Below are 44106 nucleotides of genomic sequence, written 5' to 3'. Positions count from 1 at the left end.
ACTTCACGTCACCCCTTATTCCATAAGGGGTTTTCATGATCTTGCCCTGATATTAAAAATCATGCAGCACTATATCCTACCGACCTAGGTTGACAAAAATCAGCAATCATAAGAAAAGGAAAGACATGTTTAAAACAGTTATCGATAACGAGCTATCCATCGCATTGGTTGAAGAGAGCTTCGCTTCTCATTACGCGGACATCTCACAAAGCCAGAATGAGTACCTAAGCCAATGGCTTGCGTGGCCGCCACATTGTAAAACCGAGCAAGATTTTAGGATCTTCATCCAACGTTCGCTGCACGATTACGCAGAAGGCCAGAGCATGACCTGTGCGATTGTGTATAAAGATAATATCGTCGGTAACTGTAGCTTCAACACCATTGACCACAATAAGCAGAAAGTCACGATAGGCTATTGGCTGTCTGAACCTTATCAAGGAAAAGGGATTGTTACTCGTGTGGTCGAGAAGCTGATTGATATTGCTTTCAATAAGTTAGATATGGAAAAGGTCGAGATATCAGCGGCAACAGGTAACCACAGTAGTCGCAAGGTTTGTGAGCGCTTACATTTCACATTAGAAGGCATCATAACTCGTGACGAAAACTTGAATGGTCGCATCGTTGACCACGCTATTTATGGCCTTCATCGTTCCAAGCGGTCATAACACTTAAGTTTAATTTATCCTTAATACCCCAAACGTCAACGAATAACAGGATACACATACTAACGTTTTTAAATTTACCAATAATTAATATCCACAGCATTAATATATTAGATAATCTGACAAGATTAATATACCTAGAACTATACCGCTCGTTTAGCAATCAACTCAGTTATTAACTCTCCTATTTAATTAATAATTAGTAAAAAAGTCTAAAGTAACTAAAAATTAATTTATACGATAACTAACATACAACGTCAACAATCACCCAATAGACTTAATTACCAAAAAACCATGACCTAAATCCAATAACGACCACATAATAAAAACAAATTAATATTTATCATCTATTCTACATTTCAATTTAAATAAACAGATGAGTTGTATTAATTATATATAAAAATCAACCATCCTATTTTATTTATAAAACTCTTACAATTATTAAATATCAATAGAAAGAACAAAGACAAAAAATTAATTAGAACACTCTGAATTTCGATATGGAAGCCATAAGATACAGCCTTGGAAATGGATAAATACCAAAATAGACGGATAAATCCTCTTTACCTCTTGTAAATCATGGACTTTCATTTATAAATTCAAGCTTTGAGTGGGCATCTTCACAGATTTTCATTAAGGTAAAAATTCTGAGATTAGTATCAACATTTTAAGAAAAATAGTGACATTTTAGTTGTGTTATTTAAAAAGTCTTGGTGTGAATAAAAGTCCTAGTTATTAAATATCAATCATATAAATAGTAAGTATTACTTAGGAGTTGAGTTATGCACTGTTCTTTCAACATAAATAAAAACGATGAGAGCTTGCAACTAATTTATAACGAAGAGAAAATCTATATAAAAATAAACAGCAAGAAAATATCAGAGGAAAGACTCAATAGTAAAGAGAGTTTTGTTTTTAAGTACCTTATCGAAAATTCATCAATATCAAACCCTCAGTCTGCACGAGATGTTGAAGAATCCTTTAAATTACACTTTGATGAAGAGTTCAGCTTATACGCCTTAAAAAATATTATTGCTTCGATTAGAAAGAAGTATCGAAACCTGTGTAATAAAGCAAAAATAAATAGTAATAGCGAACTTATCTCAAATCTATACAAGGTAGGCTACTTTATAGATTTAGATAAAAGCTCAGAAAACTGCATAGCACCAAAGCACAACATCACCCCATTCAAACCCAACCATATCGAACTATTAAAGCTGATGATCAACACCTATCAGAAGGATTTGATCAAAGCGTTGATAACCGTCGTCACTATTTCTTCATTTTTTCTATTTGCTATCTACTTTTTCCAGATCCTTTATACGACGAAGATTGCAAGCGAATATAGCGAGAACACAAAGCTGATAGCGGAAGAAGTCATGAACTACGGCTGTGGTAGCCAAGTGTCGGTGCACGCGTTAAGGCACTCTCTCAACATTGATTCGGTGCTCCTGACAACACCTTATCGTTCCTGTTATATCTCTAAAACACGCTCGGAAATGGTAAAGCTCGATCAAATTGACGATTTTTACAACAGTGCAGATTTCTCGTACTCACATTTCGCCGATCACGAACATAATATTGACCTTACTGTGCGGATTTCTAAACGTCCTATTGAAGCTCGGTACAAAAATTCATTGTTACCGCTGCTCGTCGATTCAGTCTCTATCCAAAAAAATGATAACGATATCTTGAACCTTGGCGAAAGCAATCAGCCTATTTATCAAACCTCACTTTCAACTGGCGCATCCATCACGTTCTACAGTGACAATGTTGTTGAATTGTGGGCTGCACTTGCTCTGATGCTCGCCACACTACTGTATCGCTCTTACATTTTAGGCTTTATCACTTACATGTATCGTTGGAGACATATCTCCTTTGAGGAAGAGCCAATAATCAACACAAAAGACAACACCGTTTTATACTACGAGTTGTTGTCGAGAGTTCATAACGTTGGCGTCCTGAGCTTCATCAACACTATGAGACGTACCAATTTATTGACTTTTCATACTATTTTAATCATTGAAACGGTCAAAAACGCTAAGTTAAATAACAACCATGAGATCTATGGTGTCAATGTATGTCCGAGTGCTTTGGTAGGATCTAATTTTGAAAAACTCAGAAAACATTTATTAGCATTAGAAGCAAATGAGTTTGTCGTAGAAATTACTGAGTACTCGAACATTGGTTATGGCTGTGAGGTCATCGACAACATCAAAGAAGTTAAAGAACTTGGTATAACCATTGCGTTGGACGACTTTGGCACTGGCAATAACAATATCGAAATCATTAGTATTATCTCTCCTCGCTACCTAAAACTGGACCGTTGTTTTGTTAAAGACATCGAATCAGGTGAGCATCATCAAGGTGTATTGCTAAACATCTCGGAAATAGGTCGCTTATCAAACATCACTATGATTTATGAAGGTGTAGAAACCCGCAGACAACAATACATCTTATGTCAACTCGGCTACAACTTACATCAAGGCTACCTGTATAGCAGACCCAATAATTCAAAGGAGATAACCTCTGACCCTATTTGAGTATTGATGCCGCCCCTTTTCTATTAAAATAGTTATCGCTCATAAGACCGATTTAGAGCCCACAAGGATGTAGGCTTCAAGTCCCACCTTTCCGCAAAACGTTTTATCCAACCATTAAAATACTCTGTCCATTTTCATAAAAACATTGCCAATTTGAACAAATAGTTTAGTGTTATACTCATGTATATCACCATGTAGTGTTAATTATGACCAAATGGAAAGACGACCAACCGATCTTTAGGCAGCTTGCGACAAAGATCAGTGACCAAATTCTTCAAGGTGTTTGGTTAGAGCAACAAGCATTGCCCTCTGTGCGTACGGTTGCCGCTGATCTAAAGATCAACCACCTCACCGTCATGAAAAGCTACCAGTTACTGGTTGATGAAGGGTTAGTAGAGAAAAAACGCGGCCAAGGCATGTATGTAGCCGAGGGGGCAGTTCAAAAATTGAAAGAGTCTGCACATCAATCATTCATCAACACACAGATCCCAGCCATCGCTGAGACGCTAGGCATCATTGATATGAGTGTCGAAGAACTCGTGAAACAGCTAGCACAACATATAAAGGACAAGTCATGAGTACGTTACTTTCCGTGAAAAACGTAACCAAAACCTATTCAAATCAAGTGGGTGTCGAGAACATCAGCTTTGAGTTAAAACCGGGGCAAGTGCTTGGTTTGCTGGGCCACAATGGCGCGGGTAAATCAACTCTGATCAAATCACTGCTTGGCGGACACAGCTATCAAGGTGAGATAGAGGTTAACGGCTATCACCCTATCCACCAGCATGCAGAACTCATGCAGCACTTGTCGTACATCTCAGACGTTAACGTGTTACCCGAGTGGATGACCGTTAAGCAACTACTTCGATATACCCAAGGTGTACACCCTAGCTTCAATAAACAAAAAGCAGAGCAGACATTAAGCAGCACCAACATCAAGCTCTCTTCGACTATCAAGCAGCTTTCTAAGGGAATGAAAGTACAACTTCACCTTGCGATCATCATCGCGACTGACACTCAAGTGTTGATCTTAGATGAGCCTACACTTGGCCTAGATTTGCTGTACCGCGATACTTTTTATCGCCACCTTTTAGAGTGGTTCCACGATGGCGATCGCGCCATGATCATTGCTAGCCATGAGGTTTCAGAAATTGAACACCTATTAACGGATGTGCTGATTTTGAAGCAAGGCCATTGTGTGCTGCAAAAGAGCATGGAAGACATCGAAAACGACTATTTCATTATCGAAGTCGCCAACAGCCATTCAAACGAGATCCAGAAGCTCAATCCATTGACCTCACAACCGGGCCTAGGGACCACTAAGTGGTTATTAGAAGGTCAATACAAAGAACTGGTTGAATCATTGGGAAACATCTACAACGTGGGTCTCGCTGACCTATTCCTTGCAACACAGACGGAGAAGGCATAATGCATCCAAGTTTTTACATGCTAGAAAAAGAGCTTATCGAGCACAAGATTAACACTCGTTTACCTCTGTTTGTCGCATTATGTGGTTTGTTGCTGTTCGTTAGCCTGTTCTTTAGCGGCCAGGCGCAACACGATTTTTTCTTTCAAATGGAAGTCAATGGCGACGTTAGTGACATCCACAGAGAGTTCGCACAAGACCTCAACTCAGTGATCTACTTTGGCGCGGGCCTTATTTCTCTGATCCTATCGACGCTTTACATCCCTAAAACGCTGCGTAAAGAGCGTCAAGAAGGCAGTTCGATGTTTTGGAGAAGTATGCCAGTATCCAATGCAATGACTCACGGAGTGAAGCTAGGCTTCGGTTTAGTGGTTATTCCAGCTCTCTGTGCACTATTAGTGCTATTCGCCGATTTCCTGCTTTGGATACTGAACATTTCAAGCCAACAGCAATTAGCGCTGCTCGTCGAGCAGCAGTCTCTGTTTTATGTGTTAAGCAACTGGCTCGTGTTCTTTGGAAGAATGATGTTAGTTGCACTGGTTCTATTACCATTGGCAACGGTTACTCTGGCTATTTCACAGTTGGTTAATTCACCATTGCTTGTGATTTTTATCTCAAGCTATGCGATTAAGTTTCTCTCTGTTGCCGTGTTTGGATTTTATGGCATCAATGACTTCCTATCTCTCATCGCTTCGCTACCAATCAACGTGCTGATGGCGAGTAATCCGTTCAGCGCAATTGCAGAAGCTCCAGTTTTATCTTTAGGTATTTATGTATTGATTGGTGTTAGCGGTTATCTACTGAGCCTAAAGCTAAACAGAACGGATGATGTGAGTTTGAAGGGGCTGTTCCAACGTTAGAGAGAGCTCTCCTGACGTTAACGATATCACTCCTGAGTAAATCACCACGTCAGATATCCAAATCAAAATCAAAGCTTCTGAGAAATCAGGAGCTTTTTTGTTTTCCCAATCACAGTAAATAAGTGATCATAATTAGTGCAGGCAAATGCTTTAGGGCCAGTCAGACATTTTCGGTTAATTATTATCCTACAACCACAATTTCTAACGAAGTTATCAAGCCTTTCAACAAGCGAGGGTGACCAAGTACCTACGACGATGGGTATTAGCAATACATCCAGTTTATTAGCCTTACCGTTTAGATCATAAAAAGAGCTAGAGGGTCGTTTTAACTAAGAAGAACTAAAGTGGAGTAAAGATGAGTTAAGAGCGGTATTAATGAGCTGACACTGGATGCATTGTACTTAATGCCTGTCAGCTCTTTGGAGAATGATTTCTTTAGTCACCAACCAGATGAAGGTCCTTGGGAGAACTAATGAAACCGGTTTGTTGCATTTTTCATTATACTTAAGCTTTTCAGCTTTTTGACTTGATAGCTTTACGATTTAAAGCTTATTTCTTTGCCGCTTCTTTTGACGTGTCTTTCCAATATTGGATACGAACGCGATGAAGTTGTGCTCTTCTCATTTTTTTCATATGGGATCTTTCCTTTTCATTTAACTGCTCTTCTTGAGCTATTTTTATTGCCAACTATTCGAATCTAACGGTGTTTGATGGCTAGATCAATGATACAGGTCACGAAATATATGGAATTCTTAGTACCATTTGCATCAAAGTTAGACCTAGATATCAACTATGGTTCAGTTTCATACCATGAGCCGTTATTCGAATTTAAGGTTAGCTCTCTCAAATGACATATTCATTTCAGTATCAATACAGTTCCATGATACGTATCAATAGACCGGACCAGCACGGATTTAGTTCCAAATATTTACTTTATTTCACCCAATAAAGTTACGACGTAACAACCGATATGTTGAAGATGATCGTTTTATACCCCACATTGATCTGTACGTCACAACATCAAAATGTGATTATATTGGCAATGGATAAAGCTTCTATCTAATAGATAATGCTCGTAATAGATAAAGTTAAATGGACGTAATAATGAGTAAAGTAATTCTACAAGGTCATATTCTAGTGCCAGACAACGCCCTAGAAACAGTCACCCAAGCCTTAGCTACGCATAAAGAACTCACACTGGCGGAGCCTGGCTGTATAGTGTTTCGAGTCAGTCAAAGTACGCTTCAACCTAATCGCTTTGAAGTGTATGAAGAGTTCACTAACCGAGAAGCATTCGACATACACCAGCGTCGAGTTAAAAGATCGGAATGGGGTGAAATCTCCAAGAACGTGACACGTCATTATCAAATCACCGATATTCCGACATCATAATGATACATCCGCTAGCCAAGCGCATCGTCACGTTGATCAAACAAGATCCCTTGCGAATGCAGGTTTTAAGCTGTGTCGCTCAGTTGGATTTACCGCAGTGTTATGTCGCTGCGGGCTTTGTGAGAAACCTCGTTTGGGATCACCTGCATGGTTATGCCTCCCCGACCCCACTCAATGATATTGATGTGATCTACTTTGATCCCATGGATACCTCTTACGAATCGGATCTTAAATACGAGGCTCTGCTTAAACAACGGTTACCCGAACTGAATTGGCAAGTTCGCAATCAAGCCTACATGCACACTAGAAATGGGGATGAACCTTACCAAGGCTCATTAGATGCGATGAGTTACTGGCCAGAGAAAGAAACCGCCGTCGCCGTAAAGCAAAGCCTTAATGGAGACATCGAGTGTATTGCATCTTTTGGTTTAGAGAGTTTGTTTGATTTGCAAATCACACCGAATCCCAATCGCAACAGAGACGTGTTTGAACAACGAGTTCAGTCTAAAAACTGGTTAACTCATTGGCCGAAGTTAACTATTGGTTGTTTGAGTCTCAAAGGGTCCTTTGTCGCTCGTACTAATTAGTCGCAAATGTTATACATTAATATGTTTAATATAAACTATGATTAATATTAACTCACATCCATATAAGGTAGCTATTATGTCGATTTTACGTGCGTTACTGATACTTATAAGCTTAGTTATCATTGGGTGTGCTGATACACATAAACTTCAGGTTACGGATGTAAACTCAACAGCTAAATTTGAAACAAGTGATTCAGTTTTAATCGGCCGCTCAAAGAATGGGGAGTATGGGAAGCACTATTATTCAGGCTCAGGACTAATGGTGAGTAAAGCTCTTCAATCAGAGTTATTCACAAAACTAAACAACGTCGCAATCGCTAACCAAGCAGCTGATTACAATTTTGTCCTTAAATATGCGAAAAGCAATGAGTTCGACTACTTAATTTTTCCTACCATATTACACTGGGAAGATCGCGCGACTGAATGGTCAGCAAAGCCAGATAAAGTAAGCGTAAAAATTACAGTTGTTGATGTTAAAACAAAAGTAATTATTAAGTCTGGTATAATCGAAGGAAAAAGCGGGCTAGCTACCTTTGGCGGTGACCACCCACAAGATTTATTGTCAGAGCCGGTCAGCGAATTTATGGCTAGCCTATTAAATTAATTATTTATCGTGGTGAGCCAACAATTGAGCTCTATTGCGTAGACAACCTCAACTCTACCTTATGACACCGTAGTTAGCATGGTTAACCTATGTCGAATCAAACTTTGCCTCTGTACTAAAACCATTGACTAAAATCCCAATCAGATCGAACATGCCCCCACTTGTTAGCTTATTAAGTTAGTCACTAACCAACTCATCAACCGCGCGTGGCGACTAGCTGCTACGCTCTCTCGTCATACTGAGTAACGACCATGAACCAACAATACATGCTGCAAGCACTCGAAGCTTCGCGCCAAGCCCTACCTGATTGCCAACCAAACCCGCCAGTAGGCTGCGTTTTGGTGAAGAACGATAAGGTGGTGTCTGTTGGGTATACACAGAAGGTAGGTGGCAACCACGCCGAGGTTGAAGCGCTCAATAGCTATGATGGAGCAATGGAAGGCGTTACCGCTTACGTAACTTTAGAGCCATGTTCATTTGTCGGCAGAACTCCCGCTTGCGCCAATACATTGGTTAAAGCCGGTGTGAAACACGTAGTGGTGGCGATGCTAGACCCAGACCCTCGTAATAATGGTCGTGGTGTTGCGATCCTTGAATCGCACGGCGTGAAGGTGGATGTGGGGTTATGCCAAACACAAGTGAGCGCCTTTTTATCCCCTTACCTTGGTAAGCCCTAGATCTTAAACAACCAATATTAGTTCAATTTCACTCGGTAAAGCGGGTTGACTGGCTTATCGACAAAATACGACCAGATATGATCGTAGACAGCATGTTGGTTGGGGAATGGCGCTAACGCTTTTGCCTCTTCTAAATTGCACCAACGGTACTCCGTATGCTCGTCATTCAGTTCAATCGCTTGGTTGGGCGGGCATAGCACTGCAAAGGCAGGGATTAGCTGAATTACATTCACGTCCGCCTCGTAGAACTGTTCTAGGAACTGCGCATTATACAGAGCTTCCACTGCGATTTTGGTTTCTTCTTCAAACTCACGAACAATGGCCTGACAGCCAGTCTCACCCACTTCGATTGAACCAGCAACATGGCACCAAAAACCGCCCTTCACACGCTTCATTAATAGCATTTTCGTTTGGCCGTTGACTTCAGAAAGAGCGACACCTGCCACGATGGAAGTATTTAGTGGGATCATAACGTTACCTTAGTTACACAAGACATCGGTAAGGCTACCACCCTTCGTTTATTAAGTTGTCTTCTATAATAAAAAACGAGAAGTCACTCATCCATTTATGAAGCTCAAACCGTCACTCGAAAACTTGGAGTTACGCATCACAACGGTGGTATCCAATAATTGAACCATTTCTTATTTGTGGCGCTTTTCGATAAAGAGTAGAATCGCCGCCTTGTACCGTGTTGAAGGCTTTCTAGTAATACACGGTAGACTCACTACCCATTACACGACGATATAAGTATTAAGACGACAATATGCACTCACCAAAACCAACGCACGCCTCAGAAAAAAGCCACAACCCTGAGCATTGCTTCACTCGCTTTCAACAGCCGATCGAGTCATATTCGTTGCCTGAGCGTTTCACGTTCCCATTCTATTACGAACCACACCCACTGTGTGAAATCGCCTCTCACCAACTTCAACAATATCTAGAAACTCAAACCGATTGGCAGCATGATTTCGGGCTAGATTCTGACGATGGTCGCGGCAAAATGTTTGGTGTGTTACTGGTGAAAAGTCCTGAAGGTGAATTGGGTTACTTCTCTGCTTTCTCTGGGAAAATCGCCGACCAAAACCTACTGCCTCACTTTGTTCCACCTGTATTCGACATGCTAAGCAGCGACAGCTTTTTCCATCAAGATACGGCCGATATGATGGCTGTAAATGCTGAGTTTAAAGCGCTGCAAGCAAATACTGAATACCTTGAATTGTGCAAGCAACTGGCGCAGCAAAAAGCGCAAGCTGAGCAAGAGATTGAAGCTCAGCGCCTATTGATTATTGAAGGTCGAAAAACGCGTAAAGAACAACGCGAACAAGGTAAAGAAAACCTTGATGATCAAGCTTTCGAACAGCTAAATAACGAGCTAAACAAAGCCAGTGTTGCCGACAAGAACCAGCAGAAGTACCTAAAACTCAACTGGGAACAAACCCTGCAAGTGTTGCAGGCTAAAGTTGATGTGTTCACCACTCAACTAGCTGAGCTCAAAGAACAAAGAGCACACCTTTCTCATCAGCTTCAACACAAGTTATTTTCACAATACGCTTTCCAAAATGCGGAAGGTAATGTCGAAGATCTAAACCAAATTTTTGAAAACACGCCGAATAAGATCCCACCTGCCGGGTCTGGCGAATGTGCCGCGCCAAAGCTTCTGCAATACGCATACTTGAATGGTTATACGCCACTGGCGCTGGCTGAATTCTGGTGGGGTCGCTCACCAAAATCGGAAATCCGCAAACACAAAAAATACTACGCCTCTTGCCAAAGCAAATGTGTTCCAATTTTAGGCCACATGATGAAAGGCCTAGAAGTCGATCCAAACCCACTATTAGAAAACCCAGCAGAAGGCAAAGAGCTGGATATTCTGTTCCAAGACGAGCACATCGTTGTGGTACACAAGCCAGCCGGTTTTCTATCTGTACCGGGCAAAACGATCAAAGATTCGGCCTACACTCGTGTTCAAGAAATGCACCCCGATGTTGAAGGGCCATTTGTTATTCACCGTTTAGACATGGCGACCTCTGGTATTCTGATATTTGCCCTCACACGACGTGCGAACAAAAGCTTGCAGAAGCAGTTCATTACTCGTGAAGTCGAGAAGCGATATGTAGCAATGATTGAAGGCGTTCTGGCAGAAGATGAAGGTTATGTTCGCTTGCCATTGCGCGGCGATTTGTACGATCGTCCTCGTCAGATTGTCTGCTTCGAACACGGCAAGCCAGCTGAAACCAAATGGGAAGTGATTGAGCGAAACCAAGACACAACCAAGGTTTATCTGCACCCGAAAACTGGCCGTACACACCAATTACGCGTTCACTGTTCACACGAAGAAGGGCTTAACATGCCTATCGTTGGTGACGGCTTGTATGGCAATAAAGCTGACCGATTACACCTACATGCTGAAAGGTTAGCGCTGCATCACCCGGTCACCAAAGAGTGGATGGAGTTCCAGTTCGACGCTGAGTTCTAAGGGTTCTCGTTAATACTAAGCTTTAATTGAGAGCCACACCGTTTGTGGCTCTCCTTCTCACGCTCTCCACCATTCTCACGCCCTTATTTCTCCTACCTCTTTCGGATATATCGCCACGCTTATTGCACTACATCAAGGTTCACTTTTTCGTGAAGAGTAGGATGCTCCTCTTCTTCTTTCCTTGAGGCCTTTGGTATGTCATCAACTGCTTTGAATTTACAATCCAACACACAAACCCCTTCAGTGACCGCGCCTCAAGCACTAAGCTTGAAACCACTCACCAACAAGAAGCCAGACTTAAACTCGGCAATGATGAACCTCATTGAAGAAGTGAAAAATGAGCTCCCTCTGTACGAGTCGGAGACGTTCATTTGTGGGCCAAAAGGAAATTGCTCCGGTTGCTCTAAGAAATTATTGGAGATGGTCGACAGTGAGTTGATGTATTGGGAACACAATATTTCAATCGGACAAGGGCCAAACTTCGAAGAACTGCGTCGTTTTGGTAAACTATGCAGCAGCGTAAGACGCGGCTTAGAACGCAATGGCTTGGTAGAAAGCGTCCGAGAGGTAAGTAACAGCGTTCTCGTTAGAGGTAATCCAGCAAGGCTATATTGAGAGTCATACAAAAAGCCACTCATATCGCTATGAATGGCTTTGCCTTTGCTAAGCTATATTTAGCTCTACATCAGTTACCGAAAAGAGATCAGTACTTAACTTGGTAATTCAAAGTATAAGTACGACCACGGCCTTTGTAATCGTAAGCTGCAGCATCGTAGTGAGACGAGTATACAATTTGTGCGCGCTGACCCCAGATCGTTGTGTAGTCTTCGTTAAGTAAGTTTTGGATACCAAAACCTAAGCTACCGACAGGTAATTGGTAAGAGCCCACAAGATCAAACACAGTGTAACCATCCAGTTTGTTTTGAGAGTCATCTTCGTAATCAAACATAGTTTGGCTTTGAAGTTTAAGCGCGAGCTCTGAATCATACCAACCAGCCCATGCTGTTGCTTTTGACGTGCTCGCTTCTCCAGCAGTCATATCTTTCCAACCATCGTCGCCTTTCACTTCTGAAACAACGTAGTGACCTGAAGCCCCCAGTTGAACGTTGTCATGTACCCAGTAAGACGCCATCGCTTCTAAACCGTAAACACGCTTTTTATCATCCAACTCTTCAATAAGCAGTGTCTGCTTGTTGTATTTAACCGCTTTATCCGAGTGAGAGTAATACGCTGCAGTTTGAAGATTCAAATCACCGTTATCTAAGCGATAACCAAGTTCAACACTATTGGTTTTGATGCCCGACATTTTTGAGTTGTTAACATTAATACTGTCGTTTAATTGCCAGTTATCACCAACCAACGTGTAGTCACCTTGGCCGTAGTATTTCGCAGGATCCGCAAGGTCAAAACCTTGAGAGAAGTTAGTCCAGATTTGAGACTCATCATTGAGGTGATAGATCGTACCCAAGTTAAACAACCCAACACTGTAATTCGTTTCACCACCCGGTACTGAGTCGGCTGATGTTCCGTTGCCTTTAGCTATCTGACCCTGTTGCTTATATCCAACAAAATCGTCAATCTTATTGACCATATATTGATAACGGAAACCACCTTCGACACTCCAAGCATCAGTAATCGAATACCCGGCTTGCACAAAGCCCGCTACAGAACCAACCTCAACGCCAGGATAACGACCTATTTCAGCGTAAGTTTGGTTAACTAGATTACCAGAATTATTGGCTATCGTTGGATCATAAAGTGCTTGGTTGCTCTCTAAGGTATCTTGATAAGCATCAATACCATAAACGATGTTAAACTTGTTAAAACTCTTCGCTAAGGCTGTTTTTAAAGAGAAAACATCCGTTATTTGTTGACCTGAAGATTGATAATAAGGCGTGTAGGTCTGATCTTCTTTACGGTAAGACGCTTCAGCAATAAGTTGATGCCCTAAGAACTGGTCATCAACGTAAGACGCACTTAACATCATACGCTCGGTGCCATGTTCACGGTCAGAATAAAAACCTTTTCTCACATCCACAAATTTATTGTTAACGATGTAAAGTCCATAAGGTGAATCTTGTTGGCTGTCGTAGTATTGAGCTAACAAGTTCAGCTTCTTCGTCTCAGAGATATTCACACCAACTGTCGTCAAAAAATCAACCGTTTGGTTAAACTGTAACGAACCCTGAGAAATATCAGGCGTTACGATGTCGCCGTCAGCATCAAAGAAACCCTGGGTTTCGGTATAAACCACAGATGCACGAGCAGTAACCTTATCGTTACCACCAGAAATTGATTGACCCACTTTGTAATCAAAGTCTTCACCTGAATTAAAGCCTGATGAACCTCCCACATACGATTCAAACTCTAGCGCTTCACCGTCCGCTTTTTTGGTGATGATGTTGATTACACCACCAGACGCACCCGCACCATAGATCGAAGTGGCACCCGACAACACTTCAATACGATCAATGTTAAACGGGTCGATCGAATCTAAGTGACGACTGATTGGACGTGAAGATTGTAAAGATACACCATCAATCATCACGAGCATCTTACGTCCACGTAAGTTCTGACCATAGTTAGTACGAGCACCACTGCTAACGTCTAACGACGGGATAGTTGCCGAGAGAATCTCGCCAAGTGACTTACCACCACGAAACTCCTGCTCAATTTGCGCCGAATCGATATACCAAACAGTGCCTGGTATATCACTGATCGCTTTAGGAGTGCGACTTGAAACAACGACCATTTTTTCTTCAGTTGTTGTTTGTTGAGCTTGGGCTGGGAATATTGTGCTTGCAGCGGCAACCGCTAAAGCAACAGTCGATAGTGGAAAACTTCCTTTTTTAACGTTCATTTTATTCTCTATTTTTATGGAGAGAAGGCTCCAAAAACCATCAAGGCTTATGTGATGTCCTTCATTATTACTTTGCTAAATAAACCAATGTCATCATCACCCATCAAGAGGTTCACACATGGCTTAAATTCTTAAATCATGGCTTAAGCAGACAAGACAATACCAATTGTCCAAAACAACAAAGCCATTACGTATCAAATGCACTATTTAATAGAGCTCAATTCGGACAATGTGGAAGGGCTCGGTCGATCAGGTCTTCAAGAGATAAAGCGTGATACGAGTCTTCTGTAAGGAGCAATGCAGGTAGGTCATATTCATGACTGCCAAGTTCAGAGTGATAGCTTAGAGGGATTTGAATCACTCTATTTTCTGATAAGGACAGCTGGAAAATGTACCGGCCTTCAGAACGTTGAATTTGAATGAACTGACTTTCGCGGGCGAGAGAGTTGAGAAAACAAGCAATGGACGGGTCATTACCTCGGACCTGTTTGTTTGAACTCTCGAGATTGAGCCGATCGTTTTTACGATTCATATTATTTCTCGAACTATTATTACCAAACCAATATAGAGAATGCTAATTATTATCATTTGTATAATCAACCAATTTTTTAATAATTAACAAAAATAAATAACAAACCTACAAATATTAATTCTATCAATAACATACCGACAAATAAAAAGGCCAGAGCACTCGAATTTTCAGTACTCTGGCCTCTATAACGACGTACAGATCGACTGCAAATATCGTATTAATTCCTGTTAAAACTGAAGGGTTCTCTTATTAACGTCTCATTAAATACAGGAAGTAACCTCCACCTATTAATGAAGCCAATAAACCAGCAGGGAATTGCCAAGGGAACCACAAAGTTCGACCTAACCAATCGGCAATGACCATAACAATTGCCCCCAATAATGCAGCGGTCAACATTTGTGGTACGGCACGATATTGGTGCAGAGAGCGAGCCATATGCGGTGCAAGTAGGCCAATAAAGCTCAATGGCCCTATTACGATGGTACACAACGTCGTTAAAGCCGCGACCAAAAGAAGTAAGACTAAACGTACCGTGGTGGCGCTCACACCAATGCTATTAGCCGTTACCTCCCCTAAACTGATGATCTCTATCCAACGATTGAGTGCTAATGCAAAAGCTCCGACTAAACCAACGCCACTCAATAGTAAGACGATATCTTGAGTAGCCACCAGATAAGTTGAACCCGATAGCCACGTAAGGAGTGCCGTTGCATTTTCATTCCCGGAACTCATTGCAATACGTAGCAAGGCATCAAGCCCTGCGCTCAATGCAATGCCAGTGAGTAAAGTTTGCGCGGGAGCAAAGTTGTGTTTTCGTCCCACCAACCACACTAATACTGTCACCGATACAGCACCTAGAGTCCCAAGAGCCATTTGTTGCTCTCGTTCAATCGCTACCCCCGTTAAAGTCCCGAGTACTAAAGCAAGAGCCGCACCAGAGCTGATCCCCAATACTTCGGGACTTGCCATTGGATTGTTTGAAATTCGTTGAATAATAGTGCCCGCAACGGCGAGTCCTATCCCTGCAATTAACGCAACCAATACCCGTGGCGCACGCAGTCGCAATAAGGATTGATTGAAACTCAATGTCCAACCAAACTGATCTCGCCCAACAACAACAGCGAGTAAAGCAGCGATTAACAACACGCCAAACATGATCACAATGATCTTTTTCGTATTTACGTGCTTATAGCGTTCCGCCTGCTCACTACGCGCTTTTAATTCTGAAGGTAACTTGGCCCTTTGTAGTAACCAAAGCAAAAATGGCGCCCCAATCAATGCTGTCATGGCACCGGTAGGAAGCAGCTCTCCCCCAACGCCTGAAAAAGGCTGAATAACTAAATCAACAATCAATAGCATTAGGCTACCGACCCACCCACTCACCACAATCTGATGCCTTAACGATCTCGCACCAAGCATCCTCGCTATGGCGGGAGCAACGATACCAACAAACCCAATGAGCCCTACTTCACTGACTACCGCAGCGGTGATAAAAATAGCCAAAGACAAACACAACAGCTTGACGTGTTTAATGTTAATGCCAAGCGAGGTCGCAACATTATCGCCAAACTGCAGCGCAGACAGTGGTCGATGAAGAAGTAGTAACAAAAAGGTTGGGAAGGAAATCAAAGGAATCAGTGTCTGAGCACTCGACCAATCATTTTGATTAAGTACACCTGAACCCCACACAAAAATACTGGTAAGTCTTTGTTCGTTTAGCATCAGTAGCATGGTATTCACTGATCCCAAGAACAAGCTAACCACCATACCTGCCAGCACTAAGTGTAAAGGTGAGAAACCTCTGGCAGCACTAAGAGAAAAAACCAGCGCCGTCGCTAAACAGCCACCAATAAAGGCAGGAATAAATGCTGGTATGGCTAAGCCAACAGGCAGAAACAGTATTCCGAGAACCATGCCTAATTCTGCTCCCGCCGCAACCCCTAATGTAGTGGGTGATGCGATAGGGTTTCGCAGCACAAACTGCATCACAGAGCCCGCAACAGCAAGACCAAAACCACATGCTAATGCGACCACTAGTCTAGGCAGGTAAGTTAGCCGGGTAATCAAGTGCTGATAATTCGACGCATCAAAGTGGAATAACGTATCCCAAATCAGTTCAACACCTTTAGAGTATGGTGCAGTCACTTGCAGTAACATACCGATCACTATGATTACCGAAAGGAGCAATATCGTCATTTTCCAATTAACGCGCTCCACAGACCGATTAGGAAGCTTAATGGCGGTATTTGTCATTGTTTATTCATGCTATCGCTAATATGGAAACTAAAACGTTGCGCAGCAATAAGCCCGCCGAACGTCCAAATCGCAGGGAGTTCATGAACAGAGTCGGTGCGAGTGAACTCCATGACTTGCCAAAGGGGTGAGCGAGAGAGCTGTATTAATTCTTGTTCCTTAAGAGGTCCAAGCAACATGACATTGGTATGCTGGTGCTCTGCTAACTTCTCAGTTCCTACCGTAGAGAACCCCCAAAGATTCGTTTGCGCTTGCCAGTCATTACGCAACCCCATAGCATCAAGCGTTGATTGTGCAAGCGAACCCTGTCCATGAACCCGCAGGGTTTTGTCGTTAATAAATCGAGCAAAAATAAAAGGCTTACTTCCCTTGTTCGCGGCTCTTACTTTCGCTCCGTTCTCTGCCAATACACGTTTAGTCTGTTGAATCACATACTCTGCTTGTCGCTCTTTGCCGAACAACTTACCTAAAGACACCGTCACGGATTCCGCCGACTCAAGAGGTTGTTTATCTTCGCTATAAACGCTGAAAACCACGACAGGAGCAATTTGATTGAGCCGCTCGTAAGCTGCCGCCATGTGTTTACTGATCAAGATGACATCGGGCTTTAACGTAGTAAGCAGCTCTAAATTAGGCTCACGCCGAGAACCTACGTTGGTGGCATTTGAGTTCAGAACTGGCTCCACGACCCACTGCTTATAACCATCAATATCCGCCACGCCTTCAAGTTCAACCCCCAAACTCAAGACGGTCTCTGTTAATGCCCAATCTAAAGCGACCACTTTTTCAGGGACGGAATCAAAAGAGGCAACACCCATTTCATGTTTAAGGTCCATAGCGTTAGTCGCAAACGCTAGAAACATAGAAAACATCATCACAAACTGTTTCACAACTGAATCCTATTGATTTTAATTAAGGGATATAACTGATTTGTTGACCCGTTTCTGGGTGCTGGAATAAGGCGAGATCAATTCCATAGATCTGCATTAACGTCTCGCGGGTCATAAATTCTTGAGGAACCCCTGAGGCTATAACCTTACCGGAAGAAAGCGCTATCAGGTGGTCACTGAATTTAGCCGCCATGTTGACGTCGTGTAAAACCATGATAACCGTCAGGCCAATAGTACGGTTGAGATCGCGGATAAGAGATAGCAACTCATGTTGGTGGGCAATATCTAGTGCAGACGTCGGCTCATCGAGCAAAATACATTGGCTTTGTTGAGCCAATAGCATCGCTATCCAAGCGCGTTGTCTTTCACCACCAGATAAAGTCGCCACAAATCGATCTCGGAAGGCATTTAATCCAACTCTATCAATAGCATCATCCACAATCGCATAGTCTTTTTTGCTGTAGCGACCAAAGGCGCCTTTCCACGGGTAACGGCCAAAACAAACTAATTCTCGAACAGTGACGCCGTCAGTAATTGGTGGATGTTGAGGCAAGTAAGCCACTTGATGAGCAAATTCAAGATGATTGAACTGAGAGACTGGTGTACCTCTCAAGAGAACTTGTCCTTGAGTAGGAGCATTTTGGCGGCTCAACAATTTCATCAGCGTCGACTTACCACAGCCATTGTGCCCTAGCAGCGTAGTGATTTGACCGGGTTCAAAAGTTAAGCTCGTGGCGGAAAGAATAGGGTTGCCGTCGATTTCAAACGACGCATCGACAAGTCGGTACATAATTAAATACGCAGTTGTGTTATTAGCTACAAGCCGTTAATCTTATCACAACAAAATAACAATGATAATTATTATCACAATGAACAGTTTTATCATTAACAATACTATTCATTGTCGTCCTCACCATCGCCACAAGTACCTCAAGATATGTCAGGAACAAATAGTAAACGCGTTCAATTAGCCACTATAAGTTTGGCCGCAGCTCTCATGGGCATTGGGCAAAATGGATTGTTGGTCTCGCTACCCTTCTTGGTAGAACAATCCGCATTTGGGCTGTCAGCATGGTCTATTTTGATAGCCACTGGTAGCTTTCTATTTTTGCCATCCGCTCCTTTCTGGGGGAGGTACAGTGATAAACACGGGCCTAAAAAAGTAGTTATTCAGGCTCTGATTGGCATGGCAATTAGCTTCTCATTTCTGGCTTTATTTGCGATTTTGAGTAAAGGTGAGGATTCTTACATACCGTTCTATTTCACTGGGCTACTAGTGGCTCGCATTATATACGGCTGCACTGTTTCAGGAATGGTGCCGGCAAGCCAACATTGGGCTATTATCTTATGCGGCAAGGAAAATCGACTTCAAGCCATCACATCAGTCAGCATAGGGTTAAGCTCAGGCCGCTTAGTCGGACCACTTATCTCAATATTGGCATTAAAGTTATCCCCTTTTGCGCCATTGATGATCATGGTTACGCTTCCTTGTATCGCTCTGATGGGAGCTATAAATCTTCCGATTCCAAACCAACCTCAACAGGAAACCAACAACAAAAGCCCACAGCCCTGGTTACCCAATCCAAGGCTATATCCATACCTAATGAGTGGATTATTCTTGTGTGCTGCCATTGCTTTACTTCAATATAGCTTCTCGCCTTTACTTTCTTCAATAACCGATTGGTCCACCAGCCAGATCAGTGACGGCATAGGAGCATTGCTGACCATCAGTGCTGCGTGCACGTTCGGTACTCAACTATTGGTAATCAAAAAGAAAAAACTCATACCACGTATCATGTATCAACTTGGCGCGTTTGCTATGGTGATGGGGTTTACTCTATTTCTCGTGACGAATATTTGGGTACTTTGCATTGCAATGGCAGTAGTCGCGAGCGGGGCCGCTTTATTGGTTCCGGCTTATACCTCTGCCGCAACAGAACAACAAAATGAAGCTCCCGGTGCGGTTGCAGGTTACCTCTCAATGGCACACACGATAGGCTATGGAGTGGCATCATTACTTGCCTTCATGGCAACCCTTTCACCCACTTATCCGATCTATTTGTGCATATTGTTTTCGGCCACGATACTCATTATCGCTTACTCTGTATCGAGGTACCGTAACACTGAGGCGGTAGAATCACCTTAGCGTTTATTGTCCGGATGCCTTGGACAATCGCGACACAATTTACGCCCTTGGCATTTGTAAACTAAGCAGCAACTGGTTCGAACCAAAACAAGCTTTTTCTCATGTTCATGATAACGAATCGAATGGATAAGTTTTTCTGGCAAAGCACAGGCATTTAGCCACAAACGAGCCTGTTCAAGTAAGTACGCCTCAGGCAGTTCAGGAGCGTACTGACTCAGTTTCACCAAACACCCAAGAATCCCATCAGCAAACAGATGATTGGTGAATCCAGGGCGAATCCGCGTCCACTCACTCATTTCCTCACGAAAATAATCAAATAATGACACTAGCTCTTGGCCTGCACGTGTAACCAACTCATCCTCTGAACCCGTGACATAAGCGGTTGAAGGGAATTGATAGCCACCAATAAAATTAGGGTGTACCTGCTGAGCCATTGAGGATAATTCAGGTAAACCGCGGCAAGAGTAAATAGAGATAAATGCAACGTAAATAGGCTGCCAGCAAAGCAGTGTCCAGGTTCGAGTCAACCAGTATGCAGCCCCTGCTTCTGGGTGTTCATTCTTAAGGTTTTCATAAAGCTCGCGCAGAGTATCTGAGCTAGGTATCTCTTTATGGATAAGCTTATCAGCGAGGTTAGCGTCAGACAGAGGAGTGATTTGACCATCTAAATAGGGAGTCACCTGTTTGGCGTGTTCAAAAAGATGTTCAAAGAAAATAGGGTCGTTCATTTTATCCGGCTATCCGTAACTACATCAGCCCGCTACCATAAATAAAGTAAAGTATTATTGCAATTAGTTCTCATTAAGATTTCAGTACGGACAGGCAACAAACATAATATATCGACAAAAAGGCTCTTGCGGAGCCTTTTAACGAAATCAATAATGACTATGCTTGAGCAACTTGGCGAGCCGAGTGTTTAATAAACACAGTAACCACAGCCACGATTGCAAGTGCAAAACAGTAGTATGAGTGCGTAATAATATCTAAAGGCGATAAGTTAAACACCGAACCGAGCAACAGCACTTGTGCACCATAAGGCAACACACCTTGAATCACACAGGAGAAGATATCCAACAAGCTTGCAGAGCGACGCGGAGATACATTGTTCTCCTCTGCCAATTGGCGGGCGACGCTACCAGAAACAATGATCGCTACCGTGTTGTTTGCAGTACATAGGTTCACCATAGATACCAAACCAGCAATACCTAACTCACTTGCACGGCCATTCGCTTGCTTAGAGTGTGAAGAACCAAACGCACGAATCACACCACTGACTAAGTTAGTCAGGAACGCCAACCCACCTTGGCGACGCATTAGCTCACTCAAACCACCAATCAGCATCGACAGTAAGAAGATCTCCTGCATATTGCCGAAGCCTGCATAGATATCTTGAGCGTAATCCGTCATACCGTAGTTCTCAACAGAACCTAGGCTCACGCCACCCGCCAGTAAGATACCAATCGTTAGCACGACAAAAACATTCATGCCCGATACCGCAAGAATTAAGATAGTGATGTAAGGCAACACTTTCAGCCACTCGATTGGACCTGTTTCAGGAACCTGAGTTGCCGTGCTATTGAAAGCAAAGATAACAATCGCGATAAGAGCAGCAGGCAGTGCAATACGGATATTCTCTTTAAACTTATCTCTCATCTCACAACCTTGCGAACGTGTCGCGGCAATTGTGGTATCAGAGATGATAGACAGGTTGTCACCAAACATAGCACCACTCAAAACAACGCCGGCAGTCAGTGGAATGCTCATGCCTGCTGAATCTGCAATGCCTAACGCCACTGGTGCAACGGCAGCAATGGTCCCCATTGAAGTACCCATTGCTGTCGCGATGAAAGCTGAAATCAGGAAGATACCAGGCAGAATCATGCTCGTAGGAATAGCCGATAGACCAAGGTTTACCGTCGCATCGACGCCACCAGAGGCTTTAGCCACGGCCGCAAAAGCCCCCGCCAATAGGTAGATCATGCACATTGCGATAATGTCTTTGTGACCTACTCCACCTAAGAATTGTTCGATAGCACGGTTCAATTTATCCTTGCTTAACAACAACGCCAGCATCACAGCAGGCAAAGCCGCAATCGGAGCTGGAAGCTGATAGAAAGCAAAATCGACGCCTTGCAGTGACAAGTACGTACCTACGCCAATAAACAGCGCTAGGAACACAATCAGAGGGATAAGCGCAACTGCAGAAGGTGCAATTACAGCATTAGAATTTTTTGAATTGGACATGGAACATCAACGCAATAAAACAAGAAGAGGAGCAGACTAATGTCACACTTAGATCTTGTCAACGTCTAGACGTCTAAATGTCTAATTTAATGTAAAGTAATAAGCACATTATTGAACATCACATAATAAAAAGCGGTGACTGATCCGTAAACAGCCTCAAAAACAGATCATGCAGTGAACTTTAACGCTTACGCTTAAGCATCATTAGTATTCGCCAGTATCGAAGGTTGTAAGATAGCCTAGAGCGCTAGACAACGAAACAATAGTAAGTATTCAAGCGCTAATTTTTAAATACTCACGTTCTAAAGCCACCACTTATCTAGTTCAGTTATCAATTCAAATGTTGCCATCAGCACCTACCACTAATCGGCTGACCATACGTTTTTGAATTCTGGCCATCCCCAGTTAGTGATAGCGACATTTTTCAAAATCCCTTGGAAACGCACAGTTTGCAAGTGATGAAACATTGGCACCAACCAATAATCAGAAATCAACGTGGACGCGATAGGTTCCAACTCTGCTAAGTAGTCAGGCAGTTCAACGGAGGCTTTGTGATGATCCAAACGCTGTTTCAGCCAGTTGCTGTTCATCCCCCCTAGTGCGGAATGCAACACGGGATCATTCATCAACCACGAGAACAAAGAGGAAGGTGTGTTGTCATCTAAGTTCAGATTACACAACACCAAATCCTCCTTTAGCTCGCCACTCTGAGACAGCTGCGCCAATTCTCTAAAACTGTAGGTATTCACCTCAACATCAACGCCGTATCTTTTTAGTATGTCTGATACGCAAATAGCACATCGGTATAGCGCATAGTAGTCGTAAACCGCGATAGTCATCTTTTGAGGAAGTTGAGCTTCCTTTGAAGGCGTTCGATATAACCTTTGCCAACTTGGCAGTATATTTTGAGCCAAAGATACACTAAACAACCCTTGATTCTGTTCTAATTGAGACAAAATAGCTTGTGGGTTTGCGATCCCTGAGAGGTACTTACGCTGCTCATTATTTAGTGGCTTAACTGCTGAGTTCTGATTAAATAGGATAAATAAACACCCGTCCTCGACTCGGCTACGAAGGCCGTCACTCTCTGCAGACACCAATTCCGTATCGCTTTTCCCCAATTGATGAAAACAGGACGAGTCTTGATAAGGCGAAACCTGCATTTGGCTATCATCAAAGCGTGCGCTCCCCGTCATCGATTCTTCAAATTGCCAAATGGTGACCTCATCGGTTAACGATCGGCAGCCATAGTAATGTTCGAATGCAGCTAGTTTTAGGCGCTCGTTATTACTTTCCACCACTTTGAAAGGGCCAGTTCCAATCACAGCATGAGACATAGACCCTAATGGCGTCGGTTTACGGGCGACTTGAGCTGCTGGTTGAATCGAATACTTAACGCCAGCAAGCAAACCTGCAAACCCAGTGTCTGCTTTAGTTAACTGAAAGCTGATTCTCAATGGTTGATCGCTGTATACAGAAGCAACATGAGCTAACTCTGTCTGATAAAAAGGTAAGGTTTGTAGGGCAGAAAACAAAGATACAAGTTGCTTCGCATCGACTGGGTGTCCATCGTGAAAGCTAAGGCCAGGACGTAAATAAAAGGTCCAAGTTAATTTTTCAGAATCATACACCCAATGATGAGCCAACTCAGGCTTTAACTCGCCTTTGCCATTACAAGTGACGAGGCAGCTAAATACTTGCCTGATCAAAAATCGTTCACTACTGCGATGAATATGATGTGGGAACAAATCCTCAAACTTACGTTTGTAAGTCAATTGAACATGCAGTAGCCCTTCACGAATCGTTGCACCAGATGTTTTTTGGAGTAGAGACCCAAATATTGCACGGTCATTTTCCAAAATAGAAAGTGCTTTTTCGTATTTGCCTTGCTCTATCAGTTTACTGGCAACATGTTGAGTCAACTCTTGATTGCTAAAACACAAGGTCAGGTTAGATCGTTGATTCCTGCCGACTTTTGGCTCCCACACCACCCATTCAGCGTGATGCATTTTACCTAGCAAGGTTCGAGCATGGCGCAAACTAGTAAACAATTTGTCTGCAACCTCAGTTAAAGTCACCGAATGTGAGATATTAGGCTCGAACGAATTCAACCTTGTGTAGTAGCGCATCATGTTTAGATCAGACAAATAATGAACCTTTTTATAAACAACCCTTCCTGATTAAGCCCATTATAAAACACATCAGACCAAAAGTAGTGATAAAGGAACAAAACAGGAACAGATTGTTAAAAGTCTATCTGTTTATTAGTTCCTATTAAATAACCATACTTAATGAGTCAGCAAGGAACCCCGCATTACCGCCAAAGCCTAATACAAGAGAAGTAATCCCCATGAGAAAATACTATCTTAATAAGCTAAAAAATACGTCTAGCAAGCTCGAGAGAGAAGCACTGAGAACACTTATAGAGCTATGTAACTGGCGTTATTAGTACACATTTAGCACCGAGTTTACGCGAGTTGAGTACCACTTAATATGCTCCACCCCCAACATGAGTTAGGTCTCAACTCGCTTTTTCCTTCCAAATACCTTTTCAACCCCACCGTACCAGTAACTCATTCGCTCGATAAACTTACGTTGTCGACTCGACAAATTTAATTCATTTTCTTAGTTAAACGAAAAGCCTTAAGGTTCGCTCCAAAGCAAGGAGCCTCAGAAAAACTGAAAGCTCAGAGAACAACTCATTTATTTGCAGTTACCAATCAGGTATTAACTAAGGAAACGCCATGCGTATCGCAATTCTTTCTCGCAATGAAAACCTATACTCTACTTCTCGCTTAAAAGCGGCAGGAGAAGCTCGTGGTCACCATGTTGATGTTATCGACACGCTGCACTGTGATATAGATATCGCGAGTAACAATCCGAAGATTCGCTACATGGGTGAAGAGCTACCTCAATATGATGCTGTTATTCCACGTATTGGCGCTTCCATTACCTTTTACGGCACTGCTGTTGTGCGCCAATTCGAAATGATGGGCACTTTTTGTATCAATGAGTCAGTCGCTATTAGCCGTTCTCGCGACAAACTACGCTCACTGCAACTGCTGTCTCGTAAAGGCATTGGCTTACCAAAAACAGGGTTCGCGAGTCGCCCAGACAAGATTCAAGACTTGATCAAAAACGTAGGTGGCGCGCCACTTGTTATCAAGCTTCTTGAAGGAACTCAAGGTATCGGCGTGGTTCTAGCCGAAACAAACAAAGCAGCTGAAAGCGTCATCGAAGCATTCATGGGCTTAAAAGCGAACATCTTGGTTCAAGAGTTCATAGAAGAAGCAAACGGCGCAGACATCCGTTGTTTTGTTGTTGGTAACAAAGTAATTGCAGCAATGAAACGTCAAGCTGGTAAGGGGGAATTCCGCTCTAACCTGCACCGTGGTGGTACGGCTCAACTGGTAAAACTCACCAAAGAAGAGCGTGCTACAGCAATTAATGCAGCTAAAATCATGGGGTTAAACCTATGTGGTGTCGATATTCTACAATCTAAAAATGGCCCTGTAGTAATGGAAGTTAACTCCTCCCCAGGTTTAGAAGGTATTGAGAAAGCGACTGGAAAAGATGTTGCTGACATGATTTTCGACTTTGTCGAAAAAAATGCTAAGCCCAATGCAAACCGCACTCGCGGCAAAGGCTAATTGAAAGGTAAACTATTAAAAAATCGCTTTAACCGCGATAATAACTAAATGAGCCGTAAACCAATGATTGGAAAAAACATGAATCAGAAAATGATCATAGGGAATACTGAAGCAATTTGCTTACCGGAGTTAGGGATAACTGGATTACATACGCGTGTAGATACAGGGGCTAAAACCTCTTCGCTACATGTGGATAACCTGCTCTGCAGTGAAACTGACGGTGAAAGCTACGTTGAATTTGATTTACACCCAGACATCTATCACCTTGAAGAAATAGTTCGCTGCAAAACTAAATTAAAAGCAAGTAAGCGAATCAAGTCATCAAACGGTGAAGTAGAAACTCGCTGTGTCATTGAAACTATGCTTAAAATAGGTGATCAACAATGGCTTATCGATATCACGCTGAGCAACCGTCAAGACATGACCTACATGATGCTTCTTGGTCGTCAAGGAATGAGCGACAAAGTGATTGTAGATCCAGCAGGTGAATTCCTACTGACTCGCTAATCCAAATCATCGTAACCTAATCACAGGTTATAACAAAATAAGGCCCGTCTCGTAACGGGCATTTTTGTTTACCTATTTATGTCCTACCTTTCTACAGTCAGTACTTTCGGTGTTGCGGTTTTCCACTTATTTCTAAGACTTACCATGATACTGAAAACCAAATCGCCAAATAGATAACAGTAAATTCTTCATTTTAATTTTCGTTACACGCCAATGAGTCACAGGTTTTCTTGGAGCACTCATTAGCAAATGTTCAAAAGCTGTCTGACTAAAATCCACCTGCCCTCCATGCGCCACCAGCAAAGTATCAACCTGCATGTCATAAATGCGAGATACCGACTCTCGATATTGATTCGGATGAAAGATGGGAAACGGCGGAATCAGTTTCTTTTTAACTTCCACCATTAAATCAGCCACATAAGCGACGCTATGCGAAGGACAATAAACGGACAGGTCTCTGTCGGTATGCCCTGGCGTTTCCAATACAAGCCAATCATCAAAGCCTGGAATCGTATCACCGTCCGAGAGTTTGTAGTCAGGTTTGAGCTTCCTTGAATACCACAGATTTGCTCTAGGCTTACCAAGCCTATTTGCCATCCACCTTGCAAGGGCAAGATCGGTTAGGTGCATCAATATACCATCGACTCCTTGATACCAATCCCTATCTCGGTTCGCTGCCACCAAATTACAGTTGGTCAGCTTTCTAAGCTTATGTGCTGCACCCGCGTGATCTGGATGCATGTGTGTCACGACCACTGTATGCAGGTCGTTAAATTCACGACCAAGCTCATCTTCAATGAAAGCTTTAAGATGGGGAATATCCGCTCGGCACGCGCCATCAAGTAACAGCAGCCTGTCTGGGTACTCTACGAGATACATGTCTTGGATATAACCTTTGATTGTATGAAGCTGCAAATTGTATTCCTATTCGCTGTCCCTGCCGACGGGTTAAACTTAACAATTTTGAAACAATTGTACTTATCAGAATATAGTAAATATGACTGAAATGTAATTTTTTGAATCATTGCCTACTGATAATAAAAACCTTAGCCGAATACCTCATCAATAGGTATGTGTAATAACACCCTTTACATGCAGTTGATTCTTAACACTTAAGAGCATTTATATTTTAGTAATATCGCCGTTATTAGCTATCTATAACAATACGTTTCAATCTATTATCAAACAATATTTGAAAGTATAACAAATATAGCACTGTTGAAAATTGACAACCTTCCAGTAACATTTACATCAATTACTAAGGGGAAAACAATGAAGAAAACAGTAATCAATACCGTTCTCGCGAGCGCTATTCTATCCACTTATGCGTATGCAGAAACTGAACTTACTCCAGAACAAGCTACCGTTGTTGCTACAATGACTGAACGTCCGGGCAACCCTTCCGTCACACCGGATGGACGTTTGTTATTAAGTGTTCATCCGCTTGACAACCCAACAACCAAAGTCATCGAGTTAAGCGTGGCTGGAAATCAAACGCCATATCCAACGATGAAGTATGCACAAGGTGATGATTCCCTATTTAAAGCCGTCATTGCCATTCGTACGGATGATAACGGAGTCGCGTGGATCCTAGATCTAGCAACCCATACCATTACTGGTTGGGATACTCATAAAGAGACGCTGGTCAAAACGATAAAAATACCGGCTTCCGTTTTGAAACCGACAAGCTTCCTCCAAGACTTTGCGCTAGACCAAAAAAGGCAGCGTATAATAATCGCCGATATGACTCAAAATGACCTGAAAAGTGAAGCAATTCCAGCCTTTGTAACCGTAGATCTCAAGACAGGGGAAGCAGTACGTGTGGCTGAAAATCACCCGTCGATGAAAGCCGACAGTAAAACCGGTTTTGCTTTAAACCCAATCACCATTGATCCATCTTACGAATGGGTTTATTTCGGGGCCGTCAATGGTCGCACCGTTTATAGAGTAAAAGCGAATCACTTTGACAACAACGGACAGACAGTCGCAAGCAATATAGAAAAATATGCTGATAAATCTTATTCAGATGGCATTACGGTAGACAGCGCTCAGAACGTTTATGTTACTGATATAGAAAACAATGCAATCGGTGTGTCCACCCCACAAGGATACCGAATTATTGCCACGCTATCAGACAACCAAACTTGGCCGGATGGCATGTCATTTGGCCCTGATGGTTATATTTATATAACGGTCAATCAACTTGATCGAACTGCGGCTTTAAATAACGGTACAGATACAGGGACCCGACCATTCGAAGTTGTAAAGATCAAAGCCCTCGCCACAGGATCAACGGGGCGATAATCAAACAGTAGTGAGCCGATAAATAGGCTCACTACTCACTTCTCCAATATTTTTCCTTTCTATATCCGCTGGTAAAATAAAGATATAAATCGTGACGACAAAATACGTGATTTGTTGACCTGAGTTATTAGGACTATATATGCGCCTCTAATTTATTGTCAGAGTGCTATACATGAATCAACTAATCGATGCTCTTTCTACCCATGGCTATTTTGTTTGGGATGACTTCTTAACTCACGAAGAAGTGGTGGCATTGAAGGATTGCATTCCAGAAGCCTGGAAAAAGGCTAAGATTGGCCGTAACGATGACGTAACGCAAGAATCGACTATTCGTAGTGACAAGATTCAATGGGTAAACCGCGATACAGGAGAGCCAGCCTCTCTGTTCCTAGACAAAATGGAACGAATTCGTTTAGCAGCAAACCAAGCGTTCTTTTTGGGTCTGTTCGAGTACGAAGCGCACTTTGCTAAATACGAAAAAGGCGACTTCTACCAGAAGCACTTAGACTGTTTCAAGGGCAATGAAAACCGCCGCCTGACTACTGTGTTCTATATGAATGATGAGTGGACAGAAGAAGACGCAGGTGAGTTAATCATTTACGACCTAGAGAACAATCACATCACAACCATTCCACCAAAATCCGGTCGTTTGTTAGTGTTCTTATCCGAACAGTTTCCACACGAGGTTCTAACGACAAATACCGAGCGATTCAGTATCGCAGGTTGGTTTCGTATTAACGGCGTTAAAGACAACCAACTCGACATCGCGCACTAAAATTTTACCTCTCTATCTTACTGAAAGCCTGCTCATCAAGAGGCTTTCAGTAATGAGCAAACCTTTATAGAGATACGAACGAAGTCACTATCCAAACCATCATTAACCTCCCTCTTAAATAAAATCGAAATGAATCTTTCATACCACTGAAACGATTTAGCCACGTAAGTGAAATATGCCCTGTTCAAGATAACTTCAAACGATACCCCTACCGTCTCGTTAACACTCTAGATCAAAATCTCATACGAATTTCATCCAAAAGGAAACTAAGATGAATAAGCTAATTTTAGCAGGCGTTCTTTCGGCAACAGCAGCAATGCCAGCTTTCGCAACGACTCAAGTCACTTGGTGGCACGCGATGGGCGGCCAACTTGGAGAAACCGTCAATAAAATTGCGACAGACTTTAACGCATCACAAGACGATTACGAGATCACGCCAATCTACAAGGGTTCATACACTGAGACCTTAACAGCGGGCATTGCAGCATATCGAGCAGGTGAAGCACCAAATATTCTACAAGTTTTCGATGCGGGTGCAGCAACCATCATGAACGCTAAAGGCGTCGCGAAACCCGTACAAGATATTCTGGTTGAGTCTGGCTACAGCTTTGATTCGAACGATTACCTCGCGGGGGTTCGTAATTTCTACGCTGATAACGAAGGCAAAATGGTCGGGATGCCTTTCAATAGTTCGACCCCGGTTCTGTACTACAACAAAGATCTTCTTTCCGAAGTCGGTGTCGATGCGCCCAAAACATATGAAGAGTTAGAAGTGGTGGCCAAGAAGTTGAAAGCAGAAGGTCATATTGCCTTTTCTCAATCTCTAACACCATGGATCATGTTCGAAAACTTTAAGTCACGCCATAACCTACCAGTATCAGACCAGAACAACGGCTATGACGGCTTATCGACTAAAATCATGTTCAACACCAAAGACATGATGATGCACGTTAGCAAGATGAAAGAGTGGTCAGATCTAGGTTACTACAAATATTACGGTAGCGATTGGGATGCGAACCAAACCCCTTTCGAGCGCCAAGAAGTGGCAATGTGGATGGGTTCTTCAGGCTCATTCGGCGGCTTGCGTAACCGTGTACCTTTCGAACTCGGCACCACATACCTTCCATACTGGAAATCGGTCAACCCGGATGCTGGCTTAACCTTCATTGGTGGTGCTGCTCTGTTTGCTCTCAATGGTCACAAACCGCAACAAGACAAAGGTGTCGCGGCGTTCTTTGACTATCTCACTAAGCCTGAAACTCAAGTTTACTGGCACAAAACAACTGGCTATGTACCTGTCACAACAGCCGCTTATGACTTGGCGAAAGAGTCAGGTTACTACAACGAGCAACCTGACGCCGAAGTAGGTGTTAAGCAGCTAAGCCTCAAGTCGGGTGAATGGACTAAGGGCTATCGCTTAGGTTACTACCCTCAGATTCGTGAAGTGATGCATCGCGAGTTCGATAACATCTTCGCCGACCGCTCTAGCGTCAAGAATAGCTTAGACAAAGTAGAAGATGAAAGCAGCAAGTTACTGAAACGCTTCGCTCGTACGATGAACTAATTCTGCTTTTTAACCAAAGCAGATAACTGAGCTAAAAGCTTAGCTAACCAAAGCTGTTCATTGCTCCTCACCACTTGTCACTGCGTCATTAAAAACGTAATAGCAAGGTGTGAGGAGATTCTTCACTAGCACCATTTCTTGCTCCAAAAACTACAACTCAACTGGATGCATTCCTTTGCTATAGCGCTAGTGCTCACCGTAACTAACAGTGATAACAGTCACTAATTTTTGGGGATTACCCTGTGGAACGACGTCAGCAATTCTTTCACTCTCCGCTGCCTTACCTATTTTTGGCGCCTCAGATACTCATCATCGCGGTTTTCTTTATCTACCCGGCTGCAAAGGCGGTTTACCTTTCATTTATGTTGGAAGATCCTTGGGCCACTTCCTCCATCTTCGTGTGGTTCGAAAACTACCAAATGCTATTCGAATCGAGTGAGTATCTGAGCTCAATTGGTTTCACCTTAATGTTCGCGATTGTGGTCTCTTTCTTATCGCTTGCCTTAGCGCTGCTGCTCGCCGTGAAAGCCGACAACATCATTCACGGACAAGGCGCTTACAAAGTCACGCTCACTTGGGTTTATGCGGTTGCTCCTGCAATTGCAGGCGTAATTGGTGCTTTCTTGTTTAACCCACACATTGGCGTGTTCACTGAAATATTTGCCGTGGTGGGTTGGGACTTCAGCTTCCAGACCGATCCTGTGGATGCCACGTTTGCTCTGGTTTTGGTTTCAGTATGGAAACAAGTCTCAGTAAATTTCATCTATTTTCTAGCAGGCCTTCAGTCTATCTCTTACGCGGTAAAAGAAGCTGCAATGCTAGATTGTGTCAGCGACTCGAAACGTTTCTGGAGCATTACCTTCCCATTACTGGCCCCTACAGGTTTCTTTCTGTTGGTCATCAACCTTACCTACTCCTTCTTTGAAACCTTTGGCGTGATCGACACCATGACCAATGGCGGCCCAGGCGGTGCCACAACATCACTAGTGTACAAAGTGTATCGAGATGGTTTTGTTGGAGCTGATTTAGGCGGAAGTTCTGCGCAATCTGTGGTGCTGTTGTTACTGGTACTCATTCTCACATTTATCCAGTTTCGCGTTGTTGAAAAACGTGTTCATTACTAGCCCATTACGGCTAAGTTTTAACGCGACAGGAGTTATTCATGAAAAGTAATAAGATCACTGACCACCTAATTTTAATTGCTGGCATGCTGTTTATGTTGGTCCCAATCTGGCTGATATTCGCCAGTTCGACCCATAGCCCAAACACCATTGTCAGCGACGGTTTGCAGTGGTTACCAGGCGATAACTTTGCGGCTATCTATAGCGAAGCTTGGAACAAGAGTATGGGCTTTAGTGGTGAAGTCACCGCCAGCAAAATGATCGCCAACTCGATGATCATGGGGCTAGGTTTTGCGATCGGTAAAATCATCATTTCAATGATGGCGGCATTTGCTTTGGTCTACTTCCGGCTTCCCTACGCGACAGCTTGGTTTTGGTTGATCTTCGTAACCCTGCTACTGCCACTAGAGGTTCGTATTATCCCGTCTTATGAGGTTGTCGCTGGGCTTGGGCTGCTCAATAGCTATACCGGTTTGATTCTGCCTTTGATTGCCTCTGCCACTGCAACATTCTTTTTCAGGCAGTTCTTCAAAACGATTCCCGACGAACTGCTCGAAGCCGCTCAGTTAGATAACGCAGGCCCATTTCGATTCTTTGTCGATATCTTACTGCCGCTGTCTAAAACCATGATCGCCGCGATCTTCATCATCATGTTTGTGGTGGGTTGGAACCAGTACCTGTGGCCGATCATGATGACGACAGATGAAGGTTACAACACCATCGTGATGGGTATTAAACAAGTACTCAATAACATCAATGAAACCAGTTTACCGCGCTACGACTATGTTTTCGCCATGGTAATTTTAGCCATGTTGCCACCTGTTTTAGTGGTGATTGTATTTCAACGTTGGTTTGTAAAAGGGCTAGTAGAAAGTGAAAAATAATAACAAAAAGATTCTGATCAAAGACAATCGCATTCAATCACTCGATGAGTACAAGACATCTCACCAAAAAACGGAGGGCACTTCGATGTCAATTCATAATCAAGCGGGCAAAGGACATAAGCACAATCAACCAGTCATGTTAGGTCTTAAGAATTTGGTAAAGACCTACGAAAATGGTCACCGCGCTGTCAAAGATGTGTCGCTTGATATCGATAAGGGTGAGTTCCTTGTATTGGTTGGCCCTTCTGGTTGTGGAAAATCTTCTATCCTACGTTCTATTGCTGGCCTGGAAAGCATCTCTGGTGGTGAAATTCACTTGGGTGGTCGCCGTGTTGATAACGAAAAGCCAGCTCAACGTGATATCGCAATGGTCTTTCAGAACTATGCTCTCTACCCACACATGACGGTGTATAAGAACCTCGCTTATGGCTTAAAGAACCGAGGTGTCAGTCAGCACCTTATTGAAGATAAAATAGAGAAAGTCGCCAAAACGCTGAAAATCGAAGAATACCTAAACCGTAAACCCGCCAAGCTATCCGGAGGTCAACGCCAACGTGTTGCAATGGGACGAGCGATCGTCCGCGACCCACAACTGTTCTTATTTGATGAGCCTCTGTCTAACCTAGATGCATCGCTGCGTGCACACATGAGGTTAGAAATTAAAAAGCTACAGCGCGAACTCGGTGTCACCAGTGTTTACGTGACTCATGACCAAGTTGAAGCAATGACTTTGGCAGATAGAATAGTGGTTCTCAACAAAGGTCAGATTGAACAAGTCGGTACGCCAAGAGAAGTCTACCACCAGCCTGCTAGTGCCTTTGTGGCAAGCTTCATTGGTAGCCCTGCGATGAACTTTTTATCAGCCACAATCGACGACGGTTATCTTGAAGTCGGCGATCAACAGATGTATTTACCCGAGTACGCCCACGTAAAAAATACAGCCATCACGCTTGGTATTCGCCCAGAGCACTCTGAAGTTTGCGCAGACTTAGTCATGAACACGCTGCCGCTTGAATTACGCATCAGCGTGGTTGAGCCTTTAGGGCCAAATCAATTGGTTCATGGCCTTGTCAACGAACAACCATTTATTGCAGTAACACCCGAAATGACCCTATGCCAAGCGGTACCGCTCGGGTTGAGTATTGATAAATCCAACCTGCACATTTTTGACAGTCATGGCAAACGCATTCACCCGAATAACTTCACATCACAAGAGCCACACGAAGATGCGACAAGCTTAACGACGGCTCTAGCGTAATCGAGTACACTGATATTTAATGCGTTTTTGCGGTGTGTCTTTAAGAAGGATTAATTATGTCGTCTATCATCGTAGGTCATCGTGGGGTAGCAGGTACTCACCCAGAAAATACCAAAGCAAGCATTGAGCAAGCTGCTAAGCTCGGTTTGAAATGGATTGAAGTAGATATCCAGCCAACACAGGATGATCAACTTGTGGTTTGCCATGATCACACTCTGGATCGCTGTAGCGATGGCAAAGGTCGTGTTGATGAACACACCCTTGCAGAACTGCGTCAACTCGATTTTGGCAGTTGGAAATCTGAACAGTTCGCGGGAGAAAAAATACTGACATTGGAAGAGTTACTCGCACTTGTTGAGCAACATAGTCTTAGCGTCAATCTAGAAATTAAAGTCGACAGCCGACACCAGGCGCCTCATGTAGTTGATCTATTGCACGATGAGTTAATTCGCTCAAACCTAGACACCGATAAGGTCTTGCTATCTAGCTTCAGCCACCAAGTTATAACGGAGATAGCTCGTCACTTACCGAGATACCGAGTTGGAGTGATCACAGAGCAACTGACTCAAGCTGACTTGATGCTGATTGATGAGGTCAAAGCGTTCAGCTGTCACATGAATTATAAGCACGTTGATCAGAGCGATCTCGATACACTCAACGAAGCATACGTTCAAATCTGGTGCTACACCGTAAACGATCCGTCTAGCTTCAAATTTCTCTCAAACGTGGACGCGGTATTTACTGATTTTCCTAATGAATTCAGCTCTATTAATTGATAATACGAGCACTGGAAAATAGAACGGAGAGTTAAAAATTAACCGTTAGAAATCTCAAAATTCGATAACAAACAAAAGCGAGTATGGGCAGCTATCAACTACCATTCAATATGGATAGGGGTGCCCATTTTTACGAGTTGGATGAACTCATCCATATCTTGATTGGTTAATGCAATACAACCATCCGTCCAATCAAAGCTTTGAATAAAACTCGGTGAACGACGCTCTCCATTTTTGATGCCGTGGATTTTGATGTTACCTCCAGGGTCCACGTCATTTTGCTCTGCCCATTGCATATCCGAAGGTTGCGGATAATTAATATGTACTGATCGATAAAAATCCGACTCTTCCATCACATAATCGAGCTGGTATTGCCCTTCTGGCGTTCGGTTGTCCCCTTCAAAGCGCTTATGTCCTTTCGGTTGTTTACCCAGCGCAATACGAAATTCCTGTATTACTTCTTCCCCTGTTAATAAATACATTCGACGCTTCGATTTATCGACCTTAACCAGAGTTACTGCCGGTAACTTCGGTTCTAATTCAGAAATGGTATCTGGCTTAAGGTAAACCCGCCGAGATGATCGTTGAGAGAGTTGGGCAATTTGTTGGCTAGAGTCCCCTTCAGCAGAATTATTTTTAAGAGTACCACCAGTAAGAACAGTGACATGCTTTGGATTTGTGGTTACTGATGAAGTAGTCGCACGATTAGATGGAGCAGACTCAAACACCATAGTTTCAATCGCTATCGCATCTGAAGCTATCTTTTCTACGACCAGTTTTTTGCCGTAAACAGACTCTTCCAACATTGATTCCGATGCAGCATATAGAGCGTGAGTCGACAACATTAAGTAAACAAATAAAAACCAAAGCAAGCGCACCTTTAAATCTCCTCAAAACGCATAGACATGGTTCGTGACTGAGTTTCCATCCCTAGCGACTCATAGAACCTTTGAGCTTGCTGGTTGAACTCCATCACTTCCAGTCGAAGCTCAATCGCGCCCCTAGATTGAGCCCAGTGATTAAATGACCTCATCAAAGATCGACCAACACCTTGATTCTGGATCTGTTCATTAACCACAATTGTGCTCACTCTCGCCACTTTATGCGGCTGAATAAAACTTACCCCTTTGTTCTGCGTCACTTTACCTGCTAAAAAGCCAACCACTTGTTGCTCATGAACCGCAACCAAGAAAGTCCCTAAAGGGTCGATCATCATGCCTAACCAGTACTCCTCACTGTCGGCGAAACCCTGTGAAGGTGGCGCAAATACCATAGGAGCGCCAAGATGATGTTGACGGTTTATCTGATCAGAGAGCTCTAAGATTGAGCGTATATCAGCGACTTTGGCAGTACGGATTTGCATATCATTACCTTATTTTCTTTCAATGAAACCTTAGCAAAAAAGGCTTAGTTGTGCACTGTTATACCGGCTGCCTCAGGGGCCCTATCGCTATCATTGACAGATACTAGGCTGTAATTTCTGGGGAATTGTTCCGCAAATCAGGGGAACATTTATAGTCGTTGAGTGCTACTATCGTTACAGAATTAATACGCTAACTATGGATACCTATATGATAAAGTTCGCTGTAATTGGCACCAATTGGATTACACAAAAGTTTGTTCAAGCTGCCCATGACACACAATCAATGCAACTTGGTGCGGTATATTCACGTAACCTAGACAGCGCCGCGCAATTTGCGCAAGAGTTTAACGTTAAAACAAACTACGATTCACTCGAAGCGCTAGCGAATGATAGCACTATCGAAGCCGTGTACATCGCTTCACCTAACTCATTACATTGCGAGCAATCAATATTGATGATGGAGCATGGCAAGCATGTTATCTGTGAAAAGCCTGTTGCGTCTAATATTGATGAAGCGACTCGAATGTTTAAAATAGCCAAACAAAATGGTGTAGTGTTATTTGAAGCGTACAAATCTCAATTTCTTCCGAACTTTAAACAAGTTCAATTGGGGTTAGAAAAGATCGGCAAAGTGCATAAAGCACACATCAATTACTGCCAATATTCCTCGCGCTATCAAAAATATCTAAATGGCGAGAAGCCAAATACTTTCAACCCCGCTTTCTCTAACGGCTCGTTGGTCGACATCGGTTTTTATTGTGTAGCTGCGACAGTCGCGCTATTTGGCAAACCTGAAAATGCGCAGGCTTCTGCAAAGCTACTTGATTCAGGCGTTGATGCGCATGGCTGTGCGATCTTCCAATACCCAGAATTTGACGTAACCCTTGCGCACTCCAAAGTGAGCGACTCCTATGCGCCAAGTGAGATCCAAGGAGAGCTTGGAGCAATCATCATTGATCATATCGCCGAATGTACCGATGTTAAGATCCACTACCGTGATGGCAGTATTGAGAACCTCACCCAAGTACAGAGCGAAAACTCGATGAGTTACGAAGCACAAGCCTTTGCAGACTGCATTGGTGGCGATCAAACTACAGAATCTCAAGCAGAACAACGCGCTTTAACCGTTGCTCAGTTAATTACAGAGATGCGTCAGCAAGTTGGTGTCGTTTACCCTGCTGACAAATAGAGCTACCCAGCACGTTAAAATACTGATTTTGAAGACATACTAATTTATGCATAACCAAATTTAATCTTTACGACAAAGAACCGGATTAGTTGATTTAGGTTCGATCTGTTTAAATTCGCGTTCGATATCCATCGTATTTATTTAGTTTGTTGAAGGTGTGTAAAATGTTTTCAGTTGATGATCGCGTTATGGCAACAAAAGGGGTTGATCTTGGTGAAATGGTAGTAACGGGCCTAAGTGCTGGCGGTTTCTACGTTCACGTTACAACGGTAGAAGGCGCAATGCCGCTGACTTACCCAATGCAAGACCTTAAAAAAGCATAGTTTGATTACTCCGCTCATTTAGCAGCCACTCTGCTAAAGATAACAGAATTAAGGCTTTGGCTACTCCTCTTTGTTAGGACGATCAGCCAGAGCCTTTTTTATATCAGCTATTCTCCCCCAGCTCTCTCCGTTGGCTTCCCCATCACAATAAATGCCCTTACCAGTGGCTAATACCACCAACAAAAAACCATTAAAATAAATCACTTAACTTACAACTTGCCTATTTTCAGTTGATATTGGTCATTAGAGAAAGCTTATTTTTAGCAAAAGCTTCTGGTATATTAGCAACATCTTATACTGATAATAACCATGAACTGAGGGAAGCTATGAAGCTTTACATCTACGACCACTGCCCTTTCTGCGCAAGAGTTGCCTACATTGCCCAATCTCTAAGCTTGAATATCGAACTTATTTCTGTCGATTATGATGACGCCCAAACCCTTATCGACCTTATTGGTAAAAAGATGGTACCAGTATTACAGAAAGACGATGGCTCTATCATGGCTGAAAGCTTAGACATCATCGCTTACTTCATGGATTTGAAATCAAGCAACGAACAACGTGAACCGTCAGAGCAGGCTACACTCTTTCAAAACCGTTCGTTCCCTCTCACTCAGCAAATCGGACGCCCACGTTGGTGGAATCTCGATTTGGCTGAATATCGCTCTGTGGGAAGCAAACAAGCTTGGCGTGCAAGTAAAGAGACAGAAGGTTTTAACTTTGAAGAACTCTTAGAAAACACACCGCAATACGTCCAACAAATCAACCCATTGCTAAAAGATGCTGAGCTTTTACTGGACTTAGAAAATGGCGAGTCATCACTGCCTATCATTGATCAAGCACTCTATTTCTCGATGCTACGTGGCTTCTGTGTTGAGTCAAGCATCACATGGCCACCAGCACTTGAGCATTGGCTCGAAAAACAGAGCAAAATGCTCAGCATTAAGCTTCTTCGATAATTTGTTAGTTCGATAAGTCATCAACAGCTAACCTAAACGGAAAATCGAAGCGCCTCGACCTATCATCGCTAGCTTCGATTTTATGCTACTCCTCAACTTTCTTTTGTTCCTCAACTCTCTTCACTACAACAAGCGTCTTCTCAAACCAGTACGCTCCAAAATTCTTGTCGAAATCTCTTCAACCGATAGCGAAGACGTATTGATGTAAGGTATCGCTTCTCGGCGAAACATCGACTCTACCGTTTGCAATTCATACAAGCATTGCGAGTCACTCGCGTATTCACTGCCCGCTAAACGGCTCTCACGAATCTCCGTCAGCCTTTCTGCATCGATGGTTAAACCAAACAGCTTGTGTCGGTAGATCTCAAATTCAGGCAACAGCTTCAAGCGCGCTAAATCGTCGTGGATGAATGGGTAGTTTGCGACACGCAAACCAAACTGCATTGCCATATACAAGCTTGTCGGTGTCTTACCGCTTCGAGACACACCCAATAGGATGATATCCGCCTCTTCGAGCCCTTTAAGCGTAATGCCATCATCATGAGCCAGCGTGTATTCAATCGCAGCAATACGGTCGAAGTACTTCACTGAATCTTTATTAACACTACGTGAACGCTGCAACTTAGGCACCGGGGCCATCTGGGTATCGTCTTGCACTTTCTGCACAATACTCTCTAGCACGTCATAGCAGTGCGCTGGTGCCTCCAAAAGCTGCTGCTTAATTTGCGGAATCACAATCGAAAAAAAGACCAGAGGCTGGTTACCAGTCTCACGATACGAAATTTCAATCTCTTTTAATAAATCAGAAAGTTTGTCTTCACTTTCAACAAACGGGAAGGTTTTTTCGTTAGCTTCGAACGGGAATTGACCTAGAACAACATGCCCTAAAGTCTCACATGTTATGGCCGTTCCATCAGAAACATAGAATACATCACGACTTTGGATATCAATTTGCATTTTTTATTTAATGTTTAAAATTATTTTGAGTAGGATAGACACCATAATATATATAACGAAACCCTGCTGACTATTACGTCCCCCACAGCTTTGAAAAATACTTAACATTTTTTTTAGCCTTTGCGTAATCGTTTGCTTTTAAATCCCTACAATGCTTGCTATGTTTCTGGAGAAATAAATGCAAAATAATACCCTATGGTTCAATGGCCTATCCATGGAAGATGTCGACAAAGTCGGCGGTAAGAACGCCTCACTGGGCGAGATGGTTTCTAATCTGTCCAATGCTGGTGTTTCTGTACCTAATGGTTTTGCTACCACTTCGTATGCGTTTAACGACTTTCTTGATTACAAAGGTCTTGATGAGCGCATTCACCAACTACTTGATGAACTTGATGTTGAAGACGTTGACGCCCTGCGTAAGACAGGTGCAACGATTCGACAATGGGTTCTAGAGGCCCCCTTCCCAGAATCACTAGAGCAAGACATCCGTGATAACTACCGTGAACTAATTGAAGGCAACGAAGAATTGTCTGTAGCGGTTCGTTCATCTGCAACCGCAGAAGACCTTCCAGATGCTTCTTTCGCAGGCCAGCAAGAAACCTTCCTTAATGTGAAAGGTGTCGACGCTGTACTAGAAGCAACCAAGCACGTTTACGCTTCATTATTTAATGACCGCGCTATCTCATATCGTGTACACCAAGGTTTTGATCATCGTGGCATTTCATTGTCTGCGGGTATCCAACGTATGGTTCGCTCAGACAAAGCCTCGTCAGGTGTCATGTTCACGCTTGATACTGAGTCTGGATTCGACCAAGTGGTATTCATCACCTCTTCTTGGGGTCTAGGTGAAATGGTTGTACAAGGCGCAGTAAACCCAGATGAGTTCTACGTTCACAAGCCAATGCTAGAAGCGGGTCACTACCCAGTTGTTAAAAAGACATTTGGTTCTAAGTTGATCAAGATGATCTACTCAACCAATCAAGAGATTGGCAAGCAAGTTGATATCATCGACACAGATACTCAAGAGCGTAGCGAGTTCTCACTGAACGATGAAGAGATCCAAGAGCTAGCGAAACAAGCGATGATCATCGAGAAGCACTACCAACGCCCAATGGACATTGAGTGGGCAAAAGATGGCATCGACGGCAAGCTTTACATTGTTCAAGCTCGCCCAGAGACTGTATGTTCTCAAAGCGACCAAAACGTTATCGAACGTTACGAGCTAAACAACAAGGCGGATGTCTTGGTTGAAGGCCGTGCTATCGGTCAACGTATCGGCTCAGGCCCAGTTCGTTTGGTTGATTCACTAGACCAAATGTCACTGGTGCAAGAAGGCGACGTCTTGGTAACAGACATGACAGACCCTGATTGGGAACCTGTAATGAAGAAAGCGTCCGCGATTGTGACTAACCGTGGTGGCCGTACTTGTCACGCCGCGATCATCGCTCGTGAACTCGGCATTCCAGCAATCGTTGGTTGTGGTACAGCGACAAGCAACCTGAATGATGGCGACACCGTGACAGTGTCATGTTCTGAAGGCGAAACCGGTTATGTGTACCAAGGTGAGCTCGACTTCGAGATCAAACGTTCTGAGGTTGATGAGCTACCAATGCTGCCAACTAAAGTCATGATGAACGTGGGTAACCCAGATCGCGCATTCGACTTCGCGCAAATTCCAAACGAAGGGGTTGGCCTTGCTCGTTTAGAGTTCATCATCAACAAGATGATTGGTATTCACCCGAAAGCCCTATTAAACTTCGATGCACAAACTGACGAGCTAAAAGCGGAAATCAGTGAACGTATTCGCGGATACAAAGATCCAATCGATTTCTACGTAAGTAAGCTGACAGAAGGCATCGCGACTATCGCGTCTGCATTCTGGCCTAAGCGTGTGATCGTACGTATGTCTGACTTTAAGTCGAACGAGTACAGTAACCTAGTAGGCGGCAAAGAGTTCGAACCACATGAAGAGAACCCAATGCTTGGCTTCCGTGGCGCTTCTCGTTACATCTCACCAGTATTCGAAGATTGTTTCGAGCTAGAAACTCAAGCGATCAAACGTGTTCGCGACGAGATGGGTCTTAAGAACGTTGAAATCATGATTCCATTCGTTCGCACTCCAAGTGAAGCGGCCTCGGTTATCGACATTCTGGCTAAATTCGGTCTTCGCCGTGGCGACCAAGGTCTGAAAGTCATCATGATGTGTGAGCTGCCATCAAATGCAATCTTGGCAGAAGAATTCTTGAAGTACTTCGATGGGTTCTCTATTGGTTCAAACGATATGACACAGCTGACACTTGGTCTGGACCGAGATTCAGGTGACGTTGCACACCTATTCGATGAGCGTAACCCAGCCGTGAAAGCAATGCTGAAAATGGCGATCGACGCAGCAACCAAAGCCGGCAAATACGTGGGTATTTGTGGCCAAGGTCCATCTGACCATGACGACCTAGCTGAGTGGCTAATGGCTCAAGGCATTAGCTCAGTTTCGTTAAACCCGGATACGGTTATCGATACATGGTTGAAGCTAGGTAACGTTACGAATAAGTAACACTTAGCCTAATAATCAGAGTCAACAAAGCCAGTCATCGCGACTGGCTTTTTTTTCCCTCAATGCTAGTCACATCGAGCAGTATTCTCTGACGAAGCTGAATATGTATAGATCTGGTAACATTTATTGGTATCGAACTGACCTTACGCTATCCTTGAGGCAAATCTACATTGAGGTGGTTGTCACTGTGACAAGCCTTGCTTCAAGACTAATAAGAGTGTTATGAATTCAACAATTACAACCCCTTCGCCTTCTCTTAGCCGACAACTCTATACAATGACATGGCCAATGCTGTTTGGAGTGCTCTCACTAATGAGCTTCCAGCTTGTAGACAGTGCTTTCATTGGTCAATTGGGGGTTCTGCCGCTCGCAGTTCAAGGTTTCACGCTTCCAATACAGATGATCATCATTGGTATTCAGGTCGGATTAGGCATCGCAACAACGGCAGTCATTGCGAGAGCCATTGGTGCCAACGAAACACGCTATGCCAAACAACTTGGTGGATTAGTCATTGTAATGGGGAGCGTGAGTGTCGCGCTTTTTTCGTTCATCATCTACCTGCTTCGTGGGCCAATTTTACAGCTTCTCGATGCGCCGCCAACGGTATTACCAATCATTGATTCTTACTGGATCTATTGGTTAGTCAGCTCTTGGACTGGCGCACTACTCTACTTCTTTTACAGTGTCTGTCGTGCTAATGGCAACACTATGCTGCCTGGCTCAATGATGATCGCGACCAGTATCATCAACTTAGTATTGGACCCGATTTTCATCTTTACGCTCGACATGGGCATCAACGGTGCAGCAATTGCGACCATTTTGGCGTTCGGCGCAGGCATCTTTATCGTGGCTCCTAAAGTGACCAAGAAGCATTGGATGACGTTCGACTGGCACGATCTCGACATCGGCAAGAGTGTTCGCTCCATCGGTAATATCATGGGCCCTGCGATGATCAGCCAACTGCTACCGCCAGTCTCTTCTATGTTGGCGACTAAACTGCTTGCTGGCTATGGCACCGCAGCTGTGGCGGCTTGGGCGTTAGGATCTCGTTTTGAGTTCTTCTCAATTGTGGCTGTGCTAGCACTGACGATGTCGATGCCGCCAATGGTTGGCCGTATGTTGGGAGAAAAGAGCCTAGAGAACATACGTAAACTCGTGAAGATTGCCGTCACCTTCGTGTTAGGTTTTCAGTTGGTGGTTGCGCTAGTGACTTGGTTGCTCTCTGGCGGGCTAGCGAGCCTAATGACCAGTGACAATGAGGTCTCAACGATTTTGAATTATCACTTACTGATCGTTCCTATCAGCTTAGGGCCACTGGGTATCTGTATGTTGATGGTTTCGATTTCTAACGCTTTAGGCAAGTCTTACACCGCATTAACGATTTCAGCACTGCGTCTGTTTGCTTTCTTCTTACCTTGCTTATGGGTTGGTTCGCAGCTTGCTGGCATTGAAGGCCTATTCTGGGGCGCCATGGTAGGCAATGTACTTGCCGGCACCTGTGCATGGTTTATGTATCAGCGAGCGCTTGGGCAAGTCGAAGCTAAGCTAGCCAAATAGGTAATTCGGGAACCCATCAACCAAGAGACCTCCAAAGAACATTAATTAGATAGCAGAGCGATTACGCTCTGCTTTTTGGATAAGCTACAATCTTATAGCTCAACTGATGGCATAACAAAGTCGACATATAACGCAAAATTTCCGATTCCAGAAGCTTTAATACCATCTGTAGTGGTCAACTAAAATTGGCCACGGTTTTAGAGTTTTCCCAATATA

Annotated in this window: 38 protein-coding genes; 26 read left to right on the top strand and 12 right to left on the bottom strand. The window is 43.4% G+C overall.

What is annotated here, in order from left to right:
- Nucleotides 1-125 precede the first annotated feature (125 nt).
- The 9 genes from WR49_RS19005 to WR49_RS18965 all read left to right on the top strand — a co-directional run bounded on the left by WR49_RS19005 (nucleotide 126) and on the right by WR49_RS18965 (nucleotide 8751).
- Complete coding sequence (locus WR49_RS19005; RefSeq protein WP_046225049.1) at nucleotides 126-665, top strand: GNAT family N-acetyltransferase; 540 nt, start codon at nucleotides 126-128, stop codon at nucleotides 663-665.
- A gap of 779 nt (nucleotides 666-1444) precedes the next feature.
- Nucleotides 1445-3205, top strand: coding sequence for an EAL domain-containing protein (locus tag WR49_RS19000; protein WP_046225048.1), 1761 nt, complete (start codon nucleotides 1445-1447; stop codon nucleotides 3203-3205).
- 206 nt (nucleotides 3206-3411) lie between these two features.
- A complete protein-coding gene (locus WR49_RS18995; protein WP_017058710.1) occupies nucleotides 3412-3783 on the top strand; it encodes a GntR family transcriptional regulator in 372 nt (123 codons plus the stop codon).
- Nucleotides 3780-4634, top strand: coding sequence for an ABC transporter ATP-binding protein (locus WR49_RS18990; RefSeq protein WP_017058711.1), 855 nt, complete (start codon nucleotides 3780-3782; stop codon nucleotides 4632-4634). The genes WR49_RS18995 and WR49_RS18990 overlap by 4 nt, the downstream gene beginning before the upstream one ends.
- Nucleotides 4634-5491, top strand: coding sequence for a hypothetical protein (locus WR49_RS18985; protein ID WP_017058712.1), 858 nt, complete (start codon nucleotides 4634-4636; stop codon nucleotides 5489-5491). Before WR49_RS18990 ends, WR49_RS18985 begins: the two co-directional genes overlap by 1 nt.
- Before the next feature lie 1104 nt (nucleotides 5492-6595).
- Nucleotides 6596-6883, top strand: coding sequence for a putative quinol monooxygenase (locus WR49_RS18980; protein ID WP_046225047.1), 288 nt, complete (start codon nucleotides 6596-6598; stop codon nucleotides 6881-6883).
- Nucleotides 6883-7470, top strand: a complete 588-nt coding sequence (locus tag WR49_RS18975) for a nucleotidyltransferase family protein (protein WP_046225046.1) — start codon at nucleotides 6883-6885, stop codon at nucleotides 7468-7470. Before WR49_RS18980 ends, WR49_RS18975 begins: the two co-directional genes overlap by 1 nt.
- A 76-nt stretch (nucleotides 7471-7546) precedes the next feature.
- Nucleotides 7547-8074, top strand: coding sequence for a DUF4823 domain-containing protein (locus WR49_RS18970; RefSeq protein WP_046225045.1), 528 nt, complete (start codon nucleotides 7547-7549; stop codon nucleotides 8072-8074).
- Nucleotides 8075-8325: 251 nt separating this feature from the next.
- Nucleotides 8326-8751: a bifunctional diaminohydroxyphosphoribosylaminopyrimidine deaminase/5-amino-6-(5-phosphoribosylamino)uracil reductase RibD gene (locus tag WR49_RS18965; protein WP_046225044.1), complete on the top strand. Its 426-nt coding sequence runs from the start codon at nucleotides 8326-8328 to the stop codon at nucleotides 8749-8751.
- 17 nt (nucleotides 8752-8768) lie between these two features.
- On the opposite strand, the gene WR49_RS18960 is transcribed toward WR49_RS18965, so the two are convergent.
- The gene (locus WR49_RS18960; RefSeq protein ID WP_046225043.1) at nucleotides 8769-9221 is read right to left on the bottom strand and encodes an NUDIX hydrolase; all 453 of its coding nucleotides are present in this window, start codon (nucleotides 9219-9221) and stop codon (nucleotides 8769-8771) included.
- A gap of 293 nt (nucleotides 9222-9514) precedes the next feature.
- On the opposite strand from WR49_RS18960, the gene WR49_RS18955 reads away from it, so the two are divergent.
- Nucleotides 9515-11227 carry an RluA family pseudouridine synthase gene (locus tag WR49_RS18955; protein WP_046225042.1) on the top strand — a complete coding sequence of 571 codons (1713 nt, stop codon included), beginning with the start codon at nucleotides 9515-9517 and terminating at the stop codon, nucleotides 11225-11227.
- Nucleotides 11228-11422: 195 nt separating this feature from the next.
- Nucleotides 11423-11842 carry a hypothetical protein gene (locus tag WR49_RS18950; protein ID WP_046225041.1) on the top strand — a complete coding sequence of 140 codons (420 nt, stop codon included), beginning with the start codon at nucleotides 11423-11425 and terminating at the stop codon, nucleotides 11840-11842.
- Nucleotides 11843-11930: 88 nt separating this feature from the next.
- On the opposite strand, the gene WR49_RS18945 is transcribed toward WR49_RS18950, so the two are convergent.
- From WR49_RS18945 to WR49_RS18930, 4 genes are all read right to left on the bottom strand, one after another.
- A complete protein-coding gene (locus WR49_RS18945) occupies nucleotides 11931-14087 on the bottom strand; it encodes a TonB-dependent receptor (protein WP_046225040.1) in 2157 nt (718 codons plus the stop codon).
- Between the two features lie 781 nt (nucleotides 14088-14868).
- Nucleotides 14869-16815 (bottom strand): Fe(3+)-hydroxamate ABC transporter permease FhuB, encoded by a 1947-nt coding sequence (gene fhuB / locus WR49_RS18940; RefSeq protein ID WP_156155689.1) that lies wholly within the window; start codon nucleotides 16813-16815, stop codon nucleotides 14869-14871.
- Nucleotides 16816-16868: 53 nt separating this feature from the next.
- The gene (locus tag WR49_RS18935) at nucleotides 16869-17762 is read right to left on the bottom strand and encodes an iron-siderophore ABC transporter substrate-binding protein (RefSeq protein ID WP_046225038.1); all 894 of its coding nucleotides are present in this window, start codon (nucleotides 17760-17762) and stop codon (nucleotides 16869-16871) included.
- A gap of 22 nt (nucleotides 17763-17784) precedes the next feature.
- Nucleotides 17785-18552 carry an ABC transporter ATP-binding protein gene (locus WR49_RS18930; protein WP_046225037.1) on the bottom strand — a complete coding sequence of 256 codons (768 nt, stop codon included), beginning with the start codon at nucleotides 18550-18552 and terminating at the stop codon, nucleotides 17785-17787.
- A gap of 147 nt (nucleotides 18553-18699) precedes the next feature.
- Between WR49_RS18930 and WR49_RS18925 the strand changes: the two genes are divergently transcribed.
- Nucleotides 18700-19908: an MFS transporter gene (locus tag WR49_RS18925; protein WP_046225036.1), complete on the top strand. Its 1209-nt coding sequence runs from the start codon at nucleotides 18700-18702 to the stop codon at nucleotides 19906-19908.
- Here the strand turns inward: WR49_RS18925 and WR49_RS18920 are convergent.
- The 3 genes from WR49_RS18920 to WR49_RS18910 form a co-directional block, all read right to left on the bottom strand.
- Complete coding sequence (locus WR49_RS18920) at nucleotides 19905-20636, bottom strand: siderophore ferric iron reductase (protein ID WP_046225035.1); 732 nt, start codon at nucleotides 20634-20636, stop codon at nucleotides 19905-19907. The genes WR49_RS18925 and WR49_RS18920 overlap by 4 nt on opposite strands.
- 157 nt (nucleotides 20637-20793) lie before the next feature.
- Nucleotides 20794-22152, bottom strand: a complete 1359-nt coding sequence (locus WR49_RS18915; RefSeq protein WP_046225034.1) for a Na+/H+ antiporter NhaC family protein — start codon at nucleotides 22150-22152, stop codon at nucleotides 20794-20796.
- Between the two features lie 362 nt (nucleotides 22153-22514).
- On the bottom strand, nucleotides 22515-24299 hold the full coding sequence (locus tag WR49_RS18910) for an SgrR family transcriptional regulator (RefSeq protein ID WP_046225033.1): 1785 nt from the start codon (nucleotides 24297-24299) through the stop codon (nucleotides 22515-22517).
- Between the two features lie 597 nt (nucleotides 24300-24896).
- Here WR49_RS18910 and rimK point away from each other — a divergent pair.
- Both rimK and WR49_RS18900 read left to right on the top strand, forming a co-directional pair.
- A complete protein-coding gene (gene rimK / locus WR49_RS18905) occupies nucleotides 24897-25802 on the top strand; it encodes a 30S ribosomal protein S6--L-glutamate ligase (protein ID WP_017058742.1) in 906 nt (301 codons plus the stop codon).
- A gap of 78 nt (nucleotides 25803-25880) precedes the next feature.
- Nucleotides 25881-26309 (top strand): ATP-dependent zinc protease family protein, encoded by a 429-nt coding sequence (locus WR49_RS18900; protein ID WP_046225032.1) that lies wholly within the window; start codon nucleotides 25881-25883, stop codon nucleotides 26307-26309.
- A gap of 132 nt (nucleotides 26310-26441) precedes the next feature.
- On the opposite strand, the gene WR49_RS18895 is transcribed toward WR49_RS18900, so the two are convergent.
- A complete protein-coding gene (locus WR49_RS18895) occupies nucleotides 26442-27224 on the bottom strand; it encodes an MBL fold metallo-hydrolase (protein ID WP_017058744.1) in 783 nt (260 codons plus the stop codon).
- Between the two features lie 357 nt (nucleotides 27225-27581).
- Between WR49_RS18895 and WR49_RS18890 the strand changes: the two genes are divergently transcribed.
- The 7 genes from WR49_RS18890 to WR49_RS18860 all read left to right on the top strand — a co-directional run bounded on the left by WR49_RS18890 (nucleotide 27582) and on the right by WR49_RS18860 (nucleotide 34991).
- The gene (locus WR49_RS18890; protein WP_017058745.1) at nucleotides 27582-28613 is read left to right on the top strand and encodes an L-dopachrome tautomerase-related protein; all 1032 of its coding nucleotides are present in this window, start codon (nucleotides 27582-27584) and stop codon (nucleotides 28611-28613) included.
- A 172-nt stretch (nucleotides 28614-28785) separates the two neighbouring features.
- Nucleotides 28786-29388 carry a 2OG-Fe(II) oxygenase gene (locus WR49_RS18885; protein ID WP_046225031.1) on the top strand — a complete coding sequence of 201 codons (603 nt, stop codon included), beginning with the start codon at nucleotides 28786-28788 and terminating at the stop codon, nucleotides 29386-29388.
- Between the two features lie 271 nt (nucleotides 29389-29659).
- Nucleotides 29660-30952, top strand: coding sequence for an extracellular solute-binding protein (locus tag WR49_RS18880; RefSeq protein ID WP_046225030.1), 1293 nt, complete (start codon nucleotides 29660-29662; stop codon nucleotides 30950-30952).
- A gap of 242 nt (nucleotides 30953-31194) precedes the next feature.
- Nucleotides 31195-32076 carry an ABC transporter permease subunit gene (locus WR49_RS18875; RefSeq protein ID WP_046225029.1) on the top strand — a complete coding sequence of 294 codons (882 nt, stop codon included), beginning with the start codon at nucleotides 31195-31197 and terminating at the stop codon, nucleotides 32074-32076.
- A gap of 38 nt (nucleotides 32077-32114) precedes the next feature.
- On the top strand, nucleotides 32115-32957 hold the full coding sequence (ugpE, locus tag WR49_RS18870) for a sn-glycerol-3-phosphate ABC transporter permease UgpE (protein WP_046225028.1): 843 nt from the start codon (nucleotides 32115-32117) through the stop codon (nucleotides 32955-32957).
- Nucleotides 32947-34215, top strand: coding sequence for a sn-glycerol-3-phosphate ABC transporter ATP-binding protein UgpC (ugpC, locus tag WR49_RS18865; RefSeq protein WP_017058750.1), 1269 nt, complete (start codon nucleotides 32947-32949; stop codon nucleotides 34213-34215). The genes ugpE and ugpC overlap by 11 nt, the downstream gene beginning before the upstream one ends.
- 56 nt (nucleotides 34216-34271) lie before the next feature.
- Nucleotides 34272-34991, top strand: coding sequence for a glycerophosphodiester phosphodiesterase family protein (locus tag WR49_RS18860; protein WP_017058751.1), 720 nt, complete (start codon nucleotides 34272-34274; stop codon nucleotides 34989-34991).
- A 98-nt stretch (nucleotides 34992-35089) separates the two neighbouring features.
- On the opposite strand, the gene WR49_RS18855 is transcribed toward WR49_RS18860, so the two are convergent.
- Nucleotides 35090-35869: a L,D-transpeptidase family protein gene (locus tag WR49_RS18855; protein WP_017058752.1), complete on the bottom strand. Its 780-nt coding sequence runs from the start codon at nucleotides 35867-35869 to the stop codon at nucleotides 35090-35092.
- Between the two features lie 2 nt (nucleotides 35870-35871).
- Nucleotides 35872-36354 (bottom strand): GNAT family N-acetyltransferase, encoded by a 483-nt coding sequence (locus WR49_RS18850; protein WP_017058753.1) that lies wholly within the window; start codon nucleotides 36352-36354, stop codon nucleotides 35872-35874.
- Between the two features lie 208 nt (nucleotides 36355-36562).
- Between WR49_RS18850 and WR49_RS18845 the strand changes: the two genes are divergently transcribed.
- The 3 genes from WR49_RS18845 (at nucleotide 36563) to grxB (ending at nucleotide 38825) form a co-directional block, all read left to right on the top strand.
- Nucleotides 36563-37543, top strand: a complete 981-nt coding sequence (locus tag WR49_RS18845) for a Gfo/Idh/MocA family protein (RefSeq protein WP_046225027.1) — start codon at nucleotides 36563-36565, stop codon at nucleotides 37541-37543.
- 164 nt (nucleotides 37544-37707) lie between these two features.
- A complete protein-coding gene (locus tag WR49_RS21545) occupies nucleotides 37708-37866 on the top strand; it encodes a hypothetical protein (RefSeq protein WP_017058755.1) in 159 nt (52 codons plus the stop codon).
- Nucleotides 37867-38192: 326 nt separating this feature from the next.
- Entirely contained in the window at nucleotides 38193-38825 is a 633-nt protein-coding gene (grxB, locus tag WR49_RS18840; protein WP_046225026.1) for a glutaredoxin 2, read from the top strand.
- A 123-nt stretch (nucleotides 38826-38948) separates the two neighbouring features.
- On the opposite strand, the gene ppsR is transcribed toward grxB, so the two are convergent.
- Entirely contained in the window at nucleotides 38949-39782 is an 834-nt protein-coding gene (ppsR, locus tag WR49_RS18835; protein WP_017058758.1) for a posphoenolpyruvate synthetase regulatory kinase/phosphorylase PpsR, read from the bottom strand.
- A 178-nt stretch (nucleotides 39783-39960) separates the two neighbouring features.
- Here ppsR and ppsA point away from each other — a divergent pair, with 178 nt between their 5' ends.
- Together ppsA and WR49_RS18825 are read left to right on the top strand one after the other, a co-directional pair.
- Nucleotides 39961-42333 carry a phosphoenolpyruvate synthase gene (ppsA, locus tag WR49_RS18830; protein ID WP_046225025.1) on the top strand — a complete coding sequence of 791 codons (2373 nt, stop codon included), beginning with the start codon at nucleotides 39961-39963 and terminating at the stop codon, nucleotides 42331-42333.
- Nucleotides 42334-42555: 222 nt separating this feature from the next.
- On the top strand, nucleotides 42556-43890 hold the full coding sequence (locus tag WR49_RS18825) for an MATE family efflux transporter (RefSeq protein WP_046225024.1): 1335 nt from the start codon (nucleotides 42556-42558) through the stop codon (nucleotides 43888-43890).
- Nucleotides 43891-44106 lie beyond the last annotated feature (216 nt).

Source organism: Vibrio sp. ECSMB14106 (genome assembly GCF_000972265.1).
Classification (GTDB): Bacteria; Pseudomonadota; Gammaproteobacteria; order Enterobacterales; family Vibrionaceae; genus Vibrio; species Vibrio kanaloae.
The sequence above is the reverse complement of the archived record's forward strand: the minus strand, read 5'-3'. Positions and strand labels throughout refer to the sequence as shown.

Bases quoted from the DNA above. Each gene is read 5' to 3' on its own strand.
- WR49_RS19005 (WP_046225049.1), top strand. From the start codon at position 126: ATGTTTAAAACAGTTATCGATAACGAGCTATCCATCGCATTGGTTGAA.
- WR49_RS19000 (WP_046225048.1), top strand. From the start codon at position 1,445: ATGCACTGTTCTTTCAACATAAATAAAAACGATGAGAGCTTGCAACTA.
- WR49_RS18995 (WP_017058710.1), top strand. From the start codon at position 3,412: ATGACCAAATGGAAAGACGACCAACCGATCTTTAGGCAGCTTGCGACA.
- WR49_RS18990 (WP_017058711.1), top strand. From the start codon at position 3,780: ATGAGTACGTTACTTTCCGTGAAAAACGTAACCAAAACCTATTCAAAT.
- WR49_RS18985 (WP_017058712.1), top strand. From the start codon at position 4,634: ATGCATCCAAGTTTTTACATGCTAGAAAAAGAGCTTATCGAGCACAAG.
- WR49_RS18980 (WP_046225047.1), top strand. From the start codon at position 6,596: ATGAGTAAAGTAATTCTACAAGGTCATATTCTAGTGCCAGACAACGCC.
- WR49_RS18975 (WP_046225046.1), top strand. From the start codon at position 6,883: ATGATACATCCGCTAGCCAAGCGCATCGTCACGTTGATCAAACAAGAT.
- WR49_RS18970 (WP_046225045.1), top strand. From the start codon at position 7,547: ATGTCGATTTTACGTGCGTTACTGATACTTATAAGCTTAGTTATCATT.
- WR49_RS18965 (WP_046225044.1), top strand. From the start codon at position 8,326: ATGAACCAACAATACATGCTGCAAGCACTCGAAGCTTCGCGCCAAGCC.
- WR49_RS18960 (WP_046225043.1), bottom strand. From the start codon at position 9,221: ATGATCCCACTAAATACTTCCATCGTGGCAGGTGTCGCTCTTTCTGAA.
- WR49_RS18955 (WP_046225042.1), top strand. From the start codon at position 9,515: ATGCACTCACCAAAACCAACGCACGCCTCAGAAAAAAGCCACAACCCT.
- WR49_RS18950 (WP_046225041.1), top strand. From the start codon at position 11,423: ATGTCATCAACTGCTTTGAATTTACAATCCAACACACAAACCCCTTCA.
- WR49_RS18945 (WP_046225040.1), bottom strand. From the start codon at position 14,087: ATGAACGTTAAAAAAGGAAGTTTTCCACTATCGACTGTTGCTTTAGCG.
- fhuB (WP_156155689.1), bottom strand. From the start codon at position 16,815: ATGACGATATTGCTCCTTTCGGTAATCATAGTGATCGGTATGTTACTG.
- WR49_RS18930 (WP_046225037.1), bottom strand. From the start codon at position 18,552: ATGTACCGACTTGTCGATGCGTCGTTTGAAATCGACGGCAACCCTATT.
- WR49_RS18925 (WP_046225036.1), top strand. From the start codon at position 18,700: ATGTCAGGAACAAATAGTAAACGCGTTCAATTAGCCACTATAAGTTTG.
- WR49_RS18920 (WP_046225035.1), bottom strand. From the start codon at position 20,636: ATGAACGACCCTATTTTCTTTGAACATCTTTTTGAACACGCCAAACAG.
- WR49_RS18915 (WP_046225034.1), bottom strand. From the start codon at position 22,152: ATGTCCAATTCAAAAAATTCTAATGCTGTAATTGCACCTTCTGCAGTT.
- rimK (WP_017058742.1), top strand. From the start codon at position 24,897: ATGCGTATCGCAATTCTTTCTCGCAATGAAAACCTATACTCTACTTCT.
- WR49_RS18900 (WP_046225032.1), top strand. From the start codon at position 25,881: ATGAATCAGAAAATGATCATAGGGAATACTGAAGCAATTTGCTTACCG.
- WR49_RS18890 (WP_017058745.1), top strand. From the start codon at position 27,582: ATGAAGAAAACAGTAATCAATACCGTTCTCGCGAGCGCTATTCTATCC.
- WR49_RS18885 (WP_046225031.1), top strand. From the start codon at position 28,786: ATGAATCAACTAATCGATGCTCTTTCTACCCATGGCTATTTTGTTTGG.
- WR49_RS18880 (WP_046225030.1), top strand. From the start codon at position 29,660: ATGAATAAGCTAATTTTAGCAGGCGTTCTTTCGGCAACAGCAGCAATG.
- ugpE (WP_046225028.1), top strand. From the start codon at position 32,115: ATGAAAAGTAATAAGATCACTGACCACCTAATTTTAATTGCTGGCATG.
- WR49_RS18860 (WP_017058751.1), top strand. From the start codon at position 34,272: ATGTCGTCTATCATCGTAGGTCATCGTGGGGTAGCAGGTACTCACCCA.
- WR49_RS18850 (WP_017058753.1), bottom strand. From the start codon at position 36,354: ATGCAAATCCGTACTGCCAAAGTCGCTGATATACGCTCAATCTTAGAG.
- WR49_RS18845 (WP_046225027.1), top strand. From the start codon at position 36,563: ATGATAAAGTTCGCTGTAATTGGCACCAATTGGATTACACAAAAGTTT.
- WR49_RS21545 (WP_017058755.1), top strand. From the start codon at position 37,708: ATGTTTTCAGTTGATGATCGCGTTATGGCAACAAAAGGGGTTGATCTT.
- grxB (WP_046225026.1), top strand. From the start codon at position 38,193: ATGAAGCTTTACATCTACGACCACTGCCCTTTCTGCGCAAGAGTTGCC.
- ppsR (WP_017058758.1), bottom strand. From the start codon at position 39,782: ATGCAAATTGATATCCAAAGTCGTGATGTATTCTATGTTTCTGATGGA.
- ppsA (WP_046225025.1), top strand. From the start codon at position 39,961: ATGCAAAATAATACCCTATGGTTCAATGGCCTATCCATGGAAGATGTC.
- WR49_RS18825 (WP_046225024.1), top strand. From the start codon at position 42,556: ATGAATTCAACAATTACAACCCCTTCGCCTTCTCTTAGCCGACAACTC.